The sequence below is a fragment of the Prosthecobacter sp. genome, assembly GCF_044226605.1.
GTDB lineage: Bacteria > Verrucomicrobiota > Verrucomicrobiia > Verrucomicrobiales > Verrucomicrobiaceae > Prosthecobacter.
The window spans coordinates 1-57671 of record NZ_JBGAGS010000002.1 but is presented as its reverse complement, the minus strand read 5'-3'; the positions used below and the strand labels follow the sequence as shown (position 1 = coordinate 57671).

General features: G+C 61.2%; 48 protein-coding genes (1 of these 48 running past the window's edge). 23 read left to right on the top strand and 25 right to left on the bottom strand.

Translation table 11 applies throughout. The annotated features are described in order from the left end of the window. A protein-coding gene (locus ACILSO_RS02395) for a hypothetical protein (protein WP_395735763.1) crosses the window boundary here: on the top strand, positions 1–325 show its final stretch. It extends 458 nt beyond the left edge of the window; 325 of the gene's 783 nt are visible here — the last part of the coding sequence; the start codon falls outside the window, past its left edge; it ends in the stop codon at positions 323–325. Positions 326–369: 44 nt separating this feature from the next. On the opposite strand, the gene ACILSO_RS02390 is transcribed toward ACILSO_RS02395, so the two are convergent. Together ACILSO_RS02390 and ACILSO_RS02385 are read right to left on the bottom strand one after the other, a co-directional pair. Continuing rightward, positions 370–894 (bottom strand): NUDIX domain-containing protein, encoded by a 525-nt coding sequence (locus ACILSO_RS02390; RefSeq protein WP_395735762.1) that lies wholly within the window; start codon positions 892–894, stop codon positions 370–372. After that, positions 887–1258, bottom strand: coding sequence for a hypothetical protein (locus ACILSO_RS02385; RefSeq protein WP_395735761.1), 372 nt, complete (start codon positions 1256–1258; stop codon positions 887–889). Before ACILSO_RS02385 ends, ACILSO_RS02390 begins: the two co-directional genes overlap by 8 nt. Positions 1259–1279: 21 nt before the next feature. Between ACILSO_RS02385 and ACILSO_RS02380 the strand changes: the two genes are divergently transcribed. Together ACILSO_RS02380 and ACILSO_RS02375 are read left to right on the top strand one after the other, a co-directional pair. Beyond that, positions 1280–2149, top strand: coding sequence for an FHA domain-containing protein (locus tag ACILSO_RS02380; RefSeq protein WP_395735760.1), 870 nt, complete (start codon positions 1280–1282; stop codon positions 2147–2149). 244 nt (positions 2150–2393) lie between these two features. After that, positions 2394–3521, top strand: a complete 1128-nt coding sequence (locus tag ACILSO_RS02375) for a hypothetical protein (RefSeq protein ID WP_395735759.1) — start codon at positions 2394–2396, stop codon at positions 3519–3521. 129 nt (positions 3522–3650) lie between these two features. Here the strand turns inward: ACILSO_RS02375 and ACILSO_RS02370 are convergent, their stop codons facing one another. Further along, positions 3651–5111, bottom strand: coding sequence for a hypothetical protein (locus ACILSO_RS02370; protein ID WP_395735758.1), 1461 nt, complete (start codon positions 5109–5111; stop codon positions 3651–3653). 112 nt (positions 5112–5223) lie between these two features. Beyond that, positions 5224–6504 carry an MFS transporter gene (locus ACILSO_RS02365; RefSeq protein ID WP_395735757.1) on the bottom strand — a complete coding sequence of 427 codons (1281 nt, stop codon included), beginning with the start codon at positions 6502–6504 and terminating at the stop codon, positions 5224–5226. A gap of 166 nt (positions 6505–6670) precedes the next feature. Between ACILSO_RS02365 and ACILSO_RS02360 the strand changes: the two genes are divergently transcribed. Then, a complete protein-coding gene (locus ACILSO_RS02360; protein WP_395735756.1) occupies positions 6671–8224 on the top strand; it encodes a hypothetical protein in 1554 nt (517 codons plus the stop codon). Between the two features lie 114 nt (positions 8225–8338). Here the strand turns inward: ACILSO_RS02360 and ACILSO_RS02355 are convergent, their stop codons facing one another. From ACILSO_RS02355 to ACILSO_RS02340, 4 genes are read right to left on the bottom strand one after another with little or no spacing between them, the layout of a single operon-like run. Beyond that, entirely contained in the window at positions 8339–8884 is a 546-nt protein-coding gene (locus ACILSO_RS02355; protein ID WP_395735755.1) for a hypothetical protein, read from the bottom strand. A 3-nt stretch (positions 8885–8887) separates the two neighbouring features. Then, complete coding sequence (locus tag ACILSO_RS02350; RefSeq protein WP_395735754.1) at positions 8888–9316, bottom strand: ExbD/TolR family protein; 429 nt, start codon at positions 9314–9316, stop codon at positions 8888–8890. A 7-nt stretch (positions 9317–9323) separates the two neighbouring features. Further along, complete coding sequence (locus ACILSO_RS02345; protein ID WP_395735753.1) at positions 9324–9965, bottom strand: MotA/TolQ/ExbB proton channel family protein; 642 nt, start codon at positions 9963–9965, stop codon at positions 9324–9326. A 54-nt stretch (positions 9966–10019) separates the two neighbouring features. After that, complete coding sequence (locus ACILSO_RS02340; RefSeq protein ID WP_395735752.1) at positions 10020–10835, bottom strand: energy transducer TonB; 816 nt, start codon at positions 10833–10835, stop codon at positions 10020–10022. Between the two features lie 155 nt (positions 10836–10990). Here ACILSO_RS02340 and ACILSO_RS02335 point away from each other — a divergent pair, with 155 nt between their 5' ends. The 6 genes from ACILSO_RS02335 (at position 10991) to ACILSO_RS02310 (ending at position 21544) form a co-directional block, all read left to right on the top strand. Beyond that, on the top strand, positions 10991–12115 hold the full coding sequence (locus ACILSO_RS02335) for a hypothetical protein (protein WP_395735751.1): 1125 nt from the start codon (positions 10991–10993) through the stop codon (positions 12113–12115). Positions 12116–12217: 102 nt separating this feature from the next. After that, on the top strand, positions 12218–14587 hold the full coding sequence (locus ACILSO_RS02330; protein ID WP_395735750.1) for a TonB-dependent receptor: 2370 nt from the start codon (positions 12218–12220) through the stop codon (positions 14585–14587). A 225-nt stretch (positions 14588–14812) separates the two neighbouring features. Then, positions 14813–17104, top strand: coding sequence for a TonB-dependent receptor (locus ACILSO_RS02325; protein ID WP_395735749.1), 2292 nt, complete (start codon positions 14813–14815; stop codon positions 17102–17104). A gap of 134 nt (positions 17105–17238) precedes the next feature. Beyond that, positions 17239–17931: a Fe2+-dependent dioxygenase gene (locus ACILSO_RS02320; protein ID WP_395735748.1), complete on the top strand. Its 693-nt coding sequence runs from the start codon at positions 17239–17241 to the stop codon at positions 17929–17931. A gap of 6 nt (positions 17932–17937) precedes the next feature. After that, positions 17938–19080, top strand: a complete 1143-nt coding sequence (locus tag ACILSO_RS02315; RefSeq protein ID WP_395735747.1) for a PepSY-associated TM helix domain-containing protein — start codon at positions 17938–17940, stop codon at positions 19078–19080. Positions 19081–19495: 415 nt separating this feature from the next. Beyond that, positions 19496–21544, top strand: a complete 2049-nt coding sequence (locus ACILSO_RS02310; protein WP_395735746.1) for a TonB-dependent receptor family protein — start codon at positions 19496–19498, stop codon at positions 21542–21544. 76 nt (positions 21545–21620) lie between these two features. On the opposite strand, the gene ACILSO_RS02305 is transcribed toward ACILSO_RS02310, so the two are convergent. Then, entirely contained in the window at positions 21621–23099 is a 1479-nt protein-coding gene (locus tag ACILSO_RS02305) for a sialate O-acetylesterase (protein WP_395735745.1), read from the bottom strand. A 58-nt stretch (positions 23100–23157) separates the two neighbouring features. On the opposite strand from ACILSO_RS02305, the gene ACILSO_RS02300 reads away from it, so the two are divergent. Beyond that, entirely contained in the window at positions 23158–23961 is an 804-nt protein-coding gene (locus ACILSO_RS02300) for a hypothetical protein (protein ID WP_395735744.1), read from the top strand. A gap of 5 nt (positions 23962–23966) precedes the next feature. On the opposite strand, the gene ACILSO_RS02295 is transcribed toward ACILSO_RS02300, so the two are convergent. The 5 genes from ACILSO_RS02295 to rseP all read right to left on the bottom strand — a co-directional run bounded on the left by ACILSO_RS02295 (position 23967) and on the right by rseP (position 30843). Then, positions 23967–24854, bottom strand: coding sequence for a polysaccharide pyruvyl transferase family protein (locus tag ACILSO_RS02295; protein ID WP_395735743.1), 888 nt, complete (start codon positions 24852–24854; stop codon positions 23967–23969). 68 nt (positions 24855–24922) lie between these two features. After that, complete coding sequence (locus tag ACILSO_RS02290) at positions 24923–26308, bottom strand: glycosyltransferase family 4 protein (protein ID WP_395735742.1); 1386 nt, start codon at positions 26306–26308, stop codon at positions 24923–24925. Positions 26309–26468: 160 nt separating this feature from the next. Next, positions 26469–28052 (bottom strand): serine/threonine-protein kinase, encoded by a 1584-nt coding sequence (locus ACILSO_RS02285; RefSeq protein WP_395735741.1) that lies wholly within the window; start codon positions 28050–28052, stop codon positions 26469–26471. Positions 28053–28132: 80 nt separating this feature from the next. Further along, a complete protein-coding gene (locus ACILSO_RS02280) occupies positions 28133–29302 on the bottom strand; it encodes a glycosyltransferase family 4 protein (RefSeq protein WP_395735740.1) in 1170 nt (389 codons plus the stop codon). Positions 29303–29313: 11 nt separating this feature from the next. Then, entirely contained in the window at positions 29314–30843 is a 1530-nt protein-coding gene (gene rseP, locus ACILSO_RS02275; RefSeq protein WP_395735739.1) for an RIP metalloprotease RseP, read from the bottom strand. A gap of 179 nt (positions 30844–31022) precedes the next feature. Here rseP and ACILSO_RS02270 point away from each other — a divergent pair, with 179 nt between their 5' ends. Together ACILSO_RS02270 and ACILSO_RS02265 are read left to right on the top strand one after the other, a co-directional pair. Then, positions 31023–31793 carry a DUF3313 family protein gene (locus ACILSO_RS02270; protein WP_395735738.1) on the top strand — a complete coding sequence of 257 codons (771 nt, stop codon included), beginning with the start codon at positions 31023–31025 and terminating at the stop codon, positions 31791–31793. 144 nt (positions 31794–31937) lie between these two features. After that, positions 31938–32456: a hypothetical protein gene (locus ACILSO_RS02265; protein ID WP_395735737.1), complete on the top strand. Its 519-nt coding sequence runs from the start codon at positions 31938–31940 to the stop codon at positions 32454–32456. Positions 32457–32511: 55 nt separating this feature from the next. Here ACILSO_RS02265 and ACILSO_RS02260 read toward each other — a convergent pair whose 3' ends face one another. The 3 genes from ACILSO_RS02260 to ACILSO_RS02250 all read right to left on the bottom strand — a co-directional run bounded on the left by ACILSO_RS02260 (position 32512) and on the right by ACILSO_RS02250 (position 34551). Next, positions 32512–32973 carry a RidA family protein gene (locus ACILSO_RS02260; RefSeq protein ID WP_395735736.1) on the bottom strand — a complete coding sequence of 154 codons (462 nt, stop codon included), beginning with the start codon at positions 32971–32973 and terminating at the stop codon, positions 32512–32514. A 35-nt stretch (positions 32974–33008) separates the two neighbouring features. Beyond that, positions 33009–33608, bottom strand: a complete 600-nt coding sequence (pgsA, locus tag ACILSO_RS02255) for a CDP-diacylglycerol--glycerol-3-phosphate 3-phosphatidyltransferase (protein ID WP_395735735.1) — start codon at positions 33606–33608, stop codon at positions 33009–33011. A gap of 82 nt (positions 33609–33690) precedes the next feature. Beyond that, complete coding sequence (locus tag ACILSO_RS02250) at positions 33691–34551, bottom strand: alpha/beta hydrolase (protein ID WP_395735734.1); 861 nt, start codon at positions 34549–34551, stop codon at positions 33691–33693. Between the two features lie 120 nt (positions 34552–34671). Between ACILSO_RS02250 and ACILSO_RS02245 the strand changes: the two genes are divergently transcribed. After that, on the top strand, positions 34672–35622 hold the full coding sequence (locus ACILSO_RS02245) for a phosphatidate cytidylyltransferase (RefSeq protein ID WP_395735733.1): 951 nt from the start codon (positions 34672–34674) through the stop codon (positions 35620–35622). Between the two features lie 41 nt (positions 35623–35663). Further along, complete coding sequence (locus tag ACILSO_RS02240) at positions 35664–38738, top strand: PSD1 and planctomycete cytochrome C domain-containing protein (RefSeq protein WP_395735732.1); 3075 nt, start codon at positions 35664–35666, stop codon at positions 38736–38738. A gap of 103 nt (positions 38739–38841) precedes the next feature. Here ACILSO_RS02240 and ACILSO_RS02235 read toward each other — a convergent pair whose 3' ends face one another. Then, positions 38842–39201, bottom strand: coding sequence for a cupin domain-containing protein (locus tag ACILSO_RS02235; protein ID WP_395735731.1), 360 nt, complete (start codon positions 39199–39201; stop codon positions 38842–38844). A 265-nt stretch (positions 39202–39466) separates the two neighbouring features. Between ACILSO_RS02235 and ACILSO_RS02230 the strand changes: the two genes are divergently transcribed. The 3 genes from ACILSO_RS02230 to ACILSO_RS02220 are packed head-to-tail and all read left to right on the top strand — an operon-like array spanning position 39467 to position 44285. Further along, positions 39467–42070 carry a hypothetical protein gene (locus ACILSO_RS02230; RefSeq protein WP_395735730.1) on the top strand — a complete coding sequence of 868 codons (2604 nt, stop codon included), beginning with the start codon at positions 39467–39469 and terminating at the stop codon, positions 42068–42070. 30 nt (positions 42071–42100) lie between these two features. Then, complete coding sequence (locus ACILSO_RS02225; protein ID WP_395735729.1) at positions 42101–43786, top strand: tetratricopeptide repeat protein; 1686 nt, start codon at positions 42101–42103, stop codon at positions 43784–43786. 43 nt (positions 43787–43829) lie between these two features. Continuing rightward, positions 43830–44285, top strand: coding sequence for a hypothetical protein (locus ACILSO_RS02220; protein ID WP_395735728.1), 456 nt, complete (start codon positions 43830–43832; stop codon positions 44283–44285). 10 nt (positions 44286–44295) lie between these two features. On the opposite strand, the gene ACILSO_RS02215 is transcribed toward ACILSO_RS02220, so the two are convergent. The 7 genes from ACILSO_RS02215 to ACILSO_RS02185 all read right to left on the bottom strand — a co-directional run bounded on the left by ACILSO_RS02215 (position 44296) and on the right by ACILSO_RS02185 (position 52632). Next, positions 44296–45174: a hypothetical protein gene (locus tag ACILSO_RS02215; protein WP_395735727.1), complete on the bottom strand. Its 879-nt coding sequence runs from the start codon at positions 45172–45174 to the stop codon at positions 44296–44298. A 206-nt stretch (positions 45175–45380) separates the two neighbouring features. Next, on the bottom strand, positions 45381–47534 hold the full coding sequence (locus ACILSO_RS02210) for a RecQ family ATP-dependent DNA helicase (RefSeq protein WP_395735726.1): 2154 nt from the start codon (positions 47532–47534) through the stop codon (positions 45381–45383). 48 nt (positions 47535–47582) lie between these two features. Then, a complete protein-coding gene (locus ACILSO_RS02205; protein WP_395735725.1) occupies positions 47583–48668 on the bottom strand; it encodes a sugar phosphate isomerase/epimerase family protein in 1086 nt (361 codons plus the stop codon). A 108-nt stretch (positions 48669–48776) separates the two neighbouring features. Further along, on the bottom strand, positions 48777–49421 hold the full coding sequence (locus ACILSO_RS02200) for a hypothetical protein (protein WP_395735724.1): 645 nt from the start codon (positions 49419–49421) through the stop codon (positions 48777–48779). Between the two features lie 6 nt (positions 49422–49427). Further along, positions 49428–50405 carry a hypothetical protein gene (locus ACILSO_RS02195; protein WP_395735723.1) on the bottom strand — a complete coding sequence of 326 codons (978 nt, stop codon included), beginning with the start codon at positions 50403–50405 and terminating at the stop codon, positions 49428–49430. A gap of 60 nt (positions 50406–50465) precedes the next feature. Then, positions 50466–51182 (bottom strand): glycosyltransferase family 2 protein, encoded by a 717-nt coding sequence (locus ACILSO_RS02190; protein WP_395735722.1) that lies wholly within the window; start codon positions 51180–51182, stop codon positions 50466–50468. A 19-nt stretch (positions 51183–51201) separates the two neighbouring features. Continuing rightward, a complete protein-coding gene (locus ACILSO_RS02185; RefSeq protein WP_395735721.1) occupies positions 51202–52632 on the bottom strand; it encodes a glycosyltransferase family 39 protein in 1431 nt (476 codons plus the stop codon). A gap of 56 nt (positions 52633–52688) precedes the next feature. Between ACILSO_RS02185 and ACILSO_RS02180 the strand changes: the two genes are divergently transcribed. From ACILSO_RS02180 to ACILSO_RS02160, 5 genes are all read left to right on the top strand, one after another. Further along, positions 52689–53381 (top strand): outer membrane lipoprotein-sorting protein, encoded by a 693-nt coding sequence (locus tag ACILSO_RS02180; RefSeq protein ID WP_395735720.1) that lies wholly within the window; start codon positions 52689–52691, stop codon positions 53379–53381. A gap of 52 nt (positions 53382–53433) precedes the next feature. Continuing rightward, positions 53434–54126, top strand: coding sequence for an outer membrane lipoprotein-sorting protein (locus ACILSO_RS02175; RefSeq protein ID WP_395735719.1), 693 nt, complete (start codon positions 53434–53436; stop codon positions 54124–54126). A gap of 8 nt (positions 54127–54134) precedes the next feature. Then, complete coding sequence (locus ACILSO_RS02170; protein WP_395735718.1) at positions 54135–55349, top strand: class I SAM-dependent RNA methyltransferase; 1215 nt, start codon at positions 54135–54137, stop codon at positions 55347–55349. Beyond that, complete coding sequence (locus tag ACILSO_RS02165; RefSeq protein WP_395735717.1) at positions 55346–56440, top strand: iron-containing alcohol dehydrogenase; 1095 nt, start codon at positions 55346–55348, stop codon at positions 56438–56440. The genes ACILSO_RS02170 and ACILSO_RS02165 overlap by 4 nt, the downstream gene beginning before the upstream one ends. A gap of 91 nt (positions 56441–56531) precedes the next feature. Next, positions 56532–57362: a class I fructose-bisphosphate aldolase gene (locus tag ACILSO_RS02160; protein ID WP_395735716.1), complete on the top strand. Its 831-nt coding sequence runs from the start codon at positions 56532–56534 to the stop codon at positions 57360–57362. Positions 57363–57671: the final 309 nt, after the last annotated feature.

The following is a 57671-nucleotide window of genomic DNA, read 5'->3' as shown; positions in this document are numbered from 1 at the left end:
GGGCAAATGCACCCGGCACGACTACATCGTCCAAACAGTAAGGCTCGAATACGTCGCACTGGGAAAGATGCAGGCCTTTTACACGGATGTCTGGCTGCCCTGGTGCAAGATTTCAGGGTTCGTTCCTGACCCGCAATGCTGGCTCCACAACTACCAGCCAGATTTCGAAACGTGGATCAAGCAATACCCCCCTGACTCACCATACCCTTGGAAATATTACGGTGATTATTACGACGAACTGATGCGCTGGAAGGCGGCCACAGAAACGCCCAAACCCGAGCCGAACGCAGTCAAGGAGACGACGGCAAAGAGCCCGAAGGAGTGAACGAAGCGCAGCCCTGAGGCAGGCCGAAACACGCTGCGACTCCTTCACTTTCCATCCCGCCACAGCCTCACCGCCTCGGCATTCGTCCAGAACGCGAAGTCGTCATACGCCACTTCATCCAGTGGGCAGATCAGCACTTCCGAGACTTCCGAGGCTTGCTTCTTCACGCTGTCAAAGTCAGGTACTCGGGCCACGAAGAACAGATCGATCGTGGGCCAGGTGAAGCCCTGAAAGGGGTAGCGGTTGTTCAGCGCAAGGAAGTAAGTGAAGGCGCTCGCGGGCAGCTCGATGCCCACCTCTTCGTGCACTTCGCGCGCCACGGCCATCTCCCCGGTTTCCTCGGGCTCAATCACACCGCCGGGCAGGCCGAGTTTGCCAAAGCCGGGCTCATGAGCGCGGCGCACCACGAGCACGCGGTTCTGCGCATCCAGCAGCACCGCCACCGCCGCGGCGATGGGGGTGATGAAGTGACGGTAGCCGCACGCGGCGCATACAAACTCGCGCTCACTCTTCTCGATCCATTCGCTGGCGCCGCAGCTGCTGCAAAATTTGTAGGGGGACTCAGCCATTTTTGTTCCTCTTCTCCTGCCGCCGCCGCTCCAGAAAAGCCAGCAGAAATACCAGCACGCAGGCGGCTTTCATCACAAACAGCCACCATGGCTCCCACCACGCGCCGGTTTCCGCCTCGATGATATCCGAGATGCCGAAAATGCCAAAGGACAGCGGCAGCAGCCAGCGCCAGGGCCGGCCCATGCGCAGCCAGATGGCCAGGGATAGCGCGATGACAATCCACAGCCCGGCTTCGATGTGATTGAAGAGGGCGTGAAATTCGCGGGTGACTTCCATTGTTGGCCTACCTTGTCCATTTTCGGCCCTGCTGACAACCTGCGATTTACGCGCAAGGTTCTTGGCTTGCGTGGCATCCTTTGTCACAATGCATGTTAATTTCCGACCATGAGCTCCAACCTCCTCCAATCGTGGCTGCGCCTTCCCAATGGGGAGCGCCATGATTTGAACGGCACCTGCAGCATCGGCCGGTCGCCGGACAATTCCGTGGCCATCGCCGACAGTGAGGTGTCCCGCCGGCATGCCATCATCCAGGCGCAGGGCGAGCGCGAGTTCTGGCTGGTGGATCTGGGCAGTGCGAACGGCACGTATGTAAACGGCCGCCGCATTTCGCAGTCTGTACGCCTGCACAATGGCGATCTCATCCGTGTGGCCAGCAACGAGATGGAATTTTCCACCGAGATTCTCAGTGCCATGCACCCCGGCGGGCAGCAGGCCATGGCCTCCACGATGATCCACATCCGGCAGGCGCAGTGCTGGCTCATGGTGGCGGACATCATCGGCTCCACCAAGCTCTCCCAGACGCTCCATGGCGCGCAATTTCCACGCATGACCGGCAGCTGGTTCAAAACCTGCCGCCAGATCATCGACGAATGCGGCGGCCACATGTCCAAATACCTTGGCGACGGCTTCTTCTGCTACTGGGACGACACGCCGGACAGCGCCATCCAGGTGCGTCAGGCCGTGGCCAGGCTGCATGAGGCCCAGCGCCCGGCCAATCCACCCTTCCGAGTGGTGCTGCACTTTGGCGCGGCCATGCTGGGCACCGTGCCGACCATGAACGAGCTCAATCTGCATGGCCCCGAGGTGAACTTCGTCTTCCGGGTGGAAAAGGTGGCCGCCACGCAAAAACAGAACACGCTGCTCACTGAGGCCGCCGTGAAACGAATGGCGGCGGAAAACGAAGTGCGCTTCGTGCACGAAGGCCCGGTGGAGGGTTTTTCCACCCCGCACAAGTTTTACGCGCCGTCACACTGAGCGGCGCTGATGCAGGCGGCTCCTGCGGGCTCAGAGGAAGGGCACTGCGGCGTGCACTGCGCGCCTCTTTGAGTGCCAACGACGGCCATCGATTACCAGCGGCCCGCTCCTCATTACGCGGAGCAATAAATGCATATTCAAGTGCATAACAGGCTTTTGCCAATGCCCTATTATGTGACAGATCACTTTCATCTCCCAGGTATTCATTTAGCGCTGATCCTCATCCCTCTACGTTTCTTTTTAAGTGTCCGCTCTTCCTTCAACGTCCCGCACAGGACTCACCCGCTGGACCAATCTTTTCAGCCTTTTGGTGATCGGCATCGGCATCTCCGCCATTGCCGGATGGATCTTTGACGTGTCGCTCCTCAAGCGCATCGTGCCGGGCAGCATTGCCATGAAGTTCAATGCGGCGCTCCTGTTTCTGCTCGCCGGCCTTTCCCTGCGTGGCGCTTCCATCTGCCGCAGCCCTCGCTGCCAGCGCATGTCGAAGTTCTTTTCAGGCGTTGTCATTCTTGCTGGCTCTCTCACCCTTTTCGAGCACCTCTCTGGCCAGGATCTCGGCATCGACAATCTCTTCATCGCAGAAAACGCCCCTGCCTCGAAGAAGTATGTCCCTGGCCGGATGTCCACGCAGACGGCCGTCTGCTTTGTCTTCTTCGGCGTCGCACTTCTGCTTTCCCTCGCCGGCCAGATCGGCTGGCGCCGCACCCTTTCGCGCGCCCTCCGCATCTGCCTCACCTTCATTGCGCTGGCCAATCTTTCGGGGCATTTCTTCGGCTTCGTGTTCAGGGTCAGGAGCAGCCAGATCACCGGCATGGCCGTCCACACCGCCCTCGCCTTCCTGCTGCTGGGTGCGGGCCTGTGGTGCGCCATGCATGAGTCCTCTCCGAGAAAGACGCTTCTCTTCAGCGAAACCACCGGCGGCATCATGGCTCGCCGACTTCTGCCGGCCGCGATCTTCCTCCCCGTGTTTCTTGGCTGGCTCGTCCGCAGCGATCTCCGCCCCGTCCTTTACGATTCATCTTCCGGCGTCGCCTTCATCGTCGTCTGCGCCATGTTTTTCTTCACGACGCTCATCCTGGCCACCGCCCGCCAGCTTCACCGTATGGATGTCGCCAGGTGCGAGGCCGTCGAAGCACGTGACCACACCATTGCAGAGCTTCAGCATGCACTTGATGAAGTCCGCACCCTTCAGGGCCTTCTCCCCATGTGCGCCTGGTGCAAAAAAATCCGCGATGACCAGGGCTACTGGGACGACGTCTCCAGCTACATCGCCAGACACACGGGTGCCAGCGTCTCCCACGGCATCTGCCCCGACTGCGCCAGCACCCACTTCCCCGCCGCCACGCAGCCCCTCCCGGATAACCAGTGAAAAGGCAGGCAGCATGGCAGGCCACTCCTGCCCAAAGCCGTCATCCTGGAAGAAAATGGGGATGAGCACCTTTAGGCAGACATGTTCGTGAGGTGCGAGACTTCCCCGGCCCCGCGTTCTTCGCCCTCCTCACTTCGCAGCCGCCGTGGGAAAGAACTCCTGCATGGCGCGCACCGCGCTGTCCACCAGGATCTGTCCTGCCTCAGGTCCCACCTTGTTCACATGGGGCAGGCCGCTGTAGCTGCCGCCCTGGATCGCCAGTGCGGTGGGCAGGTACATGCCGCAGCCATTCGTCAGCTGCAGCACAAAGGTCTGCTGCGCAGGGCTGCGCGCCTTCATCTGCACGCCCCAGTCCAGATACAGTTCAAAGGTGTTCGTCGTCAGCGCCACATCGCCCAGGCGCAGCACATGCAGCTCCATCGCATAAGGGGGCAGGTCCTTCTGATGCTCAAACCGTTCGATGATTCCCTTTTCAAGGCGCAGCATGGTCGTCACGCGGTTGTCGGGCTTCTCCACCACGCTGTACTGCGCCACATTGCGCTTCGCCTCCTCATACTCGCGCTCCATAATGACGCGCGGCGGCAGTTGCAGATCCTCCACACGGTGTGCCAGCGGCACATCGGTGCGGATGTCCGCTTTAGCCGCGTCCAGGGTGTCGGCCACGGCATTGCACAGCCGCCTTCCCAGCTCCTGCTGCCGCGTCAAGCCCCGCAGCTTCAGCATGCGTGCCTCGGCGTCCTTGCGGTACTGTGGATGCGGGGACTGGTCTCCGGCCGCGCTGCACCAGCCCAGCAAGGTCAGCGCCGGCAGGTTCAGCTTTGCCTTCAGCTGCTCGCGTGCGTCATGCCAGAAGTCTGCATTCAGCGTGCTGCGGCTCTCCACCTCCTGCGCGGGACATGCGATGTTCACCGCCACCGCCTGCAGCTTCTGGTTCGCATCCCAGAAAAACAGCGTTTCCACTCCGGCGTCAGCGCCCGCCTCCAGGTGGCGAAATCTCGCATCAGCCGTCTTCGCGTACATCTGCGCATGCCCGTCCGCAAAGACGGAGCGCCGGTTCTCGCCGATCTGTGCAAAACCCAGCGTCCAGCTCACGCCTCCGGGCGCGCGTTTCTTCCACGCCTGCACCACGGCCTGCGACAGCCGCTCGATCATGAACGCCGTGTACTCCGCCGGCGGCATCACACCCTCTTTGGGAATCGGATACGTGATGAGCGTCTCCTCCATGATCTCCGAAGTCACTGGCGCGGTGTGCGTATGCGTGGCGGAGACGATCACCTTCCGCACATCCAGCTCGGGAATCAGCGGCTTCAGATGCTCGCGAAACTGCGCCAGCACCGACTGATGAACCGCCACCAGATCGCAGGAGATGAAGACGGCCTGCTCCACCACCTTGCCGCCATCCACCGACTCCAGCGCCACCACGGCCGCCTCCACCGGAGCTTCAACGCTTTGTGAAACACGCGTGCCAAACTGCCCCGCCAGCGCCACCGGCCTGTCCGGCGTGATGCTGACCGTGGCGGAGCCGACGCGCAGTTCGGCCGCATGCGCTGAAGCCAGCACCAGGAGGGAGAAGCAGATCCATTTCATCATGACGCCGTTTCAATACGGCCCGCCACGCGCGTTTGATCAGAACCGCAGCACATTGCCCCCTGTGACTCCGCCTTCACACCGAACGCAGTCATTCGATATTCGGGACGCCCCTTCAATCCACCGCGCTCGCGGTGCCGTCGGCCTCTTTCGGCTCAGTCGGCAGCAGCAGTGCGATGAACGCGGCGGGAATGAAAAGGTAGCTGGCGAAGAGCATCGCCTCACGGACATTCGGAACGGCCTGATACACGCCGAAGAAAACCGTGCCCGCGGCGGCGATGATGCGGCCGAAATTGTAGCAGAACCCCGCGCCCGTGGTCCGCAGCAGCGTGGGAAACAGCGGCGGCAGGCACATGGTAAAGAGGCCAAACACTCCCTGGCATGCGCCGATGAGAGCGAAGAGCCAGAGCATGGCGTTCCAGGAATGCTCCCAGTGAAAGGTGGCAAACATCGCGCCAAAGTAGGCCAGCAGCATCCAGAAGATGGCCTTGCGATAACCCATCAGCTTCGCAAGCCCGCCGGCAATGAAGTTGCCGATGATCGAGCCAAACATGATCCACATCAGCGCGGCCCCGGCGGACTCCGCCTGGCCCTGTTTGGTCATCGCCATCACTTCGGGCAGTTGTTTGACGACCTTGGCCTGCCAGAACAGGAAGGCCCAGTGCGCGGTCAGAGACACGCCGCAGATGATTAGCACGCGCCACGTCGTGCCGCGCACGGCCGGGCCGAACAGTTCGCCCACACCCGGCGCGGGCTGCTTGCCGCGGGCTTCTTCCCAGGTGTCCGTTTCCGGCACCGCCTTGCGAATCCACACGGTGATCAGCGCGGGCAAAATGCCGACGAGGAAGAGGTATTTCGGCGGCTGGGCCGAAAGAATCCAATGCGCAAGCACTGCCAGAAGCACGCCGAAGTTCACCGCGCTCTGCAGCACTGCCGCGATCCATGGCCGCCACTTTTTCGGCCAGGTCTCTGACAGCAGCGAGGCACCCACGGCCCATTCACCGCCGATGCCGAGAGCCGAAAGAAAACGGCACACCATGAGGTGCCACCATTCCGTGGCGAAAAATGAAAGGCCGGTGAACAGCGCATACGTGAGGATGGTGAGCATCAGCGCCTTGCTGCGTCCGAGCACATCTCCCACACGGCCAAAAAAACCGCCGCCCACCGCCCAGCCGACAAGAAAGGCCGCCTGGATGATCGATCCCTTCACGCCGACATCAGGTGAGTCCTGTGGCAGGTCCATCAACTGCGCCACGAACACGGTCCACACCAGCGTGTAGAGGTGCATGTCGAGCCCGTCGAACAACCAGCCCAGCCACGCGGCGATGCCCGACTTCCATTGATGCGGCGACAGATCACGGAGATGGGTGATTTCAGGAGTGGCTGGTTGGCTCATGCGGTCGCGAGTCTTTAGCAGACCGCCTCCAATGGCAAGCTCTTTACCCGGCCACAGGCAACCTTCCCATAAATCGCCTGCGCTTGCTCTGAGGAGGGGGACCTCAGGAACCGTGCGTTGGGATGAAAATGCAATTTCCATCGTGAAAAGGCGTTCGCATGCGCTCATGCTTTCATCTCTCGCTTCCCGTTTTCCGCTGCTGCTGCTCGGTCTTGGTGTGTTCATCCCGCCAGCCTTTGCGCAAGAAGCCCCTCTTAAACGCCCGCCCGCGCCGGCTCTAAAGAAGGGGGAGAAGCAGCTGTTTGTGGACAGTGAAAGGATCAGCAGCAAGCAGGGGGTGACGCGGGTCGTTCATCCGGCGAAGAAGCTGGATCATCCCGTGCTCACGGCGGAGATGCCATGGGAGGTGCGGACGAAGGACGGCGTGCTGGACAAGCGGGTGAACATTTATGGCACCGTGCTGCTCGATGAAAAATCCGGCTCTTTCCGGATGTGGTATGCAGACCCTGGCAGCGTCCTCTACGCGACTTCTGCCGATGGCCTCCACTGGGAGAAGCCAGTTCTGAATGTCGCAGGCGCCACCAATGAAACGGATCTCCGCCTCCACAGTCCCAGCATCATCGAGGATAAGTTTGAGACGGATCCGAGGAAACGGTACAAGGCCGTGGGCAATGCGAGCCGTGGCGTGGACCCGGCCAAGCTGCAACGGCTCAAGGAGAAGTTTGAGCTCGTGGACTGGTATCGCGACAAGGATCACCGGCTCTATTACTCCGCCTATTCCGCCGATGGCTGGCATTGGACCGTCGAGCCGGAGCCTATCCTGCTCGGGTGCGATACCATCACGCTGTCACAGGATCCGCAGACCGGAGAGTACCTGGCTTTTCACAAGCGCCAGGGAGATCCGCGCGTCGTCGGCATCCGCCACGTGTTTCTTTCCGTCAGCAAGGACATGCAGCACTGGTCTGAGCCGCACCCCGTCGTGGTGGCCGACGAGGTGGACAACAAAGCAGCCCGGAAGCTCAAGGGCGGCACTTATTCCGAATACTACAATCTCTCCGCCTTTCCTTACGCAGGACAATGGCTGGGGTTTGTAACTCATTTCCGACGTGTCGAGCCGCCCTCCGCCTTGTTTGGCAGTGACGAGGTCAATGGCCAGAAGAGGTCCGCAACCGGCATCATTGACGTCAAACTCGTCACCAGCCGCGACGGCCGCCACTGGGAACGCTGCTCAGACCGCAGTCCGGTGATTCCGCTCGGCCCGCATGCCTATGATGCCGGCAGCATCTTCGGCCTGTGCAACGCGCCCGTCTTCGTCGGCGACGAAATGTGGATGTACTACACGGCGGTCACCACGCCGCATGGCGGCCTGGTACCGGAGAAGCAGCAGTCCATCGCCCTCGCCGTCTGGCGCATGGATGGCCTCGCTTCATTGCAGGCTGGAGAAAAAGACGGCAGCATTGAAACGCATGACTTCATTCCCCAGGGCACTCAGCTTTCCGTCAATGCGGACGTCGCAAAAGGCCGCCTCAGCGTGGAGGTGCTGGATGCTTCCGGCCACACGCTGAAAGGCTTCGAAAAGGAGGCCTGCGTGATCGAAGCTCAGGATGGCGTGAAGCTGCCGGTTCGCTGGGGAAATACGTCCACGCTGCCAGCAGGTTCTCCCATGCGTCTGCGGTTCCACCTGCAGAACGGAGATTTGTTTAGCTATGTGATCGAGTAGTTCAGGAACGAGATCCCTCGCCTGCCGGCAGCAGTCCTCCCGCAGCGCCCTGGAATCTTTTACCAGCCTCTGTCCGGCCGCCCGACCGTCTTCTGGTCTCCACCTCTGCGCGTCTCACTTGCTCTTCGCCAGCTTGTTGTACTTCTCCACCAGTTCGTTAAACTCCCGCGTCCTCGCATTGAGCTTGGCGATCGCGTCGTTGCGCTCTTCCGCCAGCTGTTTGAGCAGTTCGTTCTGCTTTTCCATCGCGGTGTTCTGGGTGGTGACGACGGCGTTGTGCTCTTTGATCGCCGCTGCGCCTTTGCCAAAGGCAAGCTGCGTGGCCTCCAGTCCGTGCTGCAGCTGCATCAGCTCGCGCATGTAAATGGCGATGGTGATGCCGCGCGCCACGGAGTCGGCGGAGAGGTCATTATACTCGCGTGAGACTTCCACCAGCCTCGCCTCCACCTCGGCGCGCAGCTCGGTCAGGCGGGCGATTTCTTTTTCATACTCGCGCACCTTGCGCTCCGCCTCGATGCGCAGGACGTTCTCGGCTTCGAGGCGCTTCACCAGATCACCGATGTGGCCGCGCAGGCGGTCCTCGCGCTGCCATTGCACGAGCATGATGCCGCACAGGCCAAGTGAGATGAAAATCAGCAGCGTGATGAGCAGGCGCTTCATGTCTCAAGGATTCGGCTTGGCCGCATTGGCGGGTTTGACGTTGAAGGCCACCTTGGTGAAGCCCGCACGCTTCGCCGCGTCGAGCACCTTCATCACATCGGCATGGCGCGTGTTGCCATCCGCGCTGATGTACACCGGCGTGGTGCGGTCTTTGCCAAAATGTTCCGACAGCTTCCGGTCCAGCTCAGGCAGCGTGACGGCCGTCTTGTCATAGAACACATCTCCCGTGGCATTCACCGCCAGGTTGATCATGTCCGGCTTGAAATCCGATTGCGTGGCCGAGGCCATCGGCAGGTCCACCTTGATGGTCTTCTGCTTCGTCATCGTCAGGCTGACCATCATGAAGGAGGCCAGCAGGAAGAACATCACGTCGATGAGCGGGATGATCTCGAGCCGCGTCTTGCGCTCAGGCAGTGGGGAGTGGAGTTTCACAGCGAGATCAGGCCTTCGGAGTGACTTTGTCAAAGCCGTGCTGCACCGCAAGGATGAGCACGTTGTTGGCGGCGGCTTCCAGGTCAAACTTCAAGCCGGCCAGTCGCGAGTGGAAGTAGTTCATGGGCACCAGCGTGCCGATGGCAATGCCCAGGCCCGCTGCGGTGGCGATGAGCGCCTCGCCGATGCCGCCGGTGACTTTTTCCACCGCCAGCTCGCTGCTGCCGATGCTGCTGAAGCTGCCCATGATGCCGGTCACCGTGCCGAGCAGGCCCAGCAGCGGCGCGAGGGTGACGATGGTGTCCATCGCGCTCAGGTAGCGTCCGGCATCGCGCAGTTCCTGACCTGCGGCCACTTCCAGTGCTCCCTGCATGCTGGTATGGCGGTGGTTGAGGCCGTGGTGGATCATCCGCACCACCGGATCGCCCGATTTCGCCGAAAGCGCGATGGCTTTGGCCAGGTCTCCCTTCTCCAGGGTTTCATACACTTCATCCAGCTGCTTGTTGGAGCGTTTGGCGGAAAAGCGCAGCCACCAGAACACGCGCTCCACGAAGATGCACGCAGCCACCACGCTGACCACAGCGATCGGATACATGATGGGACCGCCTTTGTGAAAGAGATCGACGACTACGTTGGCAAGGATGGGCATGGGAGACTTGGCTGGCGGATGAGAGAGTGTGTGGGACGGGCAGAATGGGAGCCTTTAGCGCAGGCGGAAGGTCAGCGGCAGCGTGTACCGATGCGCCGCACCTCCAGGCCACTGCCAGTTCCGGCGCACCCAGGAGGCGGCATACTCATCCAATGAACTAAAGCCGGTGCTGCCCACCACAGTCACGCCTTCCACCATGCCGGAAGGTCCCACGCTGATGCTCAGACGCACCGTGCCCTGCATCCCGGCGCTGCGGGCAAAGTCAGGATAGCCCGGCTGCGGAAACTTGCCTTTGCCACCGCTGCCAGCCGTGCCGGTGCCACCAGCCGTTCCTGCCTGGGAGGTGCTGGAGCGTGTGCCGCTGCTGCTGGCCACGGCGGCCGTGCGCGTGCGCTGCGGCGTGGGTGCAGGCCTTGGTTTCACTTCGGGGTCCACCGGACGCAGCGCGTCCTCGATCTTCGGCGCGGTCGGGACTGCAAAAACATCTTCCATCGTCATCGCTTCGGCTATCTCCGGCAGATCCAGGTTTTCCGGCGGCGTCTCGACGGTGTCAGGAATTTCCACCGGAAGCACCGGTTCCGCATCTGCTGACTGCTCGGTGCTGGTTTCTGCCATGGAAAGCAGCTCCGCCATGGACGTCTCCACCATGGGGATTTCCTCGGCCTGGTCGAGATCCTCAAGCGACTTCAAATGAATCGGCGGCAGATCGGCGGCAAACATGCCGATGACTCCCACCGTAAGGAAGCTCGCCGTGATGCCGACCATCCACGAGAGCGTGATGATGACCTGCACAAGATGGCTCCGGCGCGGTACCACCGCTGCGGCCGGGATGGCGGCGGCAGTGCTTGGCTGGGGGCGGTCGTATCCCATGGCGGGCAGGTGGGTTAGCATCGAAGAGGTCATTGCACAAGGCAGGGCGGGCACGGAGAATGATACGTAAGCCCAAGGTGTCAACTTGCAATTGCGACTCAGTCGCATCATTGGTCGTATTTTGCTCACTGTTCTGCCAGATTTGTTCCTTCTGTATGCCCCCGCCTCCGCCTGACGTCTCCCCTTCCCGTCCGCCGTCCGACTCCCCGGACGACCGCAATGCCGTGGCAAAAACGTGGATGAAGCGCGGCATCGCCCTGCTCTCCGCCAACGATCCTGCCGCTCTGTCGGAGGCTCTGCAGTGCTTTGATCAGGCCCTGGCCATCCGCCGTGAACTGCCCTTTGAGGAGAGCGCCTGGTACCGGTGGCTCCTCACCGCCTGCTGGATGAACCGGGGCGATGTCCTCACGCGTCTCGGCAGGCCGGAGGACCTCAGCGCCGCCATCCACAGTTTCGATGAAGCCATTTTCCACCTCCTGCATCTCCCTTTGGACGCAGATCCGCAATACCGCTCCCGCCTGGCGCTCGCATGGATGAACCGCTCCCTGGCTCTGCGTGCGCAGGCCACATCAGAAAGCTTGCAGGAAGCGCTGCTCTCGCTCGACCGCGCCAGCAAGGTGTTGGAGGAGAGCGTGACGCCGCAGCGGCCGCTGGGTGCCGCCATGCCTGCCACCGTACTGATCAATCGCGCCGCCGTGCTGCTCGAACTCTCCCCGCCCCGCGCCTTTGAGGCGCTTGAGGTGGCCCAGACTGCCCTCGCCCTCAGCCAGCCCACCGAACATGAGGTTCTGCAAGCCGCCGAGATCAGTCTGAAAGCACGCCACATCTTCTGCCACGCCGTGGCCGTGTTGCTGGAGACACCACCGGTGGACGCCACCCATGCTGATGACTGGATCATGCAGGCAACGGACAAAGTGGACGAAGCCATGCACCTGACCGCCAGCTGGGAGCAGCATGCAGGAGCCGCGCATTTCCGCGGAATGCGGCAGGAGCTGTTCCGCTACGGCTGCCATCTCCTTCTGGCCTACCAGCCCCACTTCCTGGCGGAGTTTCTGCTGGATGTGCTCGATCCCGAGCAGGGCTCCCCGCTTCTCGCCCGCGAGGGCGACTTGTACCAGGTGGGATTGCAGTCTCTGGACCTCGCGGCATCCGAACTGCGCCGTCGCGGCCCGCTGGATCTAGGCCTGAAGGGAATGGACCGCTTGATCGATGTACTGGAGACGCTTAGCCGCGCCGCTGAACGGATCAAAAAGCGCGCAAAGCTGTTATCCTCAGGATGATTTCTGTCCACATAGGAGGTTCGCTTAGCGGCATGATTGACCATTTTTCTGAAGCCCCCTTAATCGGCGGCCGCTGCAGAAAATCATTCACTCACCTCCCTTATGCCAAAGCCCTCCCGTCCGCTCCGCCTTCGCTCCCGCCCACCGGGCGCTGACTCGCTTGCCGTCACCACCCTGCTGTGTGCCGCCGGCAGTCTGGCTGCCCAAAATGCCGCACCAAAACCAGCGGCGGAGCCAGCCAGGCCCAATGCGCAAACCGACCTGGAGGAGGTCGTCGTCGAAGGGCGCGTTTACAATCCCAAGCGGCTGCAGTCGCCGAAGTACACCGAGCCTGTCCGCGACATCCCGGCCACCCTCACGATCATTCCCAGGCAGGTCATCGAAGACCGCGGTGCCTTCACCCTGCGGGACGTGCTGAAAAACACCCCGGGCATCTCCATGCAGGCAGGAGAGGGCGTCAGCACCGGCGGCGCAACCGACGGCCTCTCCATCCGTGGCTTCAGTTCCCGCAGCGACTGGTTTTTGGACGGCATCCGCGACTATGGCAACTACAACCGCGACCCTTGGAACATGGATCAGGTTGAAGTCGCCAAAGGCCCAGCCTCCACCACCATGGGCCGTGGATCCACCGGCGGCTATATCAATACCGTGAGCAAGATGGCAGGGCTCGGCGACTCCGTCCTCACCACGGCGACGGTCGGCACCAACAATCTCTACCGCGGCACGCTGGATGTGAACGAGCAGCTCTCCGCGCATTCCGCCCTCCGCGTCAACGGCATGTACAATTCCAATGACGTCGCCGGGCGTGACAACGTCTTCCAGGGCCGCTACGGCATCGCTTCTTCCCTGGTGTTCGGCATCGGCACGGACACGCGCTTCACGCTGAACTACATGCGCCAGGAGGAGAACAATATGGCGGACTTCGGCATTCCCTACGTGGCCAACGGCACCTACTCCGGGGCCGGTGTGAACCTCGGACCTCTTGTGAACCAGATCCCGCCGGTGGATTACAGCACCTTCTACGGCCGCCGAAACTACGACTTCCAGAAGATTCAGACGGACATCGTCACCGCCATCTTCGAGCATGACTTCTCAAAGACCCTGCGATTCCGCAACACCACACGCTGGGCGCGCAATCACTACGACGCCCGCGTGACTGCTCCGCGCTTCCTGGACACCAATCCAGGGCTGGCAGGCAATCAGTACAACACCACCATCGTGGCTGAGGAGCAGCGGCAGAGAAAGACCAACTCCATCCTGTCCAACCAGTCCCTGCTCAATGCCGACTTTGACACCGGCAAGCTCAAGCACGCCCTCGTGTTCGGTCTGGAGTTCTCCTACGAGCAGCAGCTCTCCGCCCTGCGCGCGGGCGACACCGTGGCCACCCAGTTGTACGATCCCAGCAACGTCGTGCCCCTCTCCTCAGTCGCGGCGGCTTATACCCCCGGCACTCCCGCCCCGGGCAACACCCTCGCGAACCGCACCAATACCATCTTGGGCGTTGGCCCCAGCGATCTCCCTCCTTCGGCCGAGGTGCACCTCTCCACCATTTCGGTGTATCTCATGGACACGCTCAAGCTCGGCAGGCACTGGATGGCCAGTCTGGGCATCCGCTATGACCACATTCACTCCGTGCAGCACGGCTTTTACTACACCGGAGACAACACCATCTTCGGCGGCAGCAACCCCGGCCCCTCCAACAATGACGACGTCTTTACCTGGAAAGGCGCCATCACCTACAAGCCGGTGGACCGCGGCAGCATCTACTTCGGTTACGCCACCTCCTTCAATCCCACGATTGACGGCGGCAATGCCGGCCAGCTCGGCCTGACCACCAACGGCGTCGCGGTTCCGGGTGGCAGCGGGGGCAACACCAGCTTCCAGGGGCTGAATGCTGAAATAAGCAACAGCTACGAACTCGGCACCAAATGGGACGTCGTGCATGAGCGCCTGTCGCTCTCGGCGGCGCTCTTCCGCACGGAGAAGATCAACGCCCGCACCACGAGTGCCAACGTCACTACCAGCAGCGGCGACCTGACCGTGGATGGGGTGGAATTCGGCGTCGCAGGTGCTCTGACCAAGAAATGGCAGGTCTTTGCCGGTGGCACCCACATGGCCAGCTTTGTCCGCAACTCCTCCAACCCCGCTGAAATCGGAAATTCGCTCCCCAATGCCCCCGATTACACCTTCAATCTTTGGACGACCTACAATGTGACAGACAAGTTTCAGGTAGGCGGCGGCACGCAGTACGTCGGCAAGGTCATCGGCTCCTCCTCCAATCCTACCCGCATGGTTTCAGATTACTGGACCACGGACGTGATGCTCAGCTACCGCTTCACCAACAGCTTCAGCATGCGCCTGAACATCTACAACATCGCCGACAATCGCTACATCGAGAGCGTCAGTTCCGTTGGCAGCGCCACTCCTGGACCGGGACGCTCCGCAGCATTGACGGCCAGCATCAGATTCTAGTTCCCATAGGTTGGGGGTTGGAGGTCAATGGGCCTTGGATACACCGCAAAGGTGATCCAAGGCCCATTTTTGTGCCCTCGAAGAGCCTGTTGGGGCATTTCTTATCCCGCCATTGTTTTCAGCAATTGAGGGGTTGACTCAAATTGAAATTGAGACTTAATCGCAACTAGTTAATGAAACAGAATCTCATTATCAATTAGACCCACCCTTTCTTTCCCCGTTCCCATGCTGAATCAAAACGCTCCCTCTTCCCTCCGCCGCCGCTTCCTCAAATCAGGCTCAGAGGCCCTTTCCCTCACCTCCCTGCTTTGCGCAGCAGGCGGCGTGCATGCCCAGAGCGCCGCTCCAGACAAGCTCAAGCCCCAAATTGAGGAGATCCCCACCGAGATGCCCGAGGTCGTCGTCGAAGCGGCAGGCTCGGTTTACAACCCCTCCCGCCTGCAGTCCGCCAAGTACACCGAGCCCCTCCTCGACATCCCGCAGACCATCACGGTCATCCCAAAGGCCGTCATTGAAGACCGCGGTGCTTTCAGCCTGCGCGACGTGTTGAAGAACACCCCCGGCATTTCCATGCAGGCCGGCGAGGGCGGCGCCGTCTCCGGAGACAACCTCTCCATCCGCGGTTTCAGCGCCCGCAGCGACGTCTACCTCGACGGTTTGCGCGACTACGCCAACTACAACCGCGATCCCTTCAACACCGAGCAGGTCGAAATCACTAAAGGCCCCTCCTCCTCCACCACCGGCCGAGGCTCCACCGGCGGTTCCATCAATACGGTCAGCAAGATGGCCAATCTGACCGATTCCATCCTGACCACGCTCAGCGTCGGCACCAGCAACCTCTACCGTGGCACGCTCGATGTGAACGAAAAGCTCTCTGCACACACCGCATTCCGTCTCAATGGCATGTACCACACGGCGGACACTCCCGGCCGTGACAACGTCTCCATGGAGCGCTACGGCATCGGCGCCTCCCTCGGCACCGGCTTGGGCACCGACACACGCTTCACGCTGAACTATCAGCGCCTGGAGGAGAGCAACATCCCCGACTACGGCCTGCCCTGGATCCCCAACAACGGTACCTTCAGCGGCAGTGGCGCCGGGCTTACCAACTACGTCAACCAGGCTCCTCCCGGAGTGAGTTTCAACACCTTCTACGGACTTCCCGGCGTGGACTATGAAAAGATCCAGACCGACCACTTCACCGCCATCTTGGAGCACGATTTCACGCCGGACATCCGCCTGCGAAATGCCACCCGCTACTCGCGCAGCCACCGCGACTCCGTCAGCACCGCCCCGCGTCTGCGCGACGTCGGCGCAGCAGCGGGCAGCCAGTACACCACGATCCTGAACCGTCAGCTGCAGCGCCGCCAGCAGTTCACCGACATGTTTGGCAATCAGACCAACCTCGTGGCCAGCTTCGAAACCGGCAAGATCAAGCATGCGCTCGTCACCGGCATGGAATTTTATCTTGAGCACCAGCAGAATGCCAACGTCGCCGGCATTTCCACCCTCACAGATTTGTACAACACGGGCCTCAATCTCCCCCCTGGCGCCTTCCCTCCGGCCAATGCACAGGACATCGCCAGTACCTACCCCGGCCTCCCGCTCGCGACCGAGGCCTACCTCTACACCTGTTCCGCTTATTTGTTCGACACCCTGAAGTTCGGCAAACACTGGGAGGTCAGCGCCGGCCTTCGCTATGACCACATGTATGCCACGGTCAGCGGACCGGGCGGTTCCTCGGTCGGCAGATTCTCGAACTCGGATGACCTCTTCAGCTACAAGGCCGCGCTCATCTACAAACCCGTGCGCCAGGGCACCATCTACTTCGGCTACGGTACCTCCTTCAATCCCACCATCGACGGTGCCTCCGGTGCGGGCCTGGGCCTTACCACAGGCAATACCGTGAACAACGCCAGCTCGGCAGGCCTCAATCCCGAGCAGACCGCCACCTATGAACTCGGCACCAAGTGGGATGTGGCCAAAGAACGCCTCTCGCTGACGGCCGCTCTCTTCCGCACGGAAAAAACCAACGCCCGCACCACAGACGCATCTGGCATCACCACTGTGGGAGGAGACCAGCTGGTGCAGGGCATCGAGTTCAGCATGACTGGAAACATCACCAAGAACTGGCAGATCTTCGCCGGCTATGCCGTCATGGAGAGCAAGACCAAGGCCTCCACCACGGCGGGCACCGTGGGTCAGTCCCTCTCCAACGCACCACCCCAGACCTTCAATCTCTGGACCACCTACACCCTCCTGGAGAAGACTCAGTTCGGCTTTGGCCCCACCTACATGGCCTCACGCACCAGCAGCGACTCCGCCACCGGAGCCCGCACCGCCCCCGGCTACTGGACCATGGACGCCATGATCAGCCACAAGTTCAGCGATAAATTCAGCCTGCGCCTGAACATCTACAACCTCGCCAATGAACGCTACATCGGCAGCGTCGGTGGAGGTCAGTTTGTCCCCGGCCCCGGCCGCTCCGCCGCCCTCACCGCCAGCATCAAATTCTAATCTCCGGCAATCCTCCTCGGGGCGGCAAGCGATCTCTCAAATCTCCCTTGTGGACGTTTTCTGTCCCTCCCTTTGGATTGCCTCACAGGCTTGTTGACCCTTCTCCTCCTTCCCTCCACCCATCCTCTCTCCCCATGCTTATCGCTATTCCCGACGTTCTCACCCCTGAGCAAGTCGCTCACGCCCGCAAGCTCCTCGACGCTGCCGAGTGGGTCGATGGCAAGGGCACCGCCGGCTACCAGTCCGCCAAGGCCAAGGACAACATGCAGCTTCCCACGGACAGCCTCGCCGGGCGGGAACTCGCCGAGATGATCCTCTCCGCGCTCTCCAAAAATGCGCTCTTCAACGCTGCGGCGCTTCCGCTGCAGATTTTCCCGCCGCTCTTCAATCGATACTCCGGCGGCCAGTCCTTCGGCACGCATGTGGACAATGCCATCCGCATTCACCCCACGGCTCCCGTGCGCATCCGCACCGACCTCAGCGCCACTCTCTTCTTCGCCGGCCCCGAGGAGTATGACGGTGGCGAACTGTGCATCGAGGACACGTACGGCGTGCAGCGCGTGAAGCTGCCCCCCGGCCACATGGTGCTCTATCCTTCCACCAGCCTCCACCACGTCACTCCCGTGACACGCGGCGCTCGCATCTGCTCCTTCTTCTGGCTGCAGAGCATGATCCGCGAAGACAGCAAACGCTCCCTGCTCTTTGATCTGGATCTCTCCATCCAGCGCCTCGGCCGCGATCTCAAAAACAACCCCGTGGGCGAGCAGACGGCCGTGCAGCTCACCGGCGTGTACCACAATCTGCTGCGCCAGTGGGCGGAAATGTAATCTCCTGTGAAGCCCACCTTTCATCGTCTCATTTTCTGGGGCCATCTCATCATCGGCCTCGTCGCGGGCCTGGTCATTCTCTCAATGGCGGTTACCGGCCTCATGATCTCCTATGAACCGCAGCTCATGGACTGGGCCAATCGCGACCTGCGCATCACTCCAGGTGCGGCACATCTGGATGTGGAATCGTTGCTGGCCAAGGTGCGCGAAACCAAGCCGGACCTGCAGCCCGGCGGCATCACCTGGAAGGCAGACCCCGCCATGCCGGTGACGCTCACGCTGGGGAAAAATGAGGTCTTCTTCGCCAATCCTTACACGGGCGAATTCCTTGGCGAAGGCCGTCGCGCCTGGCGCGATTTCTTCCACGCCGCCACCGACTGGCACCGCTTCCTCACCGGCACTGGCATTCCCAAGGAAACCGGAAAAGCCATCACCGGCGCCTCCTGTCTCATCTTCAGCCTCCTGCTCATCTCCGGCATTTACCTCTGGTGGCCGCGCCACTGGCGCTGGGCCAATGTCCGCGCCGTCATTCTTTTCAACACCAAGCTCCGCGACCGCGCGCGCAACTGGAACTGGCACAACGTCTTCGGTTTCTGGAGCGCCTTCCCCCTGCTTTGCATCATCCTCACCGGCCTCATCATGTCCTACAGTTGGGCGAACAATCTGCTCTTCACCCTCACGGGCACCGAGCCGCCAGCTCAGCGTCAGGCAGGAGGGGGCAAGCGCGAAAGCTCTCCCGCAGCGTCAGCATCTCCGCTCGCCGGACTCGGGCCTCTCCTCGCACAAGCACGCCAGAAGATTCCAGACTGGACCACCCTCAGCCTGCGCATGCCACAGAAACCCGGCGATCCCTTCCCCCTCATGGTCGATCGCGGAGGACGCGGTCAGGTGCATCTGCGCACCATGCTGAACCTCGATGCAGCACAGGGAAAGGTCCTCCCGAGCCCCGACGACATCCAGCAGCAAAACCTCGGCCGTCGTCTGCGCATGTACGCCCGATTCCTCCACACCGGCGAACTCTTTGGCATCATCGGCCAGACCATCGCCGCCCTGAGCACCCTCGCCGCCTCCATCCTCGTCTATACCGGCTTCGCCCTCGCCTTCCGCCGCTTCTTCCCCAAGCGCAGCCATTCAGAACCTGGCTCATGATTTGATCCTATTGGGTAGGCCCCCTTCCCTGCGGACCGCGGCAAAGGGTGTTGCCGCCCTCCACAGCGATATCCCTTCCTCGCCGAAAGAGCGAAGCCGGAATGCGGAGCTCAGATTAGGAGCATCGCCACGGAGCCGCACCTTCCACGCGTGGCGCGCTCGCGTCGACAGCTCGGAGAGGCTTGAAGAATGAAACGCAAGAAATGGTTGTTGACTTGCAATTGCGACTCAGTCGCAGAAAAGCCTTGCATGCATAGGCAAACCACTCACTATTCGGTCCGCTGCGACAGAATCTCAATATCAATTTTTAATGAAGCCAACTGCCCCTTCCCATTTCCCCCGCGCTACTGGTGTCGCTCTAGCTGCCGTTGCCCTCCTTTTCCTTGCCTTAGCTTCCCATGCTCGATCCCAAAGCGTGCGCAATCCAGCAAGCAAACCAAGTCCGGAGATCGTCACCGAACTGCCAAACATGGTTATCACCGCAGAGGCGGCAGCGGAACCTCAGGTCATCATTCCTTACCTGCCACCGGTTGAAGGCACCAAGATCTATGCAGGCAAGAAAGCGAGTTCCTTGAACATCCAGGCGCTCCCTGAGGTGCAGGCGAACAACTACAGCCAGGCCTTTGCCATGACGCCCGGCCTGATCACTGCCGAAGAAAGCACTCCGCTGGTAAGCCTGGGTTATCGTGGGATTGGGTCGCCAGATCGCGCGCAGTATTTCATGATGCTGCAGGATGGCATCCCCATTGCCGCCGACCCTCAAGGTTACCCTGAGTCCTACTGGACCCCGCCCCTGGAGTCCACCCAGCGCATTGATTTCGTCCGTGGCGGCGCCTCCCTTCTCTACGGCCCGCAGCCGGCCGGTGCCATGAACTACGTCTCATCCATGCCACGCACGGACCGCCTCTTTGGCATGCAGACCAAGCACATCTTTGGCAGCAATGACCTCTACTCCACCTTCACCTCCATCGACGGCAGTGCTGGCAAGTGGAGCTGGTACGGCTGGTTCAACCACCGCTCCGGCACCGGTTTCCGCGGAGCCAACAGCGATTTCAATGTCGACGGCGGCCGCCTGAAACTCATCTACCAGCAGGCCACCGACACACGCTGGATCTTTTCCCTCGATGCCGGCTCTGACCGCCATGGCGAACCCGGCGGCCTGACGGCAGTAGCCTACAACGCCGATCGCAATCAAACCGTGCGCCTCACCGACCGCTTCCACCTCAGCCGCGTCGTCGCCAGTGCCGAGCTCCAGCACAAGTTTTCCAGCAAAACCGAACTCAGCGTGAAAACCTGGGCCGGCGCCTATGACCGCTGGAGCAACCGTCAGACGGGCGGATTTGGCACCGTTACCGCCCCAACGACGGCCATTCAGCACCAGCAGTTCTACAACTGGGGCATCGAGCCCCGCATCCGCCACGACTACGAGCTCTGGGGCGGCGAGCACTCCCTGGCCGCAGGCATGCAGTTCTACATGTGCCACTCTCCGCGCAAGGATGCCACGGGAGCCTATCCGACGGACAACATCGGCACCGTCAACACCGTCGCCGCCCGTGATGTGATCTACGGCTCCGTCTTCCTGGAAAACAAGTTCACCTTCGGCCGCCTCACCATCACGCCCGGCTTCCGCATGGAGTTGATCAATCAAAACATCACCGTCAAAAACATCGGCGTCGTCAACACCCAGCGCGATGCCAGCAAATTCGACAAGCAGCCGCTCTTCGGCCTCGGCCTCTCCTACGATCTCGGCAACCAGACTGCCGTCTATGCCAACATCTCCCAGAGCTACCGTGCCACCACCTTCGGCCAGTCGCTCATCCCCGCAGCGGGTGGCACGGCCAGCGACGTCGCCCCATCTCAGGGCTGGAGCTATGAACTCGGTCTCCGCGGCAATCCCAAACCTTGGTTCGCCTACGACACCTCCTTCTTCCTCGTGGATCTCGATGACAAAATCGGCACCGCCGGCGTGAACATCCAGAGCGTCGGCCGCAGCATCAACTACGGCTGGGAAGGTGCCGCGCAGTTCGATGTCATCGGCGGCCTCGATGCCCTGAACGGCACCCATCGCGGCGACCGCCTCGGCGCACTCAATCTCTATGGCAACATCTCCCTGCTCGAAGCCCGTCTCTCCGGCGGCGTGAACGACGGCGGCACCCCGCAGTACGCACCGCCCTACATCATCCGCACCGGTGCCATCTACAAACGCAAGAGCGGCCTGAAAATCGCCTTCCTCGGCACCCTGATGGCCCGCCACAATGGCACCGACAACGCCGACGCCCGTTTCGACATTCCCGCCTACACCACCTGGGATCTCACCACCGAAGTCCCCATCAACAAAAACTTCTCCGTCATGGCCGGCCTCAACAACGTCTTCGACAAGCACTACTACTCCCTCGTCAACAGCAGCGGCATCATCCCCGCCTATGGCCGCAACTTTTACGTCGGCGGCAGCCTGAAATTTTGATCTGAATTAGGTTGGATCAACTCCCTGCGGGGCGCGGAAGTGGTGTTCCGGCCTCGCAGGGACATTCATTCTCGCCTCATTTCCGAAACGGAGACGCCGGAATGCCCGCGCCATTGAAGAGAGTCGCCACGGGATTGTCCTTCCAGGCGTAACGCACCTGCTTTGGTTCCGAGACGGCTTTGCTGGAAACGATGACCGTTTCACCCTCGATCTTCGCGTCCGCCTTCTGCCACTGGCCATCTGCCCCGGCGATTTCAAACTCGGCAAGCTCGCCCTTTGCGGTCAATCCCTTGGCATGGGTGAAGGTCAGCACATAGGCGCCGTTTTTCACCGTGGCTTTGTCAATCAGGGGGCCCGAGGTGTCGGCCACGTCCTTGTGATACACCGCACCCAGCGCCCACTGCGCCAGGCGGCGGCCGACTTCCTGCTTGTTCGTTGGGTGAATGTTCCGCGGCATGCCGATGTCGAGTGTGATGGCCATGCCGCTGTTGGGAATGGTGCTCAGGGCGTTGAGCATCTGCTCGCGCACAATCGGCCAGCCTTCGCCTTCGCGGGTAAAATTCGGCAGCTGCACCCAGGCGAAGGGAAACTCATCATTCCAGCGGGTGCGCCAGTCCTTGGCCAGAAGTGTGAGCTGCGCCTGGTAAAACGGAGGCTTGGCGCCGTTGGTATTGGCTTCGCCCTGATACCAGATGGCACCACGAATCGCGTAAGGAATGAGCGGTGAGATTTTTCCATTGAAGAGGCCGCCGACATTTCCTTTGCGCTGACGGGTTTCGAGCGGATCACGCGGCTTTCGTGGAGCTGCCTTGCCCTCCTCTTTGGCCTTCTTTGCCTCCTCAGCCCACTTCTTCACCTGCCGCTCGTAAGCCGCTTTTACCTTTGCCTCGTCAAATTCCGCATTCTCCTTCTTCACAGCTTCAAAGAAAGGCTTCAGCTCCGCGCTCGCATGCTGCGCCTCGGGGCTGATCCAAGATTCGATCGGAGTGCCGCCCACCGAAGAGTTGATGAGACCCAGCGGCTGCTTGAACTCCTGGTAAAGATTGCGCCCAAAGAAGTACAAGGTGGCGGAAAAGCGCCCCACCGTGTCTGGCGAGCAAAGCACCCAGCTGCCCTTTCCTTCCGTCTGCGCCGTGCTGGAAGCGGGACTGCTTTCGGTAAAGACTCGGATCAGCGGTGTGTTCGCCGCCGCCTTGCTGCCCTCATAGTCATCGGCGCCCTGCACCTGCAGCCCCATGTTGGACTGTCCGGAGCCGAGCCACACCTCGCCGATCAGCACGTCCTGGATCGTCTTGTCGCCAATGGTCAGCGTCTGCGGTTCCGCAGTCACCTTCAGCGCATCCAGCTTGAGCGACCACTTGCCGCTCGCATCGGCCTTGGCTGTCTTTTTCTGCCCGGCGATGGCGACGGTGACTTCTGCGTTGGCATCGGCTGTGCCCCAGACAGGCACGGGCTTGCCGCTTTGCAGCACCATGTGATCAGAGAAAATGGCAGGCAGCGTGACGGCCGCCTGAGAGGAAAGGGAGAGCAGCAGGAAGGAAGCAAGGATCTTCATGGGAGGTTGGAGTGAGATGCGGCTTGTCAACGTCATGACCCGCACGTTTGATACAACAATGAAGGTAGCACTTTATGGAGCCGGCCTCGGCGATGTCATCCGTGTCTGTTATGAAAGCATCAGCTACCGTACCCTCAGCGAAACCACCGAACCGGTCCCGGTCATCGTGGCTTCACACAACCCATTCGCGATGGAGATCTTCCGGCACCATCGCAATGCCAAAAACTTCATCCTCTACGATCTGGCGCACAAGTACGAGGAGTTCCTGGCTGCAGGACTGCGCGGCCCGGACATCAACCGTGAGCTTTGCCAGTTCGCCGGCCTGGACTATGCCAGCCTCATCCGCGGCAGTGCGAACGGCCACGTCCCCGTGTTTGATGCGCCGGATGACATCGCATCGACCGGCCACATCGTCTTTCAGCCTTTTGCCGGCAATGCCTCCTACCGCTCTCTCCCGCCGGAGTTGATCGAAAAGACGGTGCAGATGCTGCGCAGCCTGCCCTTTCAAATCTTCATCGTTACGCGCAGCTACCTGCGGCCCGGCGGCGGTGGAAAGGTCATTCACGGCGATGAAGACGCGCGCTGTTTTGCCGGCGGCAACATCACCGTGCTCGACGGCCTCACGGTGCCCGCCACCCTCAACCTCGTCAAAACATGCCGCGCCTACATCGGCAGCTGGTCCAGCCTGCAGCAGGCGGCCTGGTTTGAGCACAAGCCCGTGGCGGTTTTTTATCCCGTAAACTACCACGATGTGGTGCAGCGCACGGGCTATGCTTTCGGGATGGACCGCGAGAACACCCTCGGCCGCGAATTCCCCCAGGTGGACACTGCGGAGGTGGCCGGCTTCCTGCAGCGCTGGTGAATCCTTCAGCCGCGGATGAAACGCCGCAGCACCTGCAAGTGGCCTGCGGCGTCAGCCATGGGTACGGCGAAGTCCTCATGCCGCAGCTTATAGGGCACGTCCTCCGGTGTGATAAACGGCACCCGGCTGCTGCGAGCGAATACCATGCCGTGGTAGCGCCCGGTGATGACGAGGCGGGACGCGGCAATCTGCCGCCAGGCCGCCTCCGGACCGCATCCTGCGCTGATCCGCGCCTCAGGAAACCGCTTCACCACCTCCTCCAGCATCCACCCATCATCCACCTGCGCCCCCATGCTCAGCCACGTCACTGGAGCATCACTCGCGGCAAGCTGGCGCAGGTAGTGGGCCATGAGTACGTTGCACGGATTGACGAGCCCCGCCGGCACAATAGTCACACCTTCAGGCTTCTCTATGGCATCAACCGAAGGGCGATACAGGTAGGCCGCATCAGGCAGAAAAATCGCATCTGTTCTGCCGCTGATCTCCTCCGCAATGCGCACACATTCGCGCGATCGCAGCGTGATGAACGAAGCTTTCTGCAAATAGGGCACCCACGGTTTGAGTGCCACCGCATAAGCCGCGTCCCGATGCACCTCAAACTGAAATCCACAGGATAGAAATCCCCACGGAATTCCCCGCTCAAGCGCCGCGTCCATGTAAAACCTCATGCAGCGCAGATGCGGCGACTCAGCGTCTTCCGGCTCCGCGCCCACATTGTGCAGCAGTCCCCCGCCACCCACGACGAGCAGACCAACATCCTCCGGCAGGCTGCCCGGCAGGTCAGAATTGTAAAACACCAGCTCGTGCTCTGGTAGGTGCTGCGCAAAGACCAGCGGATAGGTGTCGTCTCCGACATTCCCGTAACCCGAAGCTCCAACGAACGCGATTTTCATGAACGGGAATGGCTGGACGAGATCCGCTGATCAAGCCGGCATTGCATGGCTGCGGAGGCGCCACACCATCAGCGGCATTCCATGGTTTTGCGTCTCGATGCACGAGCCGGCGCCGCCAGCAGCGCCTGAAACTGACGCGCCACATTTTCCCAGCGAAATGCAGCGCCGCGCACATGCTCCAGTCCTTGAGCCGCCAGCAGGCCGCGCGCCGCCTTGCTTTGGTACAGCCCGTGCAGCGCGCTCACGAACGGGGCTTCATCCACTAGCGCACCCTGCGTGTTGATTTCAGGATGGATGAGTGTGCGCGAGCACGGAACTTTCACCGCCGTCACCGCCCACTCTCCAAGCGCGGATGAGTCTGGCACGATCTGCGGAATGCCGCAGGCCATCCCTTCCATCGTGGTCAGGCCCCAGCCCTCTCCCAGAGTGGTCGTCATCTGGATGTCCAGCGCTTGGTAAATGGATTTCAGCTTCCCGGCGTCCTCCATCGCGCGGATGTCTTCCGGACCGGTGAGGATGAGCCTGTCCTCGACACCATAGCAGGCGGCCACCCGCCGCAGGTCCCACCCGGTGTCCTTCTGCGCGCAATGCAGCAGCAGGTGGGCATTCCCTATGCGGTGCTGCTTGATCCATGCGGCGAAGATCTGGATCGTCAGATCAAGGCGTTTGCGCGGCTGGTTGCGGTTCACATTTCCCACGATGTAGGCGTCTGCAGGAAGCTTCAGCCCCAGGGACCGGCGAGCGGCGTTGCGGTCACCCGGCTCAAACTTGCTCGTTTCAATGCCATGCGGAATGACGTGACGCCGGCCCGCGAACCCGGCGGCGCAGGCTTCGCGATATCCGAAACCCGTGTACCACACCGCGGCGTGCAGCTTGTTCAAATCCGCCATGTCGGCAGGGTCCAGATTGCCGCCATCCACCGGCATGTAGCCGATCATTTTCAGCCCGGCGGGAGCCAGTCTGGCAAATTGCGCAACATTCCACCAGTCATTGTTAATGATCACCGCCGCAGGATCAAACTCGGCGCAAAGATGCTGAAAGCGGTTCATGCCCCACATGTCCCCGCCCTGGCATGCGGGCATTACGTCATAGGGCAGCTCATGCGCCGAGCCGTCGTAGTTCACCCCGGAGACAGTCACCTCCCAGTCATTCCGCAGATGATGCAAAACGGAATGTGTCACGGTGGCGAAGCCTGTGGGCACGAGTGCATCGCCGATCCAAAGCAGACGTGGCTTGTGCCGTTTGCCGCGTGCAGGGTTCGCGGGCGCCGCCACTTTTCTGCGGTGGGTGGACTCCACCGCCGGCACGCTGCTTTTGGCCGTTACACCGCTTGCCAATACCATCACCGGAGCTTCGCCCCGCCAGGCCGCCGGGGATTTGCTTGAGATCGCCGCCGGCTTGCTCTGGGCCGTGGTCCGGGCCCGGGCTCTGAGCTTGCTGACTGCCGCGCTCATTTTTTTCCGTCCTGGCTTCTGAACCAATGCAGAGCCTTGGGCCTTGGACGCTCTCTTCATGGAAGTCTTGCCACGGGCATGGGCATTTCCTCTCGGGTGTTTGGCTCGGGTGGTCTGATGGGGCATGTCGGGTTGGGATGATGGGGCTTCCGGCTTCTCGCTAATCCGTGTCTATGACCGTGCACTCTGGCAGCAGCGTGCGCAGTTCCGCGGCGATGAAGGCGTCCACTGGGAGCTGAGAGCCGCCGATGCGCAGCAGAGTCAGTTTTTTGCATGAGGCCAGGTATGGGATCGCATCACGCGTGACCGAGGGGCTCGCCATCAGGTCCAGATTGCTCACCGTCTCCAGGGTGGCCAGATGCTTAAGGGCGGAGGCAGGCAGGGCAATGCCACGCAGGTTGAGGTTCAGAACCGTGCCGGCCTCACGAATGTGCGTCACCAGTGTCTCCAGGGAGGCCTCATCAGGAATCGGTCTTGAAGACATGCCCACACGCCAGATCGTATAGGGGCCGGAGGGCAGCATGCGGGCATTGTAGATGTCTGCTTCGCCACCCATGGGCTTGGCGGTGCTGCGCGGCGTCTGAACGTTCACCCATCCGCCATGATCAAACACCCACTGCGCCAGCTTCACCTGCGCTGGGGCTGCTGCCACAGGCTCGGCCTTTCTTTTCTGCTCTCCACCCGGTTCCGTCGTCGTGAGACCGTCTGCGGGCCAGATGGCGAAAAGGCCCGCCCCCGCAAGAATCACCGCCGCAGCCATCCATGCCAGCCGGCGTTTTCGCGGTCCATGCGTAGGGATCCGCAGCGTGAGCGCATCCGTGGGGATCCCCTCGCTGCCGCCACCAGCTCCGGCATTTTCATTGCGCATGGGGCGCCGGAAGTTCTTCCAGCTGTCGCTTTTTTCGAAAAGCTTTTCCAGCACCTGCGTCATGTCCCTCACATGCTGGTAGCGTTTCTCCGGGTTGTTTTGCATCGCCTTGCTGACGACTGCGTCAATCCCTTTGTCCGCACCGGACCGGATGGACGGCGGCTCCCAGATGCCCTTGGGCACATGGCCGGTGAACAGCTCATAAATCATCACCCCCAGCGAGTAGATGTCCGCTCGGTGGTCGATGTTCTTGCTCTGATCGAGTGCTTCAGGCGCGATGTAATCGGGCGTGCCGAGTGTCATGCCGGTGGCTGTGTAATCGACCGTCTGCGGCCCCACAACCTTCGCCAGTCCAAAGTCCGCCACCTTCACGTTGCCCCGTTCATCCAGGAGGATGTTCGCCGGCTTGATGTCCCGGTGCACGATGCCACGCTCGTGCGCAAACTGCAGCGCCTCACAAACCTGCGTGATGATCTTGAGGATCTGCTTCGGCTCGGGTGGATTGCGCTTCAGCAGGTGCTGCAAGTCCATTCCCGAGACGTACTCCATGACATAGTACATCTGGCCGTCCGCCGTTTCGCCAAAGTCATGCACGGCGATGATGTGCGGATGATTGAGCTGAGCAAGGGCGTGGGCTTCGCGCCTGAAACGCTCGGCAAAGCTTTCCTTGTTCCGATGCACCAGAGGCAGCAGCTTCACCGCCACGGGGCGGTTGAGGCTCTTCTGCACCGCCTTGTAAACCGCGCCCATGCCGCCGCGCTCGATGAACTCAACAAACTGGTAGCCGGAGATCAAAGCGTCCAGTTCCGCCGTGGATGGAGGAATAAAAGGCTCGAATTGAATGGCTTCCCCGCCGTTGTCAGGCAATTGAGGCATGGGGAAGATTTAAGAACCAAGCAGCACTTTTAGCAAGGCCCCAAGCGGCATCCGGCCAAAAAATCACTAGAAAGACAGGATTATGCCGCCCGATACGCCGCCAGCAGCTGCTCCACGCTGCGCTCCCAGTTCAGGTCCTGAGTGAGGCGGGCATGCCCGGCGGCCCCCAGTCTTTTGCGGCGGGGCTCGTCATCCAGAAGCTGCAGAATGGCATCCCCGAGCTGTGCCGCGGAGTTTTCCATCACATACTCTGCCCCATCTCCCGCTGAAAAGCGGCCCTCCACTGTGCCAAACATCACCATGGGTCTGGCGAAGGCCATGTATTCCAGCACCTTGTTCATGGTGCAGTGGTCATTGTAGGCATTGATGGGATCGCAGGCCGCCCCCAGGTCGATGCTGCGCAGGGCGCGGCACAGAAACTCGTCGCTCACCCGCCCGGGCATGCTCACGCAGTCCTGCAGCCCCAGGCGGTCGCGCAAGGCCAGCAGTTCCGCATGTTCCGGCCCAGAACCCATGAGCAGAAACTGCACATCCTTGCGCCCACGGTTCTTCACGATGTGCTCCGCTGCCTGCACCAGATAGTCCACGCCATCGGCGTTTCCCATCACGCCAATGTAGCCCACCAGGTATTTTTTCCCAGCGCGCAGAGAGTCGTCCACCGGCGCGCTGGTGTTCATCCTGCTCGGCGCGGTGCGCACCACAAAGGCGCGGTCATCACGCAGCTTCCCGCGCCGTTTCACCGCGCTCAGCACGCTTTGATTGGTGGCGATCACCACATCCGCCAGCGCCAGCGTGCAACGCTCTGCCATGCGCACCGCCCAGTACATGATCCCCCGTCGGCCGAACTTGGCTTCAAACATTTCCGGCCACAGATCATGCACGTCAAAGATGACTTTCACTCCGGCCAGCAGCTTGAACGGCAGCGCCACCAGAAACAGCAGATCCGGCGGGTTGCACAAATGGATCACGTCAAATCCACCCCGCCTCCACGCCTTCACCGCACACCAGAATTCGCCCCACAGGGCGGAGGCGTATTCGGTGATGAACCCGCCTAGGCTTCCCGCCTCCCCGCTGATCCAGTGCCGGTAGATTTGAATGCCTTCCAGCACCTCCTCCGCCTGCGTGTAACCACGCATCTGCGGACAGATCACCGTCACCTCATGCCCGGCATCTCTCAGCGCACAGGCCTCCTGCCACACCCGCCGGTCGAAGGGAACGGGCAGGTTCTCGACGAGGATGAGGACGCGCATGGGCGGCTGCGTTAGGCTCCGGCAGGCTTGGCGGCGCGCTGCTCCTTGGGCAGCCACTCATCCTTCACAGGCAGGCCGTCCGTGGTGAACTTCTTCATTTCCGGGTTCGGCTTGGCTCCGCCAAAAATATCTCCCGTGTCCTTGAGCGTGACGAAGATGATGAAGCCAAAAAGCATCAAGGCGCAGGCGCTCTGCACATACTCCAGCAGGCGGCCCTGCGGCGGCTTCCGGCGGATCGCCTCGGCGATCGCCATGGTGATATGTCCGCCGTCCAGCACGGGGAAGGGCATCATGTTCAGAATGGCCAGGTTGATGTTGAACACCACGCTGAACCACAGCACCAGCCGCCAGCCGTCTGGATGCTGAAAGAGCTTGTAGTAGAGACGGCCCACACCCACCGGGCCGCTCATGTGCGCGGGGCTGAGGTCCGACTTCGGAGAGACGAGCTTGGAAACCAGGTTGCCCATGTGCCTCACGGCATCGCTGATCTGCTCGTAAGGAGTTGGTTTGGTCGGCTCAAGCTTGCCGTCGTTGTCCCACTCGATGCCGATCATGAGCTTGGGGGTGACTCGGTTGGTTTTGTCCGGAAAGCGCGGAAGAATGTTCAGCTTCATCGGCTTTTCATTTCGCACGATGCTGAGCGTGATCTCCTTGTTCGGATGGGCCTCGATGTAATCCGCCAGGTCGGCAATGCTGCGCAGCGGCGTGTCGTCTGCATGCGTCACAAAATCATTCGTCTTGATGCCGACTTCATCCGCGGGCGTGTTTTTGATGACACGGGCCACCATCGGCGTCATCTGGCCTTCCAGCCCCACCGAACGCAGGTCTGGCCGTTTGAAAATGGAGTGCCACCACGAAACAGGCTCGGTTTTCTTATCTTCCTTCGGCCAGGCCTTGGGATCGACTTCGAATTTCAGCACCCCCTGGCCGGGACGCTCCACTTCAAAAGGGATCTTGTCCCCCTCGCTGGCCACCACGCCCCAGCGCACGCTGTCCACCAGCCCCTCAAAACGCTTCACCGGCTGGCCGTCCACAGTCAGAATCTTGTCGCCGGAAAGAATCCCTGCCGCCTTGGCCGGGCTGTCCTTTTCCACATGCCCCACGATCGTCGTCGTATGGGACTCGCTCTGCGGCTTGCCCACCTGCCAGACGGCCACGGCGAAGGTGCAGGCCAGCAGGAAGCTGAACAGCGGACCGGCAAACGCCACGATCGCCTTGTCCAGCGGCGTGATGGGCGGCAGCACTTCCTTGCTTGCCTCCCCTTCGAGCCCGCCCATGGGCGCCATCTGCGGCAGCGCCACAAAGCCACCCGCAGGAATACAGCCGAGTCCATATTCGACGCCGTTGATGGTCTTCTTCCAGAGAGGCTTGCCAAACCAGATGTAGAACTTGTCCACCCTCAGACCGCGCCAGCGTGCCGCCAGGAAATGCCCCCACTCGTGGACCACAATCATGAGGTTGAAGACGAAAATCACCTCCAGGATGAGGATGATGAAACGGAGAATTTCACCGAAGGTGCCAAGTGAGGAAAGCCATGCCATAAAGGAGGAAGGAAAAGGTCGGACGGTGTGCGGCGGGATTGCCGACCAACGCGCGACTAGAACGGAAAGCTAACACCCCCCCATGGCTGGCGCAAATGCTGCGGGGAAGTTTGTGTCGGGTATGAATAATGAAATATTTGCCAGCCGCGATTCTCAGACGTATCCCAACCCCTGCCCAAATGGTTACTCGTTTCACTCTCTGTCTGCTCCTCCCGTGGATGATGATGTCCTGCCGCACCGCCAAAAGCGTGGTGGCCGCCGTCGATGTCAAGCCCACGGGACTTCTGCCACATGGCACAGAACTAAAGGAAAACCGTAAGCGCTCGCCGTTCATCGGCAACTGGTGGACCACCGACAAAAAGGTTCTGCAAGCCGCCGAGAAGGTGAAATCCCTCTACATCGCCCCGGTCGTCTCCGATGAACTGCGGCCCATGAAGCAGAAGTTTACGCTGATGGAGTTCAGCAACAAACGGCGTGACGCGAAAATGAAGGGCCTCCTCACCTACGCGCACAACAAGTTCGAGCGTGCCTTCAAGTCGGACAAGAAGGCCCGTTACACCATTGTGGACGCAGCTTCCAAGGATGCCATGACGCTCCAGCTCTCCATCATCGAGTGGGAGCCGAACACCTATTCAGGTCTGGTCGTGCGGGAAGCTGTGGATCTGGTGACGCTGCCCATGGTGGGCGGCAGTGTGCTGGGCAAGCCCTCTCGCGGCACCATCGCCATCCAGGGCGTTCTCACCGAACCGAAAACAGGCAAGTCCGTCTTTGAATTTGCCGACAAAGAGGAGGCCAAAACTTTGTTCTTCTTTTTCCCTCAGGAACTTTTCCCCACCGGTCAGGCCAAGTTCGCCATTCGCGAATGGGCGCAGCAGTTTGAGAAGCTCATGAGCACTCCTTCGGACCATCAGGTGAAGGACAGCCTGCCTTTCCAAGTGATTGGATTTTAAGATAAGTGAAGATTTCTAGAGTGGCTCGCCCATAAAAATCAGAGCCACTCGACTACGGCGAAATTATACCCGTGCGCCACGGAGGTTTCCTTATTGCCAGAGCGGGGAAGTTCGTGTGCTAATCCAGCGGTTCTCCCGCCCGCCATGAAACTGCCCTCTCCCTACACTCTCGTAGTTCTCCTCGTCGGTCTCTCGCTCACACTCACCGCCTGTCAGTACCCAAATCACGCTTATGCCTATGATGACTTGGGCAGGCCCGTCGGTCGTGGCATCTTCAGGCACCAAAGCACAGCCGCCAGCCCGCCCTTGGCCTCCCTCTCCAGCAGCGTCCTCGGCTCCAACCGCGACCACTATTACTACGTGATCAGCGGCCCGAACGCCGGCTCCCGCTACTACACCTCCCCCACCTACCACACGCGCAGCTACTATTCCCGTACGGGCCCCCTCCGCAGCCACGCCAGTCCCGCCAGGAGCCACCCTATCTACCGCATCTCCTATGAGCGGCATCCGTACTATTCGAATCCCATTTACAGCAGCCCGTACTACAGCCGCAGTTCCTCAAGCAGCCAAAGCTACACCAACCGCTCCTGGGGCGGCGGCTACGGCTTCGGCATGCCCTACAACTGGGGCATCGGCCTGGGCCTTGGCTCACGCTGGTTCTAGGCGTTCAGGCTGGCAACTCTGCCCGAAAACCTGCGCCGGGAACGGCGCGGGTTTTTTATTGCAGCTCAAAGATCCCCTCGATCTCGACGGCAATGTTCCCCGGCAGAGATCCCATGCCCACCGCGCTGCGTGCGCCAATGCCGCACTCCTCGCCCCAGACCTGGCCAAACAGTTCGCTGCAGCCATTGATCACTTTGGGGTGGTCGCCAAAATCCGGGGTGCTGTTTACCATGCCGAGGAGCTTCACCACCCGTTTCACACGGTCCAGGCTGCCCAGTTCGGCTTTCAAAGTGGCCAGCAAGGCCAGGCCGGTCTGCTTGGCCGCCGCTTTGCCCGCTTCAAGGTCGAGATCCGTGCCCACACGGCCCGTGAGGTACTTCCCGTCCCCCAGGTAGGGGCCATGGCCGGACACATACGCCACGTTGCCCACGATCACGACCGGCTTGTAAACTCCTCCGCGAGGCGGTGCGGCTGGCAGCGTGAGTCCGAGGGTGGCGAATTGTTCTTCAGCGGTCATGGCAGTGGAGTTGGGGTGGGAGGGTAAAAGATGTCTCAAGCATCGTTAAACAGCTGCCGGTTCTTCCAATAATAGCTGAATCCGGACACCAGCGTGAGCAGCGTGGTGAAATAGACCAGCGCCGCGGCAACGATCCGTTCCACTTCCGGATTGGCCGTAAAGGCGGCATGGGTGAAACTCCAGATCGGCTCGTTCGAAGCCTGCCTCATCATGAAATAGATCACCGTGAGGATCTGCCACAGCATCTTGTGCTTGCCCAGCCTCTCCGCGGACAGCACCGCCCCCTGCCCTGCAGCCACGAGCCGGATGCCCGTCACAAAAAATTCGCGGGACAGAATCACGATCGTGATCCACGCCGGCATCCGCGCAGCCTCCGGGATGTTCTGGTCCGCCGACAACAGGATAAAGGCCGCGGCGATGAGGATTTTGTCCGCCAGCGGATCAAACAGCTTGCCGAAATTGGTCACAATGTTGCGCGCCCGGGCGATCTTGCCGTCATAATAATCCGTGATCGACGCCGCGCCAAACACCAGCAGCGCCACCGACACCGTGTTGGCCCAGGGGATGTAAAAACACACCACAAACACCGCCGTCAGGATCAGGCGTGAGAGGGTGAGTTGGTTCGGCAGGTTCATGCGGCGGGTGGTTCTCTGTCTAGCGAAGGAATCCCCCTGCTGTCAATGGCGGTCCTGCAGCGAACAAACATTGCACGGCAATTCACGCCTCCGGCGGCATCTGCAGCGTCGGCTCTCCCTTCAGCCAGCCCAGCGCGGCAAGGAACTTGTCCGTCGCAAGGAGAGTATCGTAGTAGTACTTCATCTTGCCCTTCCCCCCGGCATTGAAGAAGCCGTGGCCCTGCCCCTCATAAAATACCGCCTCGCAGCGCACCCCGGCCTTCTCCATGCCCGCCTTGAAGCGTTCCACCACCGCCACCGGGATCAGCTTGTCCTGCGTCCCCAGAAAGATGATCGCAGGCGGATCATCCGCACTGATGTTGTGCGCCGGCGAGTATTCTTTAAAATGCTCCCCCACCCGGCTGTAGCCCCAGCCCTGGTCCGGCCCGTTGTCGAATACCGGATTAAACAGCGCCAGCGCATTCGCCTTTGGCGAGATCTTCACATCGTCCTGCGGATCATCCAGTCCCTCCACCATCCCCACAAACGCCGCCAGATGCCCGCCCGCGCTCCCGCCACCCGCGCCGATTCGCTTCGGATCAATTCCCAACTCCGCCGCATGCCCCCGCACCCAGCGCATCGCCGACTTCGCATCATGCACACAATCAATCGGCGGCCCCGCGTCCCCCTTCTTGATCAGACGATACTCCACCTGCAGACACACCATCCCACGCGTCGCCAGATACTCGCTGTGCTGGGTGAACTGCGTCGGCCCGCCGCCCACCCACCCACCACCATGGAAAAACACCATCGCAGGCCGCTGATCCGTGCTTTTCCAGTCCGGCGGATTCACAATCGTCAGCTTCAACTCCCGCTCCCCTGCCTTCTTATACACACGGGTGATGGGTTCAGCCGCTGAGGCTGACAGGGACAAAAGGATGAAGAGAATAAGAAGTCGTGCCATGGCAGTGCGGTGAACGAGCCGGACCACCTGCTATTTTCATGTGCTCATCTGGCAGATGCCCCCCTCTCTCTTTTTTCTCGTCCCCTCCCGCTTCCTCATGCTACATCTCTCCCACCTGGCATGAAACCCCTCTCCGATCCGGCGCTCCTCTACCTCCTCGGTGGCACCCTCGGCCTACTCATCGTCGCCTCCGTCATCGGCTGGGCACTCGCGAAGCGCGCCACCACAGACGCCGCCAAACTCACCGTCGCAAACCTCAACGCCCGCACCAAGGCCTGGTGGGGCATGGTCGCCGTGTTTGCAGGTGCCCTCATGATCGGCCCCATCGGCACCGCAGTCATGTTCTGCTTCAGCTCCTTCATGGCCTTGCGCGAGTTCATCACCCTCACACCTACAAAACCGGCCGACCACCGCACGCTCTTCTGGGTCTTCTTCATCATCACCCCGCTGCACTACTGGTTTCTGGCCACGCAGTGGTACATCATGTTCCTCATCCTCATCCCGGTTTACGCCTTCCTCTTCGTCCCCATGCGCTCCGCACTCGCTGGCGACTGCGACCGCTTCCTGGAGCGCACCTCCAAAATCCAGTGGGGCCTCATGATCTGCGTTTACTGCATCAGCTATGCCCCCGCCATTCTCTGGGTGGAACTTCCAAACTGGCCGCACAATCGGGCCAAGCTCCTCTTCTGGTTCATCACCGTCGTCGAGATGAGCGATGTCATGCAGTACGTCTGGGGCAAAATCTGCGGCAAACACAAGATCGCCCCCACCGTCAGCCCCAGCAAAACTTGGGAAGGCTTCCTCGGCGGCGGCTTGACCACGGTGGTCCTCGGCGCCGCCCTCTGGTGGGCCACCCCATTTCCCCCCCTCCATGCCGCAGCCATGGCAGCCTTGGTCGTCTGCATGGGCTTCATGGGCGGCCTCGTGATGTCCGCCATCAAACGCGACCGCGGTGTTAAAGACTGGGGCGGCGCCATCGCCGGCCACGGCGGTTTCATGGACCGCTTGGACTCCCTGGCCTTCGCCGCGCCGGTCTTTTTCCATGCCACCGGCTATTTCTTTGGCCGCTGAACCCGGAAAGCCCGGCGGCATGAGTTTCGTACTCACTCCCCATGCTTTTCCGCGCTTTTCTCGTTTCTGCCACCCTGACCGCCACCGCCTCCGCGGCCGGGAAGCTCGATTTCAATCGCGATATACGTCCGATCCTCAGCGACAACTGCTTCGCCTGCCACGGCTTCGACGCGAAGAAGCGTAAAGCCGATCTCCGTCTCGACATCCCCGAAGTCGCCTACAAAGCCATCGACGGCATCTTCCCCATCAAGCCCGGCAGCCCCGAGACCAGCTCCATCATCCAGCGCATCCTCACCCAGGACAAAGACGAGGTCATGCCCCCGCCGGAGTCCAACAAACACATCACTCCCGCCCAGGCACAAATCCTGCAGCGCTGGATCAAGGAAGGCGCCGAGTACAAAAAGCACTGGAGCTTCGAGCCGCCCGTCAAAACCGCTCCACCTCCGGTCAAAAGCAGCACGGTCCGCAATCCCATCGACGCCTTCGTCCAGTCGCGCCTCGCAGAGGAAAAACTCTCTCCCCAACCCGAAGCCTCCAAGGAGACCCTCATCCGCCGCGTCACCCTCGACCTCACGGGCCTCCCTCCCACTCTCGGGGAGATCGATGCCTTCCTCGCAGACTCTTCTCCCGACGCCTATGAAAAAGTCGTCGCCCGCCTGCTGAAATCCGAACGCTACGGCGAGCACATGGGCCGCTACTGGCTCGATGCCGCACGCTACGCCGACACCCACGGCCTCCACCTCGACAACGAACGCAGCATGTGGCCCTTCCGCGACTGGGTCGTGCGCGCCTTCAATGCCAACCTTCCCTACGACCAGTTCACCATCTGGCAGCTTGCCGGCGACCTCCTGCCGAATGCCACCGTCGAGCAGCAGATCGCCTCCGGGTTCAACCGCTGCAACGTCACCACCAGCGAAGGCGGCAGCATCAATGAAGAGTTCATCTTCCGCTACGCCGTAGATCGCGCCGACTCCACCGTCGCCGTCTGGATGGGCCTCACCGCTGGCTGCGCCGTCTGCCACGATCACAAATTCGACCCCATCTCGCAGAAGGAATTCTATTCGCTCTACGCCTTCTTCAACAGCGCCGCCGACCCCGCCATGGACGGCAACATCCTGCTCACTCCGCCCATCCTCCGCCTCAGCACCGCCGAGCAGAAAAAACAAATCGCCGAGCTGGACCAAAGCATCGCCGCCACGCAGACGAAGATCCGCGCCGCCATCCAGACCCTGAACTACACCGACCCCGCCACTCAAACCCCGCCACCGCCCGTGCAAACCAGCGAGACGGTCTGGTTTGAAGACGCCTTCCCCGTCAAGGCGGACTTCTCTGGCGAGCCCACCCAGATCATCACCAAAGACAAAGGACCCGTCTTCAGCGGCAACGCCGCGCTCAAGCGCACCGCCACCGGCGTCGCCCAGGACTTCTTCGCCAGCGGTGCCAAGTATGACATACCACCCAATGGTAAGATCAGCGTCCAGTGCTACATCGACCCCGCCAATCCACCCAAGGCCATCATGCTGCAGTTCCACACCGCCGGCTGGAATCACCGCGCCGTCTGGGGCCAGGAAGGCGCCATCCCCTTCGGCCAGGTCCGCACCCCCGAGAAAGTACAAATGGGCGCGCTGCCTGAGGCAGGCCAATGGGTGAAGCTCGAAGTCCCCGCCGAACGCCTCGGCCTCAAGCCCGGGATCAAGGTCAGCGGCTATGCCTTCACCCAGTTTGGCGGCACCGTTTACTGGGACCGCCTCGCCATGTCATCACGCGTCGATCCCGCCAAAGATCCGCAGTGGTCCTGGAGCCAGTGGATCACCAAAAACCAGGGCAAGCGAGTCGCCGAACTGCCCAACGATTTGCAAGCTCTCGTCCGTGGCAAAAAGCCCGCCGAATGGTCCGAGAAAGACACCACCCGCCTCAAGGAGTGGTGGTTCGAAAACGAATACCAAGGCGCCCGCAGCCTCGTCGAAGGCGCACGCGGCGAGAAGCTCGCGCTCGAGTCCAAAAGGAAGACGCTCGATGACGTCATCCCCGCCACCTTCATCATGGCCGATCTCCCGGAAAAACGCGAAAGCTTCGTCATGGACCGCGGCCAGTACGACAAGCCCAAGGACAAAGTCACCCGCGGCACCCCCGCCATCTTCCCGCCCCTGCCCCCGCAGGCCGACTACACGCGTCTTGATCTCGCCAAATGGCTCGTCAGCCCGCAGCATCCCCTCACCGCTCGTGTACAGGTGAACCGCCTCTGGCAGCAGTTCTTCGGCACCGGCCTTGTCAAAACCAGCAACGACTTCGGCTCCCAAGGCGAACCCCCAAGCCACCCCGAACTCCTCGACTGGCTCGCCATCACGTTCCGCGAAGGCGGCTGGGACATGAAGAAATTCGTCACCCTGCTCGTCACCTCTCATACCTATCGTCAGGCCGCGCAGTGCTCCGACCTCGTTCTTCAAAAAGACCCCGAAAACCGCCTCCTCTCGCACGGCCCGCGCTTCCGTCTCGATGCCGAAGCCGTGCGCGATCAGGCCCTCTTTGTCTCCGGCCTCCTCAGCCCCAAAATCGGCGGCAAAGGCGTGAAACCTTACCAGCCCGAAAACATCTGGGAACCCGTCGGCTTCGGCGGCAGCAACACCCGCAACTACATCCAGGACCACGGCGAATCCCTCTACCGCCGCAGCCTCTACACCTTCTGGAAGCGCACCGCCCCGCCGCCGAACATGACCTCCTTCGACGCGCCCAATCGTGAGAGCTACTGCCTCCGCCGCGAGCGCAGCAACACCCCGCTGCAGGCCCTCACGCTTATGAACGACATCCAGTTCTTCGAGGCCGCGCGCAACTTCGCCCAGCACGTCATGCAGTCCCAAAGCGGCACGGATGCACGAATCACCGCCCTCTTCCGCACCGCCGCCGGCCGCTTCCCCAGCGCCCAGGAGGCCGAGATCATCCGCCAGTCTCTCGACAAGGAACTCGCCGCCTACACCGCCAAACCCGACGAAGCCAAAAAAGCCATCAGCTATGGCGAATCCAAGCCCGACGAAAAACTCAACCCCGCCGAACTCGCCGCCTGGACCATGATCGCCAACCTCGTCCTCAATCTCGACGAAGTCGTCACCAAAGGCTGAGCACCGAAGGTGCGGACTATCGAAGCCCAGGGCAACGCCCTGGGTTTTTTTTTCATCCATTTAGCTTTCCCATGCTGGAGCCCTGTAAGGGCGGCCTAATTCCTCACTCAAACTCCGTCTCCCGGTCCGCCGAAGAAAAGCAGATCACCATCTCCGCATCTACCCCATCCAGCGCACGTGCATTGTGCCACTGCCCCGCTGGGATCGAGATCGTATCCCCAGCGTTCAGCACAAACTTCTGATCTCCCAGGCTGTGCTCCAGCCTGCCCTTCAGCAGATGCAAAATCTCATCGCAGTTCGGGTGCCGATGTCTTGGATTCGTCTGATCCGCCGGGATGATCACATGCCCAAACGTCATCGTCGTGGAGTTCCCCATTTCACGCGACGCCAGCCATGTGAGTTTTCCCCACGGCTGATCAATCAAAATGCCTTCGGAAAAGGTGCGTACGGGAGTGCTGGCCATGATGCCCGCCACGATTCCTCGCCGCACCCGTTTCGCGACTGATTTCTGCGTTCTGTCAGCGAGGTAAGTTGTTTGTAAACCAATGTTTAGCGCATTGCTTCCAGTTATTGAAACTCTATCGTGACAGTGTTCGCAGATTTGAAAGCCACACGCACCTGTCATGCACTCCGCCGCATCACTCCCTTCCCGGTCTCCGCGCTCTTCGCCCGATCTGCTGCCAATCCTCCTTGCCGTTGGGCTTTGGATTCTGTTCGCAGCCACCGCCATGGCCGCCGATCTTCCCGCCTATCGCAGCCTGTTGGTCGATCAGTCCGCACGCCCGGACGCCCGCTCTCTCGCCGCTTTTGATCTCTCCATTTTGAATCCGCAGGCCGAGTTCGAAATGGAGCCCGTGCATGCGCTCGGAAACCACTGCTTCGCCCTGCTCGACATCGCGCATTTCCGCACTGGCTCCCAGGCGGCCATGCTGGGCGCCCGCCGCCAGGTCTCCTCCAAGCCTGCCGCCTCGGACGCCACCACCCGCATCATCGATCACGCCGATCCCCAATGGGCCTCCTGGGTCATCGAAGCCCTCGCCGATCCCGCCGCAAAGAAAGGCTTCGACGGCTTCGTCCTCAGCCTCGGCAGCGAAGCCTCCACGCCAGCCGCCCGCGTTGCCGTTCTCACCCTCGCTGCCTCCCTGCGCCAGCGCTACCCGGACAAGCATCTCCTGCTCGATCTCCGCCTCGGTCTCGGCAATGAAGCAGCCTCCATCGCAAGTGGCTTCCTCGCTCTAGGCGTTTACACCCGTGAAGGCAGGGACGGTGCAGTGGACTGGACTCCCCTCGCAGAAACACAACGTCTCACCCGCCTCATCCGCACGGTGCAGATGCAGGGCATGCGCGTCATGGCCGTCGATTTCGCTCCGGCGGATGACCGCAGCGCCTGCCGCGAGGCCGCGCAGCGTCTCTCCAGCCTGGGCGCTCTTCCCTTCATCACCACCCCGGCGCTGGATGGCACCAATCTCGGCCCTCTGGAGGAAGTCTCCCGCCGCGTGCTCGTGCTCCATGGCTGGGATGAAAAACACGTCGGCGAAAAAGCCCCTCCTGCCGCCGCCACCGCCACCGCGCGCCTCATGCGCCAGTCGCTGGAATGGCTCGGCTGCGAACTTGAGTTTCGCAACGCCGGCGGCGCTGAGTTCCTTCCCCAGGATTACTCCTTTGCCGCAGTCATTCTCGACTCCTGCCTCGTCCTCAGTGCTGCGCAGCAGCAAGCACTTGCCGAATGGCTCCCCTCCCTGCGCGCCAAAAAAATCCCGCTTCTGCTCACCGGCATGCCATGGACGGACGGCGCCTCGCGCCAGCTGGCCATGCAGCACCTCAGCCTGGGCGGTCGTGCCCAGCCCGCACCGCACCTCGCCAAGACCAATGTCGTGGCCATGGATTCTACCCTGCTGCGCGTCAATACCCGTATCACCTCCCGCTCCATCGGCTTCCTCGATCTCCAAGCTCCTTCAGACGCCCGCATCGTCCTGGCGCTGCATGGCCGCGATGCCACCGGAGCCGAACATCACTTTGATCAGGCCTTCCTCGCCAGCTGGGGCGGTGCATGGATCGATCCGGTCGCAGAGGCAGCCACCTCGCAGCTCGACCTGCCGGCGTTCCTTGCCCAGTGGCTGGGTTCCGAGCACACCCTTCCTGTTCCCGATACCACCACCCGCGAGGGCCGCCGTGTCTTCTACAGCCACATCGACAGCGCCGGCTTCTCCACGCCTTCCACGCTTCCCGGCTTCCCGCTTTGCTCCGAGATCATGCGCGACCGCATTCTCAGCCGCTGCGCCCTTCCCGTCACCGTTTCCGTTTGTGAAGCCGACGTCCGGGCATGGTTTCCCGGCCAGGATTTGGAAGAAGCCACCCGGCTCGAGCACGTGGCGCGCAGCTTGTTTGAAATGCCTCAGGTCCAGGCCGCATCGGCATCCTTTTCCCGTCCGTCCATGTGGACTGCTGGCAGCGACATCACCAGCAAGCTCAACGACCGCGCTCAGACCACCCGTCATGACATCGCCCGCGAGATCGCCGGCTCCATGAGCTACATCCACCGCCGCCTGCTGCCCGTTGGCAAGGCCGTTGACCTCATGCTCTGGCCTGCCAATGCCGCCCCCACCGCGGAAGCGCTGAACTACTGCCGCGCCCTGAATGTTGAGAGCCTCCCGGCGGAATCCAGCACAGACCCCATGGCCACGGCTTCGTTTCATGCCATGCGCCTGGAGCCGCTCGCGCTGCGCTGCAGTTTTTCCGATGTGCGCACCGAGGCCGGCATCGCCTCCTTGATGAAAAAATTCGACACCTGTGCTCGCGAACCCCTGCACGCCATCACCGCCGCCGCCTACGCCGCCAGCGTGCGAGATGCGCGCCACACCCGCATTCTGCGCGCCTCTGCGGACCACTGGATCATCCTGAATGCCGGTGACTGCCGCACCTTCCGGCTTCCGGCCGCCATCGGCCTTCCGGACATGGCGCGCTGCCAGGGCGTCACCGGTTACATCGTGCATCAGGGTCATCTTTACATCCACACCATGGGCAAGGCCCGCACGGAGCTTGTGCTCAGCAAAGACCGGCCAGCCCAGCACATCCATCTCGCTGAATGCAGCTCCACAGTGGAGTTTCTGGAGCTGACCTCCCGCCGAGCCACCTTCCAGGTTTGCGATCTGCGTCCCGTGGAAGTGGTGCTCGGCGGTTTCGAGCCGCGTGGCCAGTGTGCCTACCTCGAAAACGGCCGCCCTTACACCACCCATGCGGACGCCAGTGGAGTGGTCCGTTTCGAAATCGCCTGCCGCTCCACGGTCTCCCTTCAGTCCCTGCCGCCAGCCGCCCACGCAGCGATGCGCTGATTTCTCCCACTTCCATTTTTCAAAGACCGCATGTCACGCACCTCCCGCCAGGCAGTCCTGCTTATCTTTTTCTATTCTGTGCTCGCCGTTGCCTGGGGCTGGCGCCTGCTCGCGAAAGATGCCGCCGCGCCGCAGGAGGCATCGGCGCTCGACATCACGCGCACCACGCTCGCCAGCAGTCTGGCACGCGCCCCAAGGCACCTCCAGCAGGCGGCCATCCTCCAGCTTGCCACACTGCCAGACCATGAGCTGCAGGCCCTGCATGCATGGCTCAAAGGCGTGCCCGAGCAGCGCCTCCGCCAGCTGACGGTGCAGCAGGGGCCGGTGCACACTCCCTGCCCGCTTCATGCAGCCCTTGTTTTCGTCGAGCTTTCCAGGGCGGATGCTCCGCTCATTGATGACAGCCACCTGCTCATCTCCGCATCCGGAGACAGGCTGGGGGAAACCCACAAGATCGAGGCGCTCGAACTTCTCGCCTCCCAGGCCATCAACGCCCACGAAATGAATCTGGCCGTCGAAATCCACGAGCGCGTCTGCGACTCTCCGGCCGCCAGATGGCCGAATGTCCTTCACCTCACCGAGGCCGCCCGCCTTGCCCGTCGTCCAGCCGCCGCCCTGCGCATCGTCAATCAATGGCTCGAAGCCAAAACCACGCGCCTTGACGAAAGCCAGCGCGAATCCGCACTGGATCTCCAGATCACACTCCTGCTCGAAGGCACACGCTATGCTGAAGCCAGCCGCATCGCGCTGGATGCCCTTCGCGCCCTCCAGGAAGCGGACGCCATTCCGCTTCGCCACATGGAGCGCGCGCTGCTGGCCACCCGTGCTGCCGGAGAGTCGGCCGAGCTCCTGCCATGGATCGAGCGCCAGCTGCGCACCTGCCCGGAGCATCGTCTCTCGCTGGCAGATCTCGCTTCGGGCAAGGGCATCACCGCAGGGTATCGCCGCTGGCTTCATGAAGGCGCCGCCATTGCAGATCTCAATCACCAGACAAGCATCGCCTGCGAGCTGTTCTTCCGTCTCGCCGCCATGGGAGAGACCCGCGTGCTCGCCCGCCTTCAAGCGCTGGCACCCCAGCTCGGTCGTGGCAGGGAACTCGCCGAAGTGCTCGTCCGCCTGCAGGGCCGTTTCTCTCCACTCCAGCTTGCCCAGGCTCTTGCAGATGGAGATTCACCTGCTGCGGCACGCGCCCTCCTGATTCCGCATCTCCATTCATCTCCGCAGGATCGCGAAGGCTGGCGTCTCCTGGCACAGATCGACATCATCCAGCGCGGAGAATCCGCGGCACCCATGCTGTGGGAAAGCTATCTGAAACGCTTCCCGGATGATATTCCCGCCCTGCAGTGCCTTGCAAAGCTTCAGCTCGCTGCCGCACAGTATCCCCAGGCGCTCGACACCCTGCAGTCCATTCCCAGCCAGCAGATGGACGACGCCACTCTCCGGCGCATCTCCCTTCTCGCCACTCATCTCGACGACGTTCCTACGGCTCATCGCGCCCAGCAGCTCATCCTTTCCTCCGCCGCGAAGCCGGCCGTCACGGATGTCCTCGCGCTCGCCGCCACCAGCCTGCAGCATCCTGACTCCATCACCGCAGATGCCGCACGGAATGCCGCGCTCGCCAGACTTCCCGCAGGCACCCCGCTGCACACAGCCCTCACCGCCACTCCTGCCACGGGAAAAGTCACGCAGTTCAGCACGGCGGTGGAAGCAAAATAAAGACGGCGGTTGATTCGACCCGCCGCAGCATCAGGTTTGGCGCATGAATATCCGCCACGCTTTTCTCCTCTTCTTCGTTATCTTTGCCGGTGGCTGCAGCTCACTCCCGCGCGATGAACAAGGCCGCCGTCAGTACTACGAACGCCGCCTGCACAGCCTGGAGTTTCCCGTCACCCGCGCGCGTCTCTACAAAACTCTGCGCCCCGATTCACCCGCGCAACCCACCGGCCGAATCGGTTCCGGACTCCTCACCGGCAGCGAGTTCTATCGCCTGGACGACCTCTTCGTCGTTGAAATGTCGGTCGTTTACAAAGCCGTCGCGGGCATCGGCGACTACCTCAATCCCGCGCCCACCGTGGGCGGCCAGGTTCGCGCCATCCTGGACGCATCCCAAAGCCTCGAAAACCTCATGGATCGCGGCACTCCCGAGTATCCCTCGGACATCATTCAAAGAGCTCGCGTACTGAAGCGGCCCTACAGTTCAAACCCAGTTTATTGATTTTCCTCATTCATGCCCTGCGAGTGCGGGCACGGCCTCCTAGAAGGCACATGCCCAGGACAAGCAGCAGACAGGAGGAAGGTTCCGGAACGGGAGCCAGGCCGGTGATCTGAATGTTGTCCAGTCCGAGTCCCGTCAGGCTGCTGTTGGCACCGCTCGCAACGATTCGAACCTCCAGACTGGCAGATCTGTTGTAGTTGACATCATAATACAGGCTTCTCCAGTTCGTGTTCTGCGTCGTGGGCGGCAGGGCGCTCATGACAGCGATTCCGTCGCCATTCGCATCATTGCCGTCAGGGTTCGTAATATCCCAATGAATGGCGTTGGCTGTGCCTGGCACCAGCTGCACCAGTTCACTCTGCCAATAGACCGAAAAACTGCTGTCCGTCGATATTTGCACATAGAAAGAAGTCGGACCATGCAACCCTCCTGGGAGCTCTCCCGTATAGACATCGAAGCTCAGACCATTCAAATAGCCGCCCGGTCCATCCAGGCTGATGGTATCCTGGATGGTGACGATGCCAGGGCCCCCATTGTCGGCAAACCCCGTGAACAAGCTCGTCTGATCAGACCCAAAGCCCGAAGCAGGACCTACGCCCACGATTCCCGGCCCGTAAATGCTGGCATAGTATGGCGGAAAGGGTTGTGATTGCGGGTTGACATAATAGTTATACCAATCTTCCGAAACAGCATAACCGTAGGCTCCTGAACTGTACTGGTCAAAAGTGATCTCGGAGAGAAGGCTTTGCGTCGAGGTCGGATTGGACACCTCCCACTGAGATGACTGAAAAGGCAGCTGTCCAACTGCATCACTTGCCAGGCCTATGAGGCAGGAGAGCAAAATGGTTCTCCATGCTGTGGATGCAGTTGCTCCTTTGTCATTTTTCATGCCTGAAAACTAAAGGAACACTCACTCGGCACAAGCTTGGATTTATGATTACTATATCATATATAAGTAAGTTTTTTGTCACGCTGACAGAACCTTGTTTTGCGAAGATACGAGTTAGTTCTTTGAGCTTCCGCCGCTTATCTTGGCTGATTAGTTGCACTCTTCACCCCAGGCTAAGCATAGCCTTTATCCACCACTTCAGGTCATCAACCGTGCTTCTTGATGATCTGGATAAAGTCCGGCAGATACTCCTTCGCTTTCTTTTCGCCTACTCCGCGAATCTTCAGCCCTGCCTCAATCGTCTTCGGTTTCAGCCGCGTCATGAACTCCAGCGTCTGATTGCTGAAGATAATGTAGGGAGGCACTCCCTCAGACTCCGCCAGCGTGCTGCGATGGCGTTTGAGTTTCTCAAACAGCGCATCATCAAAGCCCAGCTCCCGCGCGGCGAGTTCTTCATTCATCGCCGTCTTGCCCTTCGGCTTGGCCACCGGCGCATGCATCGAAGGCCATCGCATCCGCACGTTCAGCCCTTTCTTCATCACCTCGGCGCCCCGTGAAGTCAGCGTCACCTTCGGAAACTCTCCGCTGCTGGTCTCGATGAGGCCCAGCTTGTCCAGCTCCGCAAACAGCGGGTGCAGCGCCTGGGTGCCGAGGTGCTTGAGCAGGCCATACGTCGTGAGCTGGTCGAGCCCCGCATCCACGATTTCCTTCGACTTGCTGCCTACCAGCATCTGGATGATGCGCCCTTTGCCAAAGCGTCCCTCCCAGGTGCCGTCGGTAAGTTTCGTGGACATGCGCGCAATCCCGCTCAGCGCCTGCCGCAGCAGCGTCACTTCCTCCGTCGTGCCTTCACGTGGGGCCTCCACGCCCTCCGCCCGGCACACATCGCAGCTGCCGCATGGCGTGCTCTCGCTCTCGCCAAAGTAGCGCAATATTTGTTCCTGCCGGCAGGACTTGTCATCATAGCAGAGGTCGATCATCGCCTTGAGCTTCGACCGGTCCCTGCGGTCTTTTTCACGCAGCGCCTCCAGGTCAAACTTCAAATCCCGCGTCAGCACCTTCGGCTGCAGCAGCCTTGTTCCACGGATGCGTTTGCCGGGGATGTCGAACCTTTCAATGTAGTCGTTTCGCGCCAGATGGCTCAGCGCCGACCCAATCGCCATGCTGTTCTTCGCGCCGGTGCGCTCTGTGATTTCATCGATCGAAGCCTGCACCTCATGGTTTGAGTCTGCCGCATTGAGAAGCGTCTGATAAACCCCGCGAATGACGTCCACACTCGGGTTGTTTCCGTCGATGAAAAACTCCTGCGTCTTGGTGTCGGCAAAATTGAAGAACAGGTCGCACTGCGAAGGCTCCCCATCACGGCCCGCGCGGCCTGCTTCCTGATAATACGCCTCCACGCTTCCCGGCACGTCAAAATGCACCACAAAGCGCACGTCCGAGCGGTCGATGCCCATGCCAAAAGCATTGGTCGCCACCGCCACATCCGCCTTCTTCGTGATGAACTTCGTCTGCCGTGACTCACGCTCTTTGTCATCCAGCCCGCCGTGATATTCGATCACCTTGAGCTTCCATGACCTCAGCTCCTCTCCCACCTCCTCCACCCGTTTCCGCGTGGAGCAATAGACGATGCCTGTCTTGAACTGCGCGATGATCTTTTTCAGCCGTTCATACTTCTCCGCGTTCGACTTCGTCTGCGCGATGTTCAGGCTCAGATTCGGCCGCTCAAAGCCGCGGATCGTCACAAACGGATCCCGTAGCGCCAGCGTCTGCAAAATGTCCCCGCGCACCTCCGGCGTCGCCGTTGCGGTCAGCGCCACCACCTGCGGCCGGTCCAGCTGTGCCAGCGCCTCGCCCAGCCTCATGTAGTCCGGTCGGAAATCATGCCCCCATTGTGAGAGGCAGTGCGCCTCATCCACCGCAAACAGCGCGATCTGCACCTGCCGCAGCGCATTCGTAAACATGCGGCTGCGAAAGCGCTCCGGCGCCACATACACCAGCTTGTACTCCCCACGCCGCAGCGCATCGATGCGCGCCTGCTGCTCCCCGAGCGCCAGCGAACTGTTGATCAGCGTGGCCGGAATGCCCCGCCGCTCCAGCGCATCCACCTGATCCTTCATCAGCGCGATCAGCGGACTCACCACCACGGTCACCCCCTCCATCACCATGGCCGGAAGCTGGTAGCACAGCGATTTGCCGCCACCCGTGGGCATGATGACCATGGTGTCCCGCCCGCTCAGGATGCTCGCCATCACCGTTTCCTGCCCGTCCAGAAACTCACGAAACCCAAAATACTTCTGCAACGCCATCTTGGCGTCGTGAATGGGGGTGGAGGCTGCGGTTGGAAGAAGTTCGGACACGGACTGCCCATCATGGATGCACTGGCGGATTCCTCAACCGCCCATGCATCAATGCTCCTCCTTCTTCGCCGGCGGCTTGGGCTTCAGCGATGGCATGAAGCCCAGTTTCTCACCCGCCTGGTGCAGGCATTTCACAATGTTGGCCTCTTCAAACTCCAGCGCTTCCTCCAGCTTGAGCCCGCTGGTCTTCGGCAGCTTGGCGGCATTGTGCTCACGCACCATGCTCAGGGTGCGCGCCAGTTCCGTGCCAGGCTTGTCAGGGAAGGTGGCCCAGTACCCCGGCTTCAGGCAGGGAATGTCCAGCGGATCTCGCGTGATCATCTCCAGGTGGTGCTCGATGACGGGATTGTACTTCTCAAACAGCGCAAACATGCGCGGCAGATCCAAGATGCCCTCTCCCAGCGGCACCTCGGACAGCTGAAATCCCGTCGGACTCTCCTGCACCGCCATGTCCTTGATGTGCGTGGTCACCGCAAACGGCGCCAGCGTTTCCACCACCGTCATCGGATCTTCCAGCAGCGCGATGCTGTTCCCCGTGTCCACACAGGCTCCGATATGCGTTGACCCCAGCCGCCCCAGCACCTCCGCGAGTTCCGCCGCATGAAAGTCCTTGTGGTTCTCAATGCCGATCCGCACATGCTGCCGCTTCGCCACCGGCTCCGCCAGCTGCATGGACTTGAACGCCCCATCCTTCCAGTGCTTGAACTCTTCAAGCGTGGAAAACAGCTCGTAGCGCCGCCCTCCCGTTGCAGAACGAAAAATCGTGGCACCGGCTTCCTTGGCAATGCGCACCTCCTGCTCAAAGCGCCCCACATCGCTCTCGTTCTTCGGCAGAGTGATGCTGCCCTCCAGCTTGATGCTGTAAGACTCGCACGTCGCCCTCACCTTCCCCGCAAATTCACTCGTCCACCCGCCCACCATGATCTGCAGCGAGCCCACCCCCAGATCCCGCACATGGTCCAGCACATCCAGCGCATGCTCAAACGGCGGGAATTTCAGGTTCGAGTACTTCCCCTGCCAGCGCTTCGGGTACGAATGAATCACAATTCCCATCTTCTTCCCGCGCAACGCTCCTGAAGATGGCAGCGCAGCCGCGAAAGCAGCGGCAGAGGTGAGAAAGGTGCGTCGTGTCATGCGGCTTCAATGAACGTTCGTAAAAATAAATTCATTTCCCCCGCTTTCACAGCAATCTTCCTGCCGGAACATCGATTCGTTCGTTGACCTCCGGCAGGCTGCCATCCGTCAGCAAAACCCCTTGCGCTGCTCCCACTCCATGTGGTTGGTCACGTGGATCTCTCTGAACAGCAGGCAGAACTGCGTGCCATTGGCTCGGGCCAGCAGCAGAAAATCAAGAATGGATTTCAGGTCGCTTTCGGCAGCCTTCACGCATGGTTGTAAATTCGCCTGCTTGAGCAGCATCTCGAAAGTCGCCACCCCTTCTTCTGCAAGGTGCCACGTGGGACCCGGCCCATCGAAAAAATCGTCGTCCGAAACAAACTCTCCGATTCTTTTCAGGCCCGCAGCCGCTGCAAGAGAATCGAGCGCTCGCGATTGCTTCAACATCTCGGCTCCTAGGTCCAAGGCACAGCCAGGTAGCTTCGCACTAAAATAAGGATGCAGGTTCGGCGGAGTGACGAAAAAGTCCTTCATGCGCTCGTATGCCACCAACAGGCTGAACAATAAGACGCCCGTCGCCAGCGAAGCAAAAGCAACATGCGCCCCATTGCTCTCACCGCTCGCAATCTTCCATGTAAGGTAAGCGGTAAAGCTGCCCAGAACTCCAAACCAAATGATGCCAGATCGCAGCGACTTCATCATCCTTTGCCGCATTTTCAAAGCCGCTTCTGGAGTGTAGGCCGCCAGCCGTTCTTTGAATTTCTTGAGCATAGAGCATCACCTCACCACCCCGCCCACCCATTCCGGCTGCCGCTTCGCCAGGCACTCGGAAAGCCAGCGCACCAAGTCCGCCACAGACTCATGCTTCTTCCGCAGCGCATTCAGCGCCTGCCAGTCGATGCTGTGGCGCGGAGTCGGCAGCGTGATTTTTTGGATGCGCAGCAGATTGTGCACCGCCTCAAACTCCGCCGCCGTCATGGCGCGCAGTTCCTTGGCGGAGGGAAGTTCGTCCAGCACGGTGAGCGGAATGCCCAGGCAGCTGATGCCCACGCCAAACTGATGGCCAAGGCTGCGCAGCGCATCCACAAGGGCTTCGTCGTTCAGTCCTTCCGCAATCACGATCTCGCTCTGCAAAGTCCAGCGTGTGGCGCTCAGCGCCTGGAAAAAGTCGGAGCTGAAAGTATCCAGCGCTACGCTCAGTTTCAGCTGCACACCGGCGAGGCCCACTTCTGGCCCGCCAAGGTGGCGGCGCAGGTCCAGCATCGCGGCGTCAAAGCGCGGCGCGTCATCGCTTCCCGTGTCCAGGTCCCAGTCCGCCACCACGAGATCCGGGATGTCCCACTCGCCTTCCATGCTCGGGGCTCCGCTGCTGTTCCGATTGAGCAGAAAAGGAAACCGCGAACGCTGCAAACACAGCCGCTCATAAATGGCCACCACTCGCAGGTAGCGTGACCAGCACTGGTCGCTCTCCCCCAGCTCGCTGTCGAACAGCCCCTGACGCGTCACGCCATTGCTGCCGGCGCTCAGCGTTTTTTTCTGCCGCTGATAGTAGCCCTGCCCCTGGTCCACCTTGGCGATGGGCGAGGTCGGATCGTAGCTGAGAATGGAAAAATGATACCGCAGCGTGGCATCGCTGTAGCCATCACCCAGGCGCAGGCGCACCAGACGGATGAGCTCGGTGCCCTTGATCGAATCCGCAGGATCATGCGGTAAGATTTCGGGCAGCAGTTGTCGCAGTTGTTCGCGTAGGTTCATCCTTGGTGCTGTGGCACAGCATGGCTGCGAAGCGGTTGCCTCGTCAACAACAGAAACGCATCACCCCACCCTCTCCTCTCGGATCACGTATCGTGTGCGCCGGCTGTTCAGCCACCGCACGCCAAACATGTCCATCGTCGCCCGCAGCGCCCGGTTGCCAAAGCCATACTTGCTCACGCCATGGATGCGCGGGCGGTGGTTCACCGGCATTTCCGTCACACGCCAGCCCATGTTGCGGATCAGAGCGGGAATGAAGCGGTGCATGCCGTTGAAAAGCAGCAGCGCCTCACGGCAGTCGCGGCGCATGACCTTCAGCGTGCAGCCCGTGTCACGCACATGATCTCCCACAAAGCGCGAGCGCACGAAGTTGGCGATTCGGCTTTGCAGCCTCTTGAAGGTCGTGTCCTTGCGCTTGGCGCGGTAGCCGCACACCAGGTCATAGCCGCTGCCTTCATCCAGCTTCGCGATCATCGCCGGAATGTCAGCTGGGTCATTTTGCAGGTCGCCATCCAGCGTCACGATCACATCTCCCAGCGCGGAGTGGATACCGGCGTGCATGGCCGCGCTCTGGCCGCTGTTCTTTTCAAAGACGATCACCCGCACCCGCGCGCCACGCTGCACCCGTGCCAGAGTCTGGTCTTTTGAGCCGTCATCCACCAGCACCAGTTCGTAATCCCGCCCGTTCAGCACCTTGTCGATCTGCTGCTGCATCTCCACGACATTGTCCTCCTCATTATAAAGAGGCACGACGACAGAAATGGCGGGAGACGAGGGCATGGTTTGGCAGAAAACAGCATTAAAGGTCGGGCGGACGATAATCGTGGCAAGCAAAGATTTTCAGCCCCCGAACCTCATTGCCCGCATGCATCACCCTGGCCACGGAAAGCACTTCCGTGCGCTGAAACTGCTTTTTAAGCCCCTCCGGCAGTTCCCTGCCTTCCGTGACATACAGCGCACTGCGCCCGGCAAATGAGCGCAGGTCACTCCCAGCCGTTTGCACCGGCTCCGTCCGGCCCAGGTAATGATCCAGCTCCACAGCCAGCGGCCGGTCCGCCGCCAGCACAAACCATTTCCCCTCAGCGCCACCCGCCTGCTGCAGCACGGCGGAGACGACCCTCGCGCTCTCACGCCAGCCGCGCATGGTTCTGGAAGGATCTGAAGAAAAGGACCACGTAAACCCCAGCGTGCGCGGCAGGTCCGTTTGCAGCAGGAAGGCGCTCTGCAGCGCTGCCAGTACGACGGCGATGGTGCGCAGGCTGATCTTCTGCTCGATCTCCGGCGTCTGGGTCACCGCCGCGCGGTGTGCCAGCAGCATCGCAGCAAAGAGCATCCAAGCCGAGCCGCCTGCATCCGGCCAGTCCGTATGCGGACCGTAGAAGAAGTCCACCACCGCCAGCGGCAGCAGCATGGCCATCGGCAGCCTGCGGTGGGAAATCAGCATGCTGGGGGTGAAGCCCGCCAGCACGCTCAGCACCAGGAGCACCAGCAGCAGCGGAGAGGCCAGCAGCAGCCACCGCAGCAGATTCGGCAGCAGCCGCCATTCGGGCAGCCAGCGCCACTCCGCCATCACCGGCCAGCCGGTGCAGTCCTGCCAGATCAGCCAGCTCAGTACGACCACAGCCCACGCCCCTGCGATTATTCTGAAACTCACCCCATGCAGATGATGCCGCAGCCGCCCGGGCAGGGCGAAGAACCCAGTCACAGCCGCCATCATGGCGAAGGCGGGCGGCTGCGCCAGTGCCACGCAGGCGGCCACCGCTCCCCAGGCCCGGTGCAGCGGGTCCGTCTGCTGCAGCGCATGGCGCAGGCACAGCGCCGCAGCGGGCGCCAGCGCGCAGGCCACCGTGGCTGGCGTCAGCGTCACGGCCGCGAGGTTGAAAGCAGGCAGAACATTCACGATCACCACCGTCCAGCCCGCGATCACTGCATCAAAGAGATCGCGAGCCAGCCGCCACACCGCCAGAGAGGCCGCCAGCGCCAGCAGCGGTGCGAAGAATCGCACCCCCACTTCATTCACACCCCAAATCAGCGTACCCAGCCTTGCAAAAAACTGCACCAGCGCGCCCAGCCCGAAAAAACCACCCCATTCTCCATGCTTGATGGCAAAGACTGCCTCCGCCTCCTCCGGCGCGAGATCCAGCGTCGGCAGCAGAGCCCAGCGCCAGAGCGTGAGCAGGCCGAGTGCGGCATAGAGAAAGCGCTGGCGCTGCATGGTGGTCAGGCGCATTGAATAGTGGACGCCGCCCGCATGTCAAAGTGTCGTCTCCAATCCCTCCCTCTTATATGAAACGTCTCTTCCTGCTCCCGCTGCTGCTCGCCTCCGCCCTGCGCGCTGAAGATGCCCAGCCGAAAACCGCCGAGGAAATCATCCGCATCGTGCAAAACAGCTACGCGCTGCAAAATTACAAGATGAACGGCCAGCTGCGGGACGACGCCACCGGCCGCGTGGAGCCCATGACGCTGACCATGCAGAACCGCGTCATGCGCTTCCTGTTTAAAAATCAGCCGCCCGAGATCGTGCACCTGGACATGAACACCTCTCCGGCCACGCTTTATCAGGTGCGCCAGGGCGGCTCCTCCGTGGTGCCGGATTCCCAGCACGGGGACAAAGTCCGCGGCATGCAGTTCAACTACGAGGACCTCTCCCTCGCCTTCCTCTACTGGCCCCGCCCCCAGCTCATGGGCGACGACCGCGTGAGCGGCCAGAAGTGCTGGCGCGTCCGTGTGACGAATCCGAGCAAGGAAGGCCCCTACCACGCAGTTGACCTCTGGGTGCATCAGGGCAGCGGCGGCGCCGCCAAAATGGCGGCCTGGGATCGCAACAGCAAAATCGTGAAGCGCTATCAGGTGACCAAAGTGCAGAAGGTGGAGGGAGCCACCACCCTCAAGGAGATGCGGATCGAAACCATCAATCCCGCCAACGATTCCGTCATCGGCCGCACCTACATGACGCTGGACGATCCGGTGAAGCAGTAGCCCCTGAAAAAGGCGCCGCCGCTTTCTACCAGTCTCCTTTACTTTCCACGTCATGAAGTGCCTCTTCTTCGCCACCCTGCTGCTCACGCCCTTGCTGCGTGCCGCAGACACGCCGCCCAAGACAGCCGAGGAAATCCTGCGGACCGTTCGGCAAAACTACGCCCACCAGAATCAAAAACTGCAAGGCGAACTGCGCGATGGCGACAGCGGCCGCACCGAGCCAATGGAGCTGACCATGGGAAATGAGGTCATGAATTTCGTGTTTACCAATCCGCCGGTGGAGAGCATCCGGCTGGACTTCAGCACCACTCCCGCCACGCTTTACCAGACACGCAAAGGAGCCACCAACAAAGTTCCCTCCAGCCAGCTCGGCAGCCAGGTGCGCGGCATGGACTTTAACTATGAGGACCTCTCCCTCGGCTTCCTCTACTGGCCGCGCCCGGAGCTGATGCAGGAGACCCGGGTCAGCAAGCTGAAGTGCTGGGTGGTGCGCGTCATGAATCCCGGAAAAGCCAGCCCCTACCATGCCGTGGACATTTACGTCCATCAGGCCAGCGGCACCGCCCTCAGAATGATGGCGTATGACCAGAACAGCAAGGTCATCAAACACTACGAAGTCATCAGCGCGCAGAAGGTCAATGGCGTGCAGGCTTTGAAAGAACTGCGGGTCGAAACTCTGGACCCTGCCACCGGCAAGGTCACCGGCCGCACCTACATGACCATGAAGCCCCCAGCCAAACCCTGACGCGACGCATGCAACAACCGCCGCGCAAATTCAATCCCCATCCCTTCGCCTACCATCAGGAGCTGGACGTCCGCATCGAAAGCCTCACCAACGAGGGCGCAGGAGTCGCCCGTGTGGACGGCTGGGTCGTCTTCGTTCCCTTCACGCTCGCAGGTGAGCTGGTAAGGTGCCGTGTCTTCCGCAATCACAAGAACTACAGCGAGGCCGACTTTGTCGAAGTCATCGAGCCCTCGCCAAACCGCGTCACGCCACAGTGCAGCCTGTTCGGCCAGTGCGGCGGCTGCCAGTACCAGCACCTCGCCTATGAGGAACAGCTCACCTCCAAGCAGCGCCAGGTAGCCGATCTGCTCAAGCACATGGCCAAAATCGAGCACCCTGTGGCTCCGGTCATCCCATCGCCCGTTCAGTACGGCTACCGCTCCAAGATCACCCCTCACTTTCATCGCCCCAAGGAGGGTGGCATCGGTGCCATCGGCTTCCTCCGTGCCCGCACCCGCAATGCCATGGTGGACGTGGAGCAGTGCCCCATCGCCATGCCCGCGCTCAATGCCCAGCTTGCCGCCGTGCGCGAACGTGCCCGTGCGAACTCCGCCGAATTTAAAAACGGCGCCACCCTGCTGATGCGCGCTGCCAGCAATGGCGTCCTCACCCGCCCCGATGAAATCGCCGTCGAAGATGTGGACGGAGTCCGCTTCGAGTTCCAGGCCGGTGATTTCTTCCAGAACAATCCCTTCATCCTGCCCAAGTTCGTCCGCCACGCCATCGACGAAGCCAAGGCGACCGGCGCCAAATACCTTGTGGATGCCTACTGCGGCAGCGGCCTCTTTGCCATCAGCGCCGCTCGCGACTTCGAGCAGGTCATCGGCGTGGAGATCTCTGAAACCGCCGTCAAAAAAGCCGCGCACAACGCCGAGATCAACTCTCTCACGAACTGCCGCTTCATCGCCGCCGATGCGCAGCACGTTTTCAAAGACGTGCCGCATGCCGGTGCGGACACTGTCGTCATCATCGATCCACCCCGTGCAGGTTGCAGCCCCGAGTTTCTACACCAGCTCTTTGCCTTCAATCCCAAGGGCGTTGTTTACATCTCCTGCAACCCCGCCACGCAGATGCGCGACCTCGTCCTTTTCACCGAGGCCGGATTCAAGCTCGGCACCGTGCAGCCCTTCGATCTCTTTCCGCAGACCAAGCACCTGGAGTGCGTCATGACGCTGAGCCGATGAACCGCTTCGAATTCGCCACCGCCCAGCGCATCATCTTCGGTCGAGGTGTCGTCCGCGAGCTGCCGGAACTCTGCCGCAGCTTTGGCCAGCGCACCCTGCTCATCACCGGCAGCCGCCCGCAGCAGTATGCTTCGCTCCTGCCGCATGTCGGCATTCATGCCGTCAGCGGAGAACCCACCGTGGAGGACATCCAAGAAGGGGTCTCGCTTGCCAAGGAGCTCGAAGCGGATGTCATCGTCGCCATCGGCGGCGGCAGTGTGGTCGATGCTGGCAAGGCCATCGCAGCCATGAGCACGCAGCCGGGTGACCTGATGCGCTACATTGAAGTCATCGGTGACGGCAAGCCGCTTGAAGTCGCTCCCCTGCCCTACATCGCCGTGCCCACCACCGCCGGCACGGGTGCTGAAGCCACGCGCAATGCCGTGCTCGCCAGCACCGAGCATCGTGTGAAGGCCAGCCTGCGCCACATCTCCATGCTGCCACGAGTTGCGTTGATCGATCCCGAACTGGCGGTCGATGTCCCGGCCCATGTCACCGCCGCCAGCGGCATGGATGCGCTGACGCAGTGCCTCGAAGCCTTCGTCTGCTCCCGCGCGCAGCCGATGACCGACGCCCTCTGCCTTGATGGCATTCAGCGTGCCGTGCGTTCCCTCGAACACGCCGTGCAAAATGGTCACAACCTCGACGCCCGCGAAGACATGGCCCTGTGCGCCCTCAACAGCGGCATCGCGCTCGCCAACGCCGGACTCGGTGCCGTCCATGGCTTTGCAGCCCCGATTGGTGGCATGTTTCACGCACCGCATGGTGCCGTCTGCGCTGCTTTGCTCGCCCCCGTTTGGGAAGCCAACTCCCAGCGTGTGAAAGACCGCAGCAAGTTTGTGCAAATCGACACCATGCTCTGCGGCAATGCGGTGGATTATCTTCACGCACTCACTGCACGGTTGCAGATTCCTCAATTGAGAGCCTGGGGCATTGCGGAAGCCGACCTCGAAGAAATCGCCCGGAAAGCCGCCGCAGCGAGCAGCATGAAAGCGAATCCCGTGACGCTGACGCACGAGGAACTGGTGGGAATCTTGCGATCTGCCCTGTAGCATTCCGTGGACGCTTCGCGGTAAGCGGCAGGCTCTTGGGGCCCCGTCGCGCAAGTTGACCGCGCGGGACGCCGCGTCACAATGCGCCACCATGAAATCCTTCCGCCTCAAACGTCTTTTCAATGCCAAGTCCAACCGCTGCTTCGATGTCGCTGTGGATCATGGGTTCTTCAACCAGGCCGGGTTCATCCAGGGCATTGAGGACATGCGCAAGGTGGTGAAGACGCTTGTCGAGGCCGGGCCGGATGCCATCCAGCTCACGCTTGGCATGGCGCGGCATCTGCAGGAAATTCCTGGAAGGGAAAAGCCCAGCCTGGTCCTGCGTACCGATGTGGCAAACATCTACGGCAAGACCCTGCCGGAAAACCGCCGCTTCAGCCTCATGATCGAAGACTGCATGCTCCAGGCGGTGCGTCATGATGCAGCGTGCGTCTGTGTGAATCTCTTCCAGATCCCTGGAGCACCCGAGGTGCATGCGGAGTGCATTGAAAACATCCTCAAGCTCAAGCCCCAGGCCGACTACTACGGCATGCCGATGATGGTGGAGCCGCTGGTGTTTCAGCCAAACGAGATCGCCGGTGGCTACATGGTCAATGGAGACGAACCGACCATCACCAACCTGGTACGTCAGGCGGTGGAGCTGGGGGCGGACATCATCAAGGCGGATCCGACGACGGACGTCAGCCGCTACCACAAGGTCATTGAAGCGGCTTCCGGCATTCCGGTGCTGGTGCGCGGAGGCGGGCGTGTGAGCGATCGAGAAATCCTGGAACGTACGCAGGGTCTGCTGGAACAGGGAGCCTCAGGGATCGTCTATGGCCGTAATGTCATCCAGCATCCCAATCCAACCGGCATCACGCGTGCGCTGATGGCCATGGTGCATGATGGGGCAAGCATCGAGGCCGCGCTGGCGATGGTGTAGCAGCCAACACCAAATCATGCGTTCACCCTGGAAAGCGTTCTTTGGAGAAACGGCACTCCTCTTTGCCCTGGGAGTAGCCTGCACTTACATTGCGCGCATCTGGATCATCGACAAATACTCCCCGCATTCGGACCCATCAGCGATTTATGTGTCGATGAATATCGGAGCGCTAGAGCATTTTAAATAATTATATAGCCATTGTGGCGATGACATGCTATGAAGGCACATGGCCACACTCTCCCTTGATTTGCGTGAACGCATCCTGAGTTCTTATGACAAAGGCGAAGGCAGCCGCGATGAGATTGCGCA

Bases quoted from the DNA above. Each gene is read 5' to 3' on its own strand.
- ACILSO_RS02360 (WP_395735756.1), top strand. From the start codon at position 6,671: ATGCTTTCATCTCTCGCTTCCCGTTTTCCGCTGCTGCTGCTCGGTCTT.
- ACILSO_RS02280 (WP_395735740.1), bottom strand. From the start codon at position 29,302: ATGCGCGTCCTCATCCTCGTCGAGAACCTGCCCGTTCCCTTCGACCGG.
- ACILSO_RS02355 (WP_395735755.1), bottom strand. From the start codon at position 8,884: ATGAAGCGCCTGCTCATCACGCTGCTGATTTTCATCTCACTTGGCCTG.
- ACILSO_RS02325 (WP_395735749.1), top strand. From the start codon at position 14,813: ATGCTGAATCAAAACGCTCCCTCTTCCCTCCGCCGCCGCTTCCTCAAA.
- ACILSO_RS02285 (WP_395735741.1), bottom strand. From the start codon at position 28,052: ATGCCTCAATTGCCTGACAACGGCGGGGAAGCCATTCAATTCGAGCCT.
- ACILSO_RS02165 (WP_395735717.1), top strand. From the start codon at position 55,346: ATGAACCGCTTCGAATTCGCCACCGCCCAGCGCATCATCTTCGGTCGA.
- ACILSO_RS02300 (WP_395735744.1), top strand. From the start codon at position 23,158: ATGAAGGTAGCACTTTATGGAGCCGGCCTCGGCGATGTCATCCGTGTC.
- ACILSO_RS02320 (WP_395735748.1), top strand. From the start codon at position 17,239: ATGCTTATCGCTATTCCCGACGTTCTCACCCCTGAGCAAGTCGCTCAC.
- ACILSO_RS02390 (WP_395735762.1), bottom strand. From the start codon at position 894: ATGGCTGAGTCCCCCTACAAATTTTGCAGCAGCTGCGGCGCCAGCGAA.
- ACILSO_RS02345 (WP_395735753.1), bottom strand. From the start codon at position 9,965: ATGCCCATCCTTGCCAACGTAGTCGTCGATCTCTTTCACAAAGGCGGT.
- ACILSO_RS02185 (WP_395735721.1), bottom strand. From the start codon at position 52,632: ATGCGCCTGACCACCATGCAGCGCCAGCGCTTTCTCTATGCCGCACTC.
- ACILSO_RS02195 (WP_395735723.1), bottom strand. From the start codon at position 50,405: ATGAACCTACGCGAACAACTGCGACAACTGCTGCCCGAAATCTTACCG.
- ACILSO_RS02160 (WP_395735716.1), top strand. From the start codon at position 56,532: ATGAAATCCTTCCGCCTCAAACGTCTTTTCAATGCCAAGTCCAACCGC.
- rseP (WP_395735739.1), bottom strand. From the start codon at position 30,843: ATGGCATGGCTTTCCTCACTTGGCACCTTCGGTGAAATTCTCCGTTTC.
- ACILSO_RS02340 (WP_395735752.1), bottom strand. From the start codon at position 10,835: ATGGGATACGACCGCCCCCAGCCAAGCACTGCCGCCGCCATCCCGGCC.
- ACILSO_RS02330 (WP_395735750.1), top strand. From the start codon at position 12,218: ATGCCAAAGCCCTCCCGTCCGCTCCGCCTTCGCTCCCGCCCACCGGGC.
- ACILSO_RS02200 (WP_395735724.1), bottom strand. From the start codon at position 49,421: ATGCTCAAGAAATTCAAAGAACGGCTGGCGGCCTACACTCCAGAAGCG.
- ACILSO_RS02260 (WP_395735736.1), bottom strand. From the start codon at position 32,973: ATGACCGCTGAAGAACAATTCGCCACCCTCGGACTCACGCTGCCAGCC.
- ACILSO_RS02265 (WP_395735737.1), top strand. From the start codon at position 31,938: ATGAAACTGCCCTCTCCCTACACTCTCGTAGTTCTCCTCGTCGGTCTC.
- ACILSO_RS02230 (WP_395735730.1), top strand. From the start codon at position 39,467: ATGGCCGCCGATCTTCCCGCCTATCGCAGCCTGTTGGTCGATCAGTCC.
- ACILSO_RS02235 (WP_395735731.1), bottom strand. From the start codon at position 39,201: ATGGCCAGCACTCCCGTACGCACCTTTTCCGAAGGCATTTTGATTGAT.
- ACILSO_RS02175 (WP_395735719.1), top strand. From the start codon at position 53,434: ATGAAGTGCCTCTTCTTCGCCACCCTGCTGCTCACGCCCTTGCTGCGT.
- ACILSO_RS02250 (WP_395735734.1), bottom strand. From the start codon at position 34,551: ATGGCACGACTTCTTATTCTCTTCATCCTTTTGTCCCTGTCAGCCTCA.
- ACILSO_RS02245 (WP_395735733.1), top strand. From the start codon at position 34,672: ATGAAACCCCTCTCCGATCCGGCGCTCCTCTACCTCCTCGGTGGCACC.
- ACILSO_RS02170 (WP_395735718.1), top strand. From the start codon at position 54,135: ATGCAACAACCGCCGCGCAAATTCAATCCCCATCCCTTCGCCTACCAT.
- ACILSO_RS02370 (WP_395735758.1), bottom strand. From the start codon at position 5,111: ATGATGAAATGGATCTGCTTCTCCCTCCTGGTGCTGGCTTCAGCGCAT.
- ACILSO_RS02215 (WP_395735727.1), bottom strand. From the start codon at position 45,174: ATGAAAAATGACAAAGGAGCAACTGCATCCACAGCATGGAGAACCATT.
- ACILSO_RS02365 (WP_395735757.1), bottom strand. From the start codon at position 6,504: ATGAGCCAACCAGCCACTCCTGAAATCACCCATCTCCGTGATCTGTCG.
- ACILSO_RS02180 (WP_395735720.1), top strand. From the start codon at position 52,689: ATGAAACGTCTCTTCCTGCTCCCGCTGCTGCTCGCCTCCGCCCTGCGC.
- ACILSO_RS02225 (WP_395735729.1), top strand. From the start codon at position 42,101: ATGTCACGCACCTCCCGCCAGGCAGTCCTGCTTATCTTTTTCTATTCT.
- ACILSO_RS02305 (WP_395735745.1), bottom strand. From the start codon at position 23,099: ATGAAGATCCTTGCTTCCTTCCTGCTGCTCTCCCTTTCCTCTCAGGCG.
- ACILSO_RS02220 (WP_395735728.1), top strand. From the start codon at position 43,830: ATGAATATCCGCCACGCTTTTCTCCTCTTCTTCGTTATCTTTGCCGGT.
- ACILSO_RS02205 (WP_395735725.1), bottom strand. From the start codon at position 48,668: ATGACACGACGCACCTTTCTCACCTCTGCCGCTGCTTTCGCGGCTGCG.
- ACILSO_RS02240 (WP_395735732.1), top strand. From the start codon at position 35,664: ATGCTTTTCCGCGCTTTTCTCGTTTCTGCCACCCTGACCGCCACCGCC.
- ACILSO_RS02335 (WP_395735751.1), top strand. From the start codon at position 10,991: ATGCCCCCGCCTCCGCCTGACGTCTCCCCTTCCCGTCCGCCGTCCGAC.
- ACILSO_RS02380 (WP_395735760.1), top strand. From the start codon at position 1,280: ATGAGCTCCAACCTCCTCCAATCGTGGCTGCGCCTTCCCAATGGGGAG.
- ACILSO_RS02295 (WP_395735743.1), bottom strand. From the start codon at position 24,854: ATGAAAATCGCGTTCGTTGGAGCTTCGGGTTACGGGAATGTCGGAGAC.
- pgsA (WP_395735735.1), bottom strand. From the start codon at position 33,608: ATGAACCTGCCGAACCAACTCACCCTCTCACGCCTGATCCTGACGGCG.
- ACILSO_RS02270 (WP_395735738.1), top strand. From the start codon at position 31,023: ATGGTTACTCGTTTCACTCTCTGTCTGCTCCTCCCGTGGATGATGATG.
- ACILSO_RS02190 (WP_395735722.1), bottom strand. From the start codon at position 51,182: ATGCCCTCGTCTCCCGCCATTTCTGTCGTCGTGCCTCTTTATAATGAG.
- ACILSO_RS02290 (WP_395735742.1), bottom strand. From the start codon at position 26,308: ATGAGCGCGGCAGTCAGCAAGCTCAGAGCCCGGGCCCGGACCACGGCC.